The following is a 57,671-nucleotide window of genomic DNA, read 5'->3' on the forward strand; positions in this document are numbered from 1 at the left end:
ATAGAAAGAGCGATAAGCTCATGTTGAAACTGACGAGATAAAATATCTCTTGTTTGATTTTGCGAACAAAATCGTTTTACTCACTCGTTGTTCAGTTTTCAAAGATCAAACTTGCATAATGTCTCACTTTGTTTCACCACCGCGTCTCAGCGGCGACTTAAATAATGTAACACATAACCTCATTTTTCGTCAAGCTTTTTTTTTGAAAATTTATTTTTTCGCTTGAAGCAACACGTTTATCCTGCTTTAAACAGTTCTAAATTATTCATGCTGCTTAATGGGGCGAGTTATAACTTAGCACATATTTTATATACTCGTCAACCTAAATTAATAATTTATATTTTGTAACTATCTATAAACACTAAATCACGTACAAAAAAAGGAAGAAAAGTCGATTTAACAACCTTTCTTCCTGACAAATCAACCCTGCACATCAAATAAGGGAGTAACGCAGTTCACGATTTTGCCCACGATCCCTAAAATCCCCGGCAGCTGTTTCTCTAATAAGTGAACGATATACCAGTTTACGGAGCACGACGGTAAGATCCATTTGAAGATTCTTTAGGTCTGGATGGTTAATAAGTTCATTTATAGACCAGGGTTCCCGTCTGCTGCCTAATATACGGAATAGCGGAGATGAGCACTCCTCCATTTTTGACATAACTGAAAATTCACAAGCAAGCAATACTAGTTCAACCCGTTGTTCCAAGGTTTCTGTACTTAATGTGAGTTCGTTATACAGTTTGTCAATCGTTCGATCTAGAGGCTGTACCTGAACCCATAAGTGAATCTTTGGATAAATCCCCCGTTCAATGAGTTCAATAGATGCCCAATGATCCAATGCTTTCAGAACACTTTGATAAGCTTCAATGATCCGCCCTTCTCGCACCGCTCTTTTGCCATGAACGTAATTGACCAGAAAGCGGGAGAACTCATGAAATCGCTTCTGCTCCCGCAGTGGATCGTTAAAATCAACAATTTCCTGTCTTAAAAGACGGACCCTCTCATCCCGTTCCCAGACAATACGACCTTCTAGCACATAATCTATAATGTTGGCTTGTTCACCAGCGATAATCCATTCCTTCAGACAACTGAGCGTTGCGTACAACACTTGGCATCTTAATCCATTCATAAATAAGTGTTGAATAGAACGAACTGGCTTGGTGCCTTCTCCAATAATTAGAATGAGTTCATCAAAGTCATACAACATCGAACCGTGAAAATACTCTCCCGGGTTTCTGTACGAAATAATACCTATTGAATCTTCCTGCAACAATTCATCATACATTAGGTTTAATTTGGTTAGCTGCACTTCTCCCTCCATACCTGCAAGGCGGCTATGACCGCAAATTGGATATTTGGATACATGTGATCATTTCTACATAAATAAGAAACTTCCTTCTTCAATTGTATAAATTTTTATCTTATTCACTTATTTTTTTCAGTGTTACCCAAGCGTTTTCATCTGCAAAGGTTCGATTCCACGCCCCAATTCCTCCGAGCTTCAGCGATTTGGCAAGTTCTACTCTTGCCTTCAGAGATACCTGATCCTCTAGCCAAATCTTTTTGACCACGCCATCTTCTGTATACTCGACATAATTTTGACCTTCGGAAGCTCTAAACTTGGGCTTCAACTTAAATTCGGCTATAATATCGGCTGCTGACTCCATACCAAGTGATTTGGAGGTAACCTTGATCTTCCCTTCTTTGGGAGTCTCGGACCACACGCGAGTGTATAACGGAATACCTAAAATCACTTTTTGAGGCGGCACTTCATCTTCCTGAATAATTCGCTTAATTGACGCTTCCGTCCATGGTAGCGAGGCGACAGAACCAGCCTTTGGACTAGCAGCCCAATGCTCATCATACGCCATTACCATGAGGTAATCTGTGATGGTGCCCAATGATTTTCGATCCAAAAAAGCTGACCACATCTCACTTTGAGATTTAGGCGTAACATCAATGGACAGTATTAAATCATGTTCCCGAGCCATCGGTTTAAGTTCCCGCAAAAATTGGGTGACATTGGGGCCATCCTTCGTATGAACATTTTCAAAGTCAATATTAATACCATCCAGATCATTTTCTAGAGCAAATGAAATCATCTGATCTATAATCGACTTTCGACGTTCAAAGGTAGACAATGCTTCAGTTGTTAATTCGGGATTAAAGCTGTTGCTCAACAAGCCCCAAACCTCCATCCCCTTGCGATGTGCCCAGCTGACATAGGCAGGATCCGCCTTGCTTTCTACAGTGCCCTCATGATCGACAACACTGAACCACGTAGGACTCACCACATTTACTCCAGGCATAGGATCAAACTTGGAAGGATCGGGCTTGCGATTATAGACAGCTTCCCAAGCGAGGTTAACTGGCCTACCCTCCCAATGTTTTTCCGAGATGGACAAATCGTCCTTAGCCGAAGGGGTCACAAGCTCTTCTCCTTCAGCGATATGGTCTGACTTAATGTATCCCGCATAGCCATTGTCTAATTGAACAAAATACCAATCTCCTTGTTTGGACCAAATACGCACCTTCGTCCGCTGAGATATATCTGTCAAAATGAAAGATAGGCTAGAGGCTTCTTTACGTAAGGCAATTCTAGCATCCTGTGGGCCATCCTTCTTTTCTACACTCCCCAGCCTGACCTTCTCTCCAGCTTTCATTAGGATGACAGCACCAGTTACAGGGTCTTCGTGTATAGAAATGCCGTATACTTCACGTACAGCCTCTATCGGGATATATACCTCTCCACTGATCACCTGAGGGGCTACGCTAAGCGCATATGTCTTACCATTCAATTCCCCTTGTGCCTTCGAAACCTTCATATAGAGCAGGCTTTGTCTCGTCGCCATAATGACGGTTTGGCTATCATCCTCATAGCGAACCGTAGGATCAATTTGACTTTGCACCAATTTAAACGGCATCAGCATGTTCTTGCCCGAGCTTTGAGCTTCATACCCAGTCAACTTGCCCTGCATAAAAATAGGACGGACACTGCCCTGCCAATCGGGTTTCTCGTGAAGGGGATTACCAAACCATACGACAGTAATTACGCATATAATCGCTGCAAATAATAGCAGGCTTGCCGCTCCTTTGAATCGTGAACGTTTACGGCGGCGTCTGGAATGATTTCTGACCAATATTGAACCTCCATTGTATGAACTTTGAATTACAAAAATAAAGTGATTTAAATAAAAAAACGCGGTAAATCCCCGCTTATGGGGAATTCCTCACGTTTCCAATCCATTACAATATATACATACCGCACAAAAAACTTCTATTCCTTGTTTCGTTACGTTTGTTTGTTACTACAAGCTTTGCATACTCCGTGTAACTCCATTCGATGTCCATGCACCTCGAAGCCTGTTTCCAACGCGGCATGGCGTTCCACATCAGCCAAATAGGGATAACTGAAATCTTCAATTTTTCCGCATTTTTCGCAAATGATGTGATAGTGCTCCGAAATATTGGCATCATAACGACTGGCGTTATCTCCATAGGTCAACTCATGTACCATACCCGCTTCTATAAACATCTTTAAGTTATTATAAACCGTAGCCACACTCATACTTGGAAACTTGGACTCAAGCGCTCGATATATTTCATCTGCAGTCGGATGCCCCATGGTTTCCATCAAATAGTTTAATATGGCATGACGCTGGGGTGTTATGCGTACACCTGTCTTCTTCAGAAGTTCCAAAGCATGCTGGACGCGTGCCGCCATATATGTCCACCGCCTTATCCCTTACTTACGATCCTATCAATTACCACGCATCTATTTACAACTTACTTCTAAACCTACTCACATTGTACGGTCTACTCAAGTTTCTTGTCAACGCGCCGTATTGTCGCCGGATGTCCCTATAGAGGTATCTGACTCAGGCGCTCCGGTTTCAGCCAGAGAGCTTTCAGATGTATCGGGCGCAGGCGTACCCCCGGAATCATCCAAGTCGGGTAACGACGGCATCAGTAACTTTTTAATGGTTAAATTGCTGTTACCCTCTACGTTGATCGCATACTTGCCTGTCCCATTCTGGCCTGAAATACTTTTACTATCTATTTTAAATGGAAAATCGGATTGAAGATTACCATAACTGCTTGAACCCTCTAACTGAAAATCTCCATTCGACGGAAGATCCAATACGATATCACCGACAGCACTGTATATTTTCCAATCTCCGCCCACCTGCTCGCTATGCACTTTGATAGAGCCATTAAGCGAATTGGCATTCAGCTTGGCTGTAGAATTCAGCACATTCATGTCACCATTCTGAGTATCTACGGTGATGTCTCCTTCCGAGCGAGCGAGCTGAATATCACCTACCATAGTGTGTAGTGTCACAGCTCCTTCAATATCTCCCGCCTGCATATTGCCACGGTTCGTGCGCACATCTACATCTCCAGAAATCCGATGCAATTTAACCTGACCGTTCAGCGTGCCTCCCTTGACATTGCCGATAGCGTCATTAACGGTGAGATTTCCATTACCGCTCTCGAGCCGAATGCTATCAATAGCATCAACTCCATTCAGGGTAATATTCCCGTTGGAGGTTCTAATCTGCACATTGAACCGCCGGTCCTCTGGCACGGTGATCAGCATGTTCACACGGGGCTGACGTTTGCTTGAAGCTCCGTATGACTGTGCCTCCGGACGAATCTGGATGGTCTTGCCGTCGGTAGAAGTCAGTGAAGAAGCTTGAGCAATCTTGTCCGCTTCGGCAGCAGGCGCTTGATCCACCCATAGAGTCCCACGTACCTCTATATTGGACACAGGCCGTCTGATCAGTGTTACATCACCATTAACCGAATCAACTACTAAATCGGACGTCTGCATAGTTACAGGTACCAGTACACCACCCATATCATACCGATTCTCTTTAGCCTGACTAAAATCCATAGAGGCTGATGTCAGATTGAGACTAACCCGGTTCCACAGATACATATAATGATTTTGCTGGGTCACGATAAAAACCGAGGCTGCCACTACCAAAGCGGACAGAATCCCCTTTAGGTCAGGTCTGAATCGTCTTCCGTTGTCAGACTTGCCTTCTTTCCGATAGTACACAGCAAAAAAAATCAGATATTCCAGTCCCCAAAGCACGAAGATTACGGGCCACCAAACGAGGAGCTGAAGCATATATTCAGTATTTTGAAACACATCTACAATAAGCAAAATGCCTACAGCCATCAACAGAAGCGAAGAGGTGTAGCGACCGACTCTTATTTTACGGTGCACGCCAGCTTCACCCTCTTTCTTTCAACTTTTTACGCTTAAAGGACAGAAAGGCTTCCCTTAGAAAAAGGGATAAACCGATCATCATTAATAAAATGGCCAGCGTCAGGAATCCATAATCCTCAAAGAAATTGCTCAACCAGCGAGGTTTCATGCGAAACAAAATCATAAGCCCACCGCCCGCCACCATCAGCACAGCAAAAGCAAAGCCTCTCTCCCATGCATAAAAAGGACTACTTTGCTGACCTTTAGCATCCATTCGTGCATAACGATCTGGCTTACGCCGATAACGAACCATGTAATCTGCTGACTGTAATACATCATATACATTATAAAAATATAAAACGGGTATGAACAATCCAAGCAAAATAAGTAATGGGATGTTAATCCTCAAGCCATCAGAAGAAACATACAGCATCGCAAAAATATCTAGCAGGAGCAACACAATAAAACTAAGCCCCCTAATAAACAGCCCTAAAAAAAGATGTCCCAGTCCGGGTAACAATGCGGCCATGATAATGGCAATCACTTTGCGAAATTTAGCGTATTTTAGACGCTTCCCCTGTCTGGGTTGTTCCCGCTGTTCCGGCGCTTGTAGCTGCCCAGCCTCTCCAGACGGTAACGGTTGTTCCGAGTTCATGCCATCCTCCCCTTTGAATCCCATGCGTGGCTCCGCTGAAAAATACTTCAATGCTTACATAGTACCCCAATCGTATTTAAGAGTAACTGTTAAAAAAAGGTAGGATATTACTCAACAGAGACTGCAGCTATGTCTTCCCATTGTCGTAAATCAGCGGCAATACGTACGGGATTAAAATCATGACGGGACAGCACCTCTAGGGAAACCTCCATACTCTGCCGATCTGGATGTAATTCGTGAAATGGGACATTTTCATGTTCTTTAATCATTATTTTACGTATTTCCACTTTTTCTTGCTCTAAATAAGTCGAAATCTGCTCCAGCAATCCGTGAGACGACAATCCGTACAATGTAATAAGATGACGCTTGCGTCCACGCATATACCGAAGTTCGACTTTGTTAAATACCCATAAATTTAAAAATACGAGCACTGTCGCCGCTATAGACGGGAAATAAAAGCCTGCTCCGACCCCAAGACCAATGGCAGCCACGACCCAAATGGAAGCCGCAGTCGTTAGTCCGGTAATGGATTTACCTGTGAACATAATCGTCCCTGCACCCAAAAAGCCTACGCCAGTGATTACAGCCGTAGCCAAACGAGCGGGATCTATGCGTACATTAGCTTCTTTAATAAAATCGGCAAAGCCGTAAATGGAGAGTAGCATAATCAGCGTCGAACCAAGACTGACCATAATATGAGTCCTCAAACCAGCTGCGTGATTGGAACGTTCGCGTTCAAAGCCAATGAATCCACCGAGAAGCATGGACAGCAAAAGCCGTAAAATGATATGTGAATCGTCTATAATCCACGGATTATTCATTCAAGTCACTCCTCCCGGTTATGTCGTACTTCCCACTCCGGGTGCGCGGTTTGTGGGCTTATGTGCATTTTTAATGCCAATTTAATGATATCTCAATGCTATTCCAACTTATGCAGATGATAGGTGGTTAATTCCACGCCTGGGGCGACCTCCGCCGCAGATACGGGGCGAAAGCCATGTTTTCGATACAATGTCACCGCAGGAGTATTTAAAGTTCCTGTAGAGACGATAAACAACGGGATATTTTGATATTCATTCAAAACATGCTTCATTAAAGAGTCTGCAATACCTTTTCGAAAATGATCTGGGTGAACCATCATACGTGTAAGGGTAAGCGAAGCGGGCGACTCAGACTGCACAGCCAGTGCCCCTAGCAATTCACCTTCCTCCAGCCACCCATAAAAAGACTCTCCACAGCTTCGCAGCGTATCCAATGTATCCATCAGTGGAGGAATCTCATCAAACCCAATCAGCTCAGCTTCCAGCCTATAGGCAACGTGCTGTAGACGCCATATCTGACTGACGATATCATCATCTTCCAATGAACATAGGGTAACCATGCTGTTTTCCCTCCCAAGGAAACTCATAAAATGCCATCAGGATTTTAAAGTTTGTTCGCGCCAATCGTTCTCAGCGTCTATGCAAAAGGGGCCTGTCCCTAAAAGACAAGCCCCCTGTCAAATCTATGCCATTAGCGGTTCAGCACTTCCGTCAGCAACTTATTAGCAAGGCCAGGGTTTGCCTTTCCCTTGCTCTCCTTCATCACTTGACCGACTAGGAAGCCGATGGCCTTTTGCTTGCCGGCTTTGTAATCTTCGACCGATTGCGGGTTAGCTGCTACAACTTGTTCGACAATGGTCAGGATTGCACCCTCATCACTGATCTGTACAAGCCCTTTTTCTTCAACAATTTGCTGTGGCAGTTTATCACTTTCCAGCATTTCCTTGAAGACCGTTTTGGCGATTTTGCTATTGATCGTTCCCTTCTCCAGCAGTCCGATCATTTCGCCCAAGCCCCGACCGGTCAATTTAACCTGCGACAGCTCTACACCGGCACTGTTCAAATAGCCGAGTAGATCCCCCATAATCCAGTTGGATACTGCCTTGGCATCCTTGGTGAATTGAAGGCTATCCTCGAACAAATCGGCCAATGGCTTGGAGGACGTAATCACCTGCGCATCATACTCAGGTAGTCCATATTCCGAAGTGTAGCGTGCTTTACGCTGGTCAGGCAATTCAGGAATCGAAGCACGGATGCGTTCTTTCCATTCCTCATCTATATGCAGTGTAACCAGATCCGGGTCTGGGAAATAACGATAGTCATGGGCCTGTTCCTTACCACGCATGGATAAGGTTTTACCTTGCGCCTCATCCCAACGACGTGTCTCCTGTACTATCGTTCCGCCTTCGTCCAGCGTCTGCTCCTGCCGGAACTGCTCATATTCCAGTCCGCGCTGTACGCCACGGAAGGAGTTCATGTTTTTCAGTTCCGCTTTAGTTCCCAGCTCTTTTTGTCCATGCGGACGAAGACTGATATTCGCGTCGCAGCGAAGTGATCCTTCCTCCATCTTCACATCGGATACGTCACAATACTGCATAATGGCACGTATTTTTTCCAGATAGGCCTTGGCTTCTTCCGGCGAAGATATTTCCGGCTCCGAAACGATCTCGACCAATGGTGTGCCGACCCGATTAAAATCGACCAAAGATGCGTAACCACCATCAACATGTGTTAATTTCCCTGCGTCCTCTTCCAGATGCAGTCGGGTAATACCGATACGCTTTGTCTCACCATTCACTTCAATATCAATCCAGCCATTTTCGCCAATGGGTTGATCGTATTGTGAGATTTGATAAGCCTTAGGTGAATCGGGGTAAAAATAGTTCTTACGGTCAAACTTGCTCACATCAGCAATGGTGCAATTCAGCGCCATTGCTGCTTTCATTGCATAATCAACGGCCTGACGGTTCAATACCGGCAGCACCCCTGGATGACCGAGACAGACCGGACATGTATGAGAGTTGGGTGGTGCTCCGAAGGATGTCGAGCATCCACAAAATATTTTAGACTTCGTATGCAATTCCACGTGCACTTCAAGTCCGATGACCGTCTCATATTTGGATGTAGTTGTAGACATGAATAGGTTACCTCCTTTTTAGCAAATTACAGCTGCGGACGCTGCTTGTGAAATTCGGTATTTTGTTCAAAAGCATGAGCTACGCGTAGCACGGAAGACTCGTCAAAGGCTTTTCCGATAATTTGTAGTCCGACTGGCATTCCATCTGCAAGACCACAAGGAATGCTGATGGCTGGCACGCCAGCCAAGCTCACCGGAATCGTCAAAATGTCGTTCAAATACATTGTCAATGGATCATCCACTTGTGAGCCGATTTTGAAAGCAGTTGTCGGTGCAGTAGGTCCGATAATCACATCATATTGTTCAAACACACGATCAAAATCCTGTTTAATCAGTGTGCGCACTTTTTGAGCTTTCAAATAATAAGCATCGTAGTACCCGGAGCTGAGTGCATAGGTACCCAGCATAATCCGACGCTTCACCTCGGGACCAAAACCCTGCGTACGGGACTGATGGTAAAGATCAAGCAGGTTATCCGGATTGTCAGAACGCACACCATAGCGCACGCCGTCAAAACGGGCCAGATTGGACGACGCTTCGGATGAAGCCAGCAGGTAATATGTAGCTACCGCATATTCTGTGTGAGGGAGAGACACTTCTTCCCATACTGCGCCCAATCCTTCCAGCGTTTTCAGTGCGTCGAGCACCTTTTCCTTGACCTGAGGATCGACGCCCTCACCAAGATACTCTTTAGGCACAGCGATACGAAGTCCTTTTACATCCCCGGTTAAAGCGTTCAAATAATCAGGAATGTCTACCTTTGCAGAAGTGGAGTCCTTTTGGTCATAACCTGCAATAGCTTGTAGGACATAGGCCGAATCCTGAACATTTTTAGTAATAGGTCCAATTTGGTCTAAAGAGGAGGCAAAAGCCACCAGTCCAAAACGGGATACTAGACCATAGGTTGGTTTCAGGCCAACTACACCGCAGTAAGAAGCGGGCTGGCGAATGGAACCACCTGTATCCGAACCGAGCGTGAAATAAGCCTCACCCGCTGCAACAGCCGCAGCCGAGCCGCCACTGGAACCGCCGGGAACACGTTCTAAATCCCAAGGGTTACGTGCAGGGAAAAAGCTGGAGTTCTCGTTAGAGCCGCCCATGGCGAATTCGTCCATGTTCATTTTACCGAGTGTCACAGTTTGCGCTGCGCGCAACTTGCTAACAACTGTGGCATCGTAAACAGGATCAAAATTTTTCAAAAACTGACTGCCACATGTTGTACGCAGCCCTTCTGTCACAATATTATCCTTAATACCAACCGGCAGACCAAACAACAATCCTCTTTCCTCTCCGGAAATCAGCTGATCATCCAGCTGACGTGCGGATGCACGGGCCTGTTCCTCGTCAACGGTAATATAAGCTCTGATCTTGTCTTCCCGCGCACCAATTGTCTCCAGAGCGTGTCCCACCAGATCACTCACGGAAATTTCCTTTTGATGCAGCTTGTTATGTATCTCGGGCAATGTGTTATTGAACAAGCTCAATTTGCATCCTCCTTTCAAATATGAGATCTATTCCAGAACAGCAGGAACCTTAAACTGTCCGTCTTCTTCTTCAGGTGCATTGCGCATCACTTGCTCATGTGTCAAACTTTCACGAACTTCGTCGTCTCGCATGACATTGCTGACGTGCAGCACATGAGTGGTCGGTTTTACCTGCTCCGTATCCAGCTCATTCAGCTTCTCCGCATAATGGAGAATGGCGTTTAATTGTCCTGTCATCGTTTCTTCTTCAGCCGCGGTCAGATTCAACCTAGACAGCTTGGCTACGTGACGGACATCTTCCGTGGAAATGTTCATACAAAAACCTCCTCATGTATATGGGGATTTTGCAAAAAGTCCAATAAGCGACTGGAATCGAATTTTGCAAAATCCTGATATTAAAAAATGCTGCACCGAACTTTGAAATAACGTTTTTAATTATAGGATAGAACCCTTTACAATTCAATCTTTGGCGCGGTACAGAAGCAAACTGTACATCAATGAGGGAAATGTTGCTAAAAGAATATAAAAAAAGCACCTCTCGGTGCTCTTTCGAGATAACTATAAGAGCTGAGATTGTGCCCTTTATATATTTTTAAAAAGAGTCGGCAGTAGCCGACCCCTATATCCAAGCACGCAAATTGACTTGTCTGATAAAATCAGCCTGTGACAACAACTCTGCCGCGGTTTCTTCTTCTTCAGTCTCTACCGAATCAAGACCACCGTTCATTACATGCTTGAACAGTTGCTCATTATGAGTAGCAAGGGCATAATCTATCAGCGCTTCACGCTCAATCCGCTCGGCTTCTAGCTTGAGAATACTCTCCTCCAGCTCGATGTCCCCGGATGGTACAAAAAAATTGCGGTTCACCTTCGGTACGCGAATGACATAGTCAAAAGCATTGTCCGCATTACGGTCGTAAGCAATGATATAACCATGTTCGCCCACAGGAAGATTCTGCTCAAAAGCATCCGCGACGATCATAATTCTAGCTCCTAAATGATGCATCGTTAGCCCCCCCGTTTGTCTGAACTTATCTGCTAAGTCTACTAAAAAAAAAGTAGCTTGTCTATATCATCTATGTATCTTCATAATCGACCGTCTCCACGTCCCAACCTGTGTTCATTCAGTCTCACATGCCAGTTTTGTGAAGGGATTCCGCCCCGTCGTCTCACCTTTTTCCAAGTTATGATCTTCGGTTCGGAACCTACCACAGAATCTTCAATATCTATTATATTGGGAACACGGAAACTACCTCCAATCTCACGTTGTACCCCATATATATGTTTTCTTTTCATTCTTGCTCCCCCTTGTGATCTGACGGCCTCATGCCTCTTTATCCTCTTAATGGGCAAAAAAAAGAACGCAAACCGGGATTCATCCACAGCTTGCGTGCTTCGCGAGTTTAGTATGTAACTTTAATAAATTCATGTTAACAAAAATAAAAACCTTTGTCTATACATAATTTATAATTTGTTGTCGAATTGGGGCAAAACCTGTCACACCTTTGATTTTGCCCCTCCTGAAAGGTTCATCACATTTACCGGATATACGGATTATTAGCTTTCTCATAACCGATGGACGTTTTGGGACCGTGACCGGAATAGACTGTAACGTCATCTCCGAGCGGGAACAATTTGTTTTGAATAGAATCGTATAGATCCCGTTCCCGGCCACCCGTCAGATCCGTGCGTCCAACGCCCTGACGGAATAGCACATCCCCGGAAAAAAGATCTTTGCCACACAAAAAGCTGACACTTCCGGGTGAATGGCCCGGTGTATGGAACACCTTGAACGTGTGCCCGATCAGGTTCAATTGTTGACCTTCCGCCAAATCATATTCGGCAGGACCGGTTGAGATTGGTGGAGATGCCTCTGGCCACATCAAGGAGCCATTCAGCTTAGGAGATGTGAGCCAGTCTTGCTCCAAGGCGTGCAAATACACCGGACATCCTTTGGCATTGCGAATCTCCTCCACCCCTCCAATATGGTCAAAATGGGCATGGGTCAGCAGGATAGCTTCAATAGTCAGAGACTCAATCGCCCTCAGCAAAGGACCCGGATTCATTCCTGGATCAATAATAATGGCGCGCTGTGGATCATCCCCTTGAAGCAAATAAGCGTTCGTCTGAAGTGGACCGAGATTAAAGCTGCGAATAGATAGCACCATAAGTTAAAATCCCGAGATCAGCTCACGTAATTCCTGAACAATCACAGGATGGACCTCGGTTCCCTCCCCATATTTTTCAGCCATTTCTTTACGAGCAACTGCGATTTTTTCTTGATAATCATCGGCTTCCCGATCTGGATTTTCACGTTTGAATTCGATCATAATTTGTTGGACATGTGCAGGGCGTGGTCCCCAGTGGCCAAGTACGTGACCTCCTGTATCCGCAAAAATCACAATCGGTACAGCACGTCCGCCCATTGTCAGGAAGTCATCCATCAGCGCCTGATGGTTTTCCAAAATTAATACTTCGGTCGGAATCCCGCTATTCTCCAGGGCACGGAACACAACTGGCACATTGCGTACCACATCCCCACACCATTCGGCAGCCAAAATAAGCACGCGCAGATCATCCCGATGGTTCAGGCTTTCAAAATACTCTCGATCCTCTTCGCGATTCCACACAAACTGATCGTACCCAGAGCGGAAGGCTTCTTTGTTCTTTTCCATGCCCTCCATAAACTGTTCAGGGCTTAAGCCCTTTCCGAAGTATTGCGATACATTAGTACGGCTCATGTTATACACTTCCTTTTTTGTTTTTGGACAAAATCCATTTGATAACAAAATAAATGATCAAGAGCGCAAGGGCAACCAGCAAAATCGGTTTGATGTAAGGTGCTGCCACTTCGTCAATTTGCTCCCACTTGTCTCCTAGCAGCATACCTAAATATATAAACAAAACAGACCAAGGTATAATCGCTAGCGTTGTCAAAATAATAAAGCGCCATACGTTCATTCGAGCCAACCCGGCAGGGATTGAGATGGCATGACGCACAACAGGAATAAAGCGAGCTGTGAAAATGACCCCTGTGCCGTATTTGTTAAACCAGGCTTCAGCATGGTCGACATGACTTTTTTTGATAAGTATGTATTTCCCGTACTTATCTAATACCGGTCTGCCGCCATAGCGTCCAATCCAGTAAATGAACAACTGGGCCAGAACCCCGCCAATCGTTCCAAAAACGACTGCGCCAAAAAAATTAATATGACCCGAGGATACTAAAAAGCCACCATAAGCGAGGACAATTTCGCTTGGAATGACCTCAACCATCAAGCCTAGCATAATACCAAAATACCCAAGACTACGAATGATCTCAAACAAATAATTAATGATACTAGATATTTGGTCCAATTCTCTTCCCACTCCCTGCCTGTTTCTCTATTTTCATTAGTGTATCACAGCGGCAGAACAAGTCGCCACTTCGACCAAATAGGGAGGTCAGTGACCCCGGCTCCTCTGCCCGCATAAGTTGGGAGAGAGAGGAGGGGGTACAATATGCCTCCCGGCAAATTCCCCAAACATGACAATTCACAATCCCGTTTACCCACGGCTCGTGGTATCCGCCGCGCATGTACCAAAGAGTTGTATCGAACCTGCAAACGTCTGCCTGTTCACATTGCTCCTGATCTGGTCAAGCAGGGCGAGGAGCTATACTGCCGCAAGGTCGTCGGACACCTTATCTGGATTGCGGAAAACCATAGTAATCGCAAACTACTATGCGACTGGTGGGACGAAGATGTCAGCGAGGAGCTCGCGGCATTGTGGAAGGTGGATCGCGATGTCTTGTGCACCGCTTTTAGAAGCGCCTATGGCGGATAGATATTGGCGTACTGCAACCATGAACTGTAAACTACAAAAAAGTGGAGCCACCCCGCAGTGGCTCCACTTTTACTATATTGTTAGCTATGTGTCTGCTTCTTCCCCGCTCCTTCGGGAAGCAAATCCGCACAAGCGCGTTCCAAATAAGGATCAGCATGAATAAAATCCCGAAATGCTGTGTATTCACGCCACAAAACGGATTGTTCTCCCGCCTGCCCTTTGACGGCACGAATCAGAATATTTTTAGGTGTATGCTCCATGTCGATAAATTCCAATAGCTGTGTCCGATATCCCATCATATCCAGCAGTTTGGCCCGGATTCCATCCGTTGCCAGTGCAGAAAAACGCTCCTTTAAAATACCGTGGGAAAGCAAAGGCTCCAATACTGGATTTTCTAGTTGGCTGAACAGCTCATGCTGGCAACACGGAACCGACAAAATAACGGATGCTCCCCAGCGGACGGCCTTTTCCAGCGCCGCATCTGTTGCTGTATCACAAGCGTGCAAGGTAACGACCATATCCACCTGTTCCAGTTCGTTATAGTCTGCGATATCACCGACCAAAAACTCCAACTGTCGATATTGCAGCTTTTGAGCCAGAACATTACAGGTTTCAATGACATCTGCCTTCAAGTCCAAACCAACGATCTGCAATGGTCGCTTTTGCTGTACAGCCAAATAGTGATACAGAGCAAAGGTCAAATACGATTTGCCACAGCCAAAATCTACAATCGTCAATGGGCGGCCTACCGGAAGGCTGGGCAATACATCCTGCACCATTTCGAGAAACCGGTTAATTTGACGAAACTTATCATACTTGCGGGCCAGTACCTTACCATCCTCATTCATAATCCCAAGCTCAATCAGGAAAGGAATTCGCTCCCCTTCTTCGAGCACATATTGCTTTTTGCGATTATGAGACAGGTCGGCTTTACTTTTGCTCGGTGACTTTGTCAGAATGGATACTTTATATTTTTTACTGATCAGCACTTGGTAGTCTGCATCCTTGGCGCATAGAAGTCCTTGGCGGAACGTGTCCTCAAACAAGGCAGTCATACGCTCATTAGCTTCGTCAGGGGTCAGATTTTCATGAATGACTTTGTTGCTATAATGAAAAGCAAACTGGTAATGCAGCTTATTTTTCAATTCTACAGGTTTGATTTGCACTTTAGTAAAAGAAGCATCCTCCCGTTTGCGAAGCTGACTCAGCGTCGCTGTTATGAGGGATCCTCCCGTGGTCAATTGGTATATAAGTTCGCGCAGTGAATCCAAAAGGTACATCTCACTTTCTTTCATGTAATTGGGTGATCTCGGTCAAACCCTCGGTGACTTCCTGGCGTGAAATTCCACCCAGCTCCAGCTCTGCATTGGTCTTATCCAGTAATTGACTATAAAACGTCTCCGCTTCCGCTAGCAGCTCTGGCTGCTCCCATGCCAATCCAAACCAGACATCGGCGGCTTCGTCCAGCCTGTTTTCCCGCTCGTAATGAAAAGCCAACAGCTTGCTGGTTTCAGGGGGAAGCTCATATTCATGCACCAATTTCACAATACACGCTATTCGTTCAGGCAGGACCTGCAGATTACGAGTCGCGCCATTCAAATCGCTGTACAAATATAAATGAAGAGATTTCATCAAGATTCGTATGCCCTCGTCTGTTCTACTGGTTTCCAGGTAAATCACGGCTTCTTCCTCTAAAATGCGAGCCACCTGCTGGATCTTGTCTGCTTCAATTCCAGGGCCCAATCGGAAAAGCTCAATAATTTGTTCCGGCGGCAATCGTCTGAGCAGATCTGAACGAAGACGAAACTGCTTGTTGAGCAGATCATCTAACTGTTTTAGCGCTTCAACATGTTTATTTTCACGCCTTAGACCGAGCACCGATGCTACTGCGGATGTCAATTCTTCCATCATACTAAGCAAATAATCTTTTCTAAGCAAGCCGTTCCCTTCCTTTCATCCCGATGCCTAGACAACCAGAAACTCTGTCTTCTGATTGTAAGACATCCTTGTCTAAAAGCCAAATGCCCTACCATGCAGAAATACCACTTATAACCTTCACCCTCAGTTAATAACATCCATGATCAGGAAGTCAGAATGCTCACGTATGGCAGTGAATTCCTACGGTACAGCACTTTGTAGCAGATCATTTGACTAGCGAATGACGGTTTTTTTTAATCAATATTGCTTCTTCATTAGTGTTGTGATATTTTTGTTTCATACGAAACAAAAAAATAATCAGTATATTTAAACATTCCATAAAATAATTCATAGTAATTATTTTCTTTAGAAACAAAATTTATATGAATATTTTTGTGAGAAAGGATGATGGAGTTTGGGTAAACAATTTAGCTCGATATTACCGGAACATCAAGAGTTTATACAGCGGCAGCACATTTTCTTTGTAGGATCAGCACCGCTATCCAAGACAGGGCACGTTAACCTTTCCCCCAAGGGATATGATTCCTTTCGTATTCTATCGGACCAAAGGGTAGCCTATCTCGACTTGGCGGGAAGCGGCAACGAGACAAGCGCCCACATTATCGAGAACGGACGGGTAACAATCATGTTTTGTGCATTTGAGGGCGCTCCCAGTGTACTAAAGCTCTATGGTACTGGTACCGTCGCACTGCCCGATACTAAGCAATGGAATGAACTGTACCCTCTCTTCAACCCGCTTCCCGGTGCAAGACAAATCATTGTTGTGGACGTTCATATGGTGCAGAATTCATGTGGTTTTGCGGTTCCCTTTATGACATACACGAGCGAACGGGAAAAGCTGAAGGAAGTCTCGATTCAGATGGGAGAAGAAGCACTTAAAAAATATGCCTATGAGAAAAATCTGGAGAGTATTGACGGTTTGCCGACAGCGTTTGCCTTTAACAAAAGCAATATAAATTAGACACCTTACACACCTAAAAATAATTGACTACCCAAAAACCGGAACCTTCTAATTATCACATCAGAATTGTTCCGGTTTTTGGGCTTACCTTAGTCTACTTTTTCAAGTTTTGCTCTAAAAATGTCAAGATGGTGTTCGCTAATAACTCCGGTGCCTCGAACAAGCTCATGTGACCTACTTCCGGTAGGCTAACCTGAGTTACTCCGGCCCGATCTGTTGTAAACGTCCGCGCTGGAGGAACCGCCTGATCCTGCTCACCCGCTACTAAAAGGGCTGGCAATGCAGAAGCCGACAACACATCCCGCCGATCAGTACGCTCGCGCATAGCCAGTGATGCTCCGACGGCTCCTTGTGGTGGTGTTTTGTAGCCAATTTCTTTGACTTTAAGTAATTGGCTGGACATTGACTTCACATGATCAGGAGCAAACAGTCCCGGTACGAGTCCATCTACAAAGGTCGTAATCCCCTCCGTTTGGATGGTGGATACAGCCTTATTCCGCTTTTCTTTACCTTCATCCGTATCTGCATATGCTGTGGAATGAATCAGTCCAAAGGCTGTCAGGCGCTCTGAATGTCTCTGCACTGCCGAAAGGGCAAGATAGCCTCCTAGGGAGTGACCAAACCAAGCAGCCTGAGGAATGTCCAATTGTTCTTGAAGTTTAAGCACATCATCTGCCATTTGATCAATAGTATAGGCTCCTAGTGGAGCATCGCTGCGTCCGTGTCCACGTAAGTCTGGAACAATACAACGATAGCTTGGGGATAGCAAGGGAACAACCTCATCCCAGTAGGAAGAGCTTCCGCAAAATCCGTGCAATAGAATGATCGGATCTCCTTTTCCCTGTTCGGCATAGCAGATCGTCGTTCCTTCGCATAATACCTTTTCCATGTGGAACCCTTCCTTCTCTGTATATAATCTATTGGATCTGAATATATTAGTGAGTAGAACATGCTGATGTATATTATTAAGCAGACCATCAATATCTGAAACGGTAACCCTCTGGAAAATCTTGCAAAGCTGTTTTTAAACCAAATTCATAAGCCGCCGCATTAGCAATATGCGCAGCCATGGTCATGACCAAGTGAAGCGACGTCATTTGGAGTGTCCAATAGGGTTTGGGACTGCGCTCATTCACAATCGCTGCAACACTATAATGACCAACAGACGGCAGAGACAGCCCCACCGATCGCGCAGGAGTTAGCGGTTCACGCGCAATAAGAAACATTCCCGTTGAGCCGTGCTGTCCAAGACAAGCATCTATGGCGATCACATGATGATCTTGGGGAATGCACTCCAAGTATGAAACCAGATGATCTGCATCACAGGGCTCCGTCATTGTGCCAATCACGTGCGGAAAGCCTTGCTCCTTGAGCATGGTGCCTACCAGTGGCCCGAGTGAATCACCTGATGAGCGATCTGTACCGATGCAAACAAAAGTCAACTTATCTATAGCATGCTGATGATGAATTTCTCGGAAAAACGGCGCGAGTCCATCTCGATCTGTTTTCTTTACATTATGTTCTAAGGACGAGCGACCGGGTGCGGAAGCTCGATTATACAAAGACAACTTTGTCCATCCTCCTTGATTCGGTTGTATATCAGTAATCTGACTTTCAGTACATTCTACAACAAAAACATGATACAATACAGGCAACTTCCCCTGTTATGAAAGGATGGAAAATTAACGATGGATTTGTCTGTACCGTCTCATGCCAACATTGAGTATATGATTGAGGGTATTAAAACCAAGCTCCGTATGGCGAGTGGTGCTGCTATGCAGGCATCCGCTTTCTCGCTGGAGCAATACGAGGACATCCATGATGTCTATGATATGGTGATAAGCAAGCCTAACCTGAGCATTTCAGAGGTTGAAGCTATTGTTTCTGAACTGGGTAGATTGCGTAAGTCCTCCTGAATTAGCTTATAGGAATACAGCTTAGCTGTATTACAACCTATCATCATGAACAACAGCCTTCATGATAGTGCCCCTGTCAGCGTAAATAAAGCTCGTATTCCCGCTCGTCTCAACAGACGTGCAACGTGGGATACGAGCTTTATTTTTTCGATTGCATATATGCATTTCCATACACTTTTTCACTCACTCAAGGATGCTTCAAGGCAAATCCGCAAACACCAATTCAGATATATCCTCATTGCCTGTTGCTCGTATCTTTAAGTTACAGTTTTTTTGAATTCGCGCGGCATCGCCAGGCCCTAACTGAAAATCCCCATCCTGGCACGTAACTTCCACATGACCGTTAACTACATAGATGTGGGTGCGGCGCTCCTCTTGCTGCGGATATTCAAGCTGCTGTCCTTTTTCCAATCTGCTCAGATACAGATTTATATCCTGCGCGATGGATAACGCCCCCTCCACTTCTGAACCAGACACAACAGGCTGAAGCCGATTTAGACGTTCACTGTGCTTGAATCTTTGCACCTGATAAGAAGGCTGAATGCCAGGACTCTCGGGTAAAAACCACATTTGCAAAAAACGAACCGGTCTTTCATCCCCAGTATTTCGCTCTTCATGTTCAATTCCGGTGCCTGCACTCAGAACTTGGATCGAGCCGCTTTTCAAATCCTGCTCATGTCCTAAGCTGTCGCTATGATGCAATTGGCCTTCAATCACGTAGGTGACGATTTCCAAATCGTGATGCGGATGTCTTTTGAAGCCTTGTTGCGGTTCAAGCTCGTTATCATTATGGGCTAGCATACAGCCAAAATGGGCATTGCTCGGATCTTCATAATCGGCAAACGAAAAGCTAAACTCACTATGAATCCACCCTTTATTTGAGGTATGTCTTTCTGCCGATGTCACTATTTTAATCATCCTTAACACCTCCATGGATTACAGTTCCGTAAAGCAGCTTTGCTTCGTGATGACTATTCCACTTCCGGCCCTGGCATTACAAACGCTGTGATACGATCCCTTTACCCCGGGCTTATATGCCTCAATCAGCCTGTCGTCGCCGTCGGGTTTTGCTCTTAAGTTCATTATTAGTTAAGTTAATAGTACGAAAAATTAAATCTATTACAGCCATAAGGAGGAGATTTATTACATATGCTATCCCATGAACCCCAACCATCCCGGTTCCTACCAAGCTATTTGCGTCGTAGTCTGTATGCATCTATTATCATGATCGCTGTGTTGCTTCTCATCGCCTACTCTGTGAAGTGGATTGGCACAGCTCCTTTTCTATATTGGGATGAACGCATACAGGATGCCGTTTTTCCAGACACAGCAGCTGCTCGTTACCAACTGCTAACCATCGCTATATTCATTACATCTTTAGGTTCACTCCGCATGTCGTTGATCATCGCCCTCGGTGCTGCTACCTTGTGTTGGGTCAGCCTTCGTTCAAAAGCTTATTCCTTTGCGATCCTAAGCAGCTTTACGGCAATGTGGGTGCTAAATACGCTCATTAAGGAAATTTTGCAACGGGAACGCCCGTCACTTCAACATTTGGTTGAAGCCGGGGGTTATAGTTTTCCCAGCGGTCATGCGATGATTTCCATGGGATTTTTCGGAATGATATTTGCCATTTGGGCCATAGAACGAAAGATTCGTGGGCGTTCGCTCTTTCTTCCGTGCGCTCTGGGTGTACTACTGATTCTTTTGATTGGATTAAGCCGCGTATATCTAGGCGTTCACTTTCCTACAGATATTGTGGGTGGCTATATTGCAGGTATAATTTGGCTGGTGTTTACCGTTCCTGTGATCTATTGGCAAGCGCGCATGCAGCTTCCTTCCACCCCCCACCGGTAAATGTCCGAGACGGCTTTTTGTTTCACTCCGGGTCACGACGTTTATATACGAAGTAAGCAAGGCACAGCAATATCGAAGCTCAGCATTCATCAAAAACGTTATGGTTTTGTGAACTTAGGATAAGGGAGGCGATCCTTGTGTGGGGAATTGTACTAAGTATTGTAATGGCTATTATTATCGGATTGATTGGCGATGCACTGGCTGGTCATGAAATGCCTGGCGGCATTGCCGGCTCTATGATTGCTGGATTTGTAGGAGCTTGGCTAGGTGTCATGCTATTGGGAGACTGGGGCCCGGTCATCGGAGATTTTGCAGTCATTCCAGCCATACTCGGAACCGCATTGTTCGTGTTCTTGCTCGGACTGGCGTCCAGGCTATTAAGAAGGGCTACCTAACATTTATATATATCTTTTATTCTTTAATTCTATAAGAGGAGTGATATAACATGAGTAACATTGACAATCAAAATATGGCAAGTACTTCAGGTTTTGCAAAAGGTTTATTTATTGGAGGTTTGATTGGTGCTGCCGCAGCCCTGCTGTTCGCGCCGAAGCCGGGTCGTGATTTGCGTAGTGATCTGTCTGATAAAATTACAGTCGTCTCCGATAAAACAAAGGACGTGGCATCTGTAGTGAGCAGCAAAGCGACAGATTTGGCCAAAACCGTTTCCACCAAAACAGCAGATGTAGCCAAAACGGTATCCGAGAGCAAAGACAACATCGTATCCAGCGTAACCAAAGCTTCTGCAGATGTCGCTAATGAAGCAGCCAAAGCGGATAAAGAAGTCATGGATGCAACGGCTCAAGCGGCCAAGGATACGCAAAAACAATTGAATGCAAATTCCTAACAGCTACACATTCTGATGGCAAAAAATAAGCCCTACACTGAACAGCCAGCATGCAAGAAGCTGGCTGTTTTTAAATGATAGAAAGGCTGGGATGACAATGAACAAGCCAAATTCCTATGGAGATGATCTTACCGCGAACAACAAAAGAACCTTTCATCCCCTACAGACTCAAGATCAGCCAGATGAAGTTTCATCCAAGCAGACTTCTTCTACTCATAATCATGTTAAAACACATGATCAGGAGAGAGACTTTGATGTAAATGAGCATCCTTTTGAGCTGCGCCATGAGGTCAAGCGGCTTAACAAACGCTTAGATCAAATAGCAGATACGCTCGAAAGAGCAGAATTCAAAGATATTCTGGAGAACTACTCTAGCACTAAAAGAAGAATTATGAGCAATCTGACCGCAGGCATTGCACGTGGTCTCGGTCTTACGCTGGGTACAGTGGTCATACTCGCCTTGCTCGCTTGGTTGCTCAGTTTCCTGGTGCAATTAAATCTTCCGGTCATCGGAGATTTCATCGCCGAATTATTAGGATATATCAAAATGAGCCAAGGTACTAAGTAATTGTCCCTATCTCATTTAAAAACGATCCATCGTAACCGGTAACAGACTCCTCAAAGAGCCTCCAGTTACGATGGATCGTTTTTTATTTGTAAATTGTAACAGCTGTAATCAACCGCTACAATTTGTTGCGCTTGTTAGCCTTCAATAAGTCTCCTGTCCACCCCTTCATCATCAGCCAGCCGTACATTCCCGCCATACTTAGCAATGTGGCAATAATCACGGTGGTAAAACCCCAGCCTGTTTTAATCCAAGGCAGATTTTCAAAGTTCATGCCCCATATAGCGCCCACTACGGTTGCTGGTGTAAATACGGCGGTGACAATGGTGAGCGTCTTCGTAATCTCATTCCCCCTAAATGCGGAAATGGCGTCGTCAATGGATATCAATGTGTCGATTTCCTTTTCATAATGCAGGAAAAGTCCTTCCATCCGAGTAACACGGTAAAGTAACTGCTTGAAAAAGCGGTTCTCCTCCAGTTGATCCAGATATGCCTCCCGAGAAGCCGTCACCAGCTCTGAAAAAGGAATGAACATATTGCTCCAATACAACAGCTCGAAACGTGCATTCAATATAGAATCCATCAGCGTACGGGCATTCCTTTTCTCCATCTCCTCTTCCAGTCTTCTCAGGTTGATCTCGAACTTATCCATACCTGTATGAAAATAATGAAGCACGGCTCTCGCCAATACAAACATGCCGTCAGCTGCATCCTCACACTGTTCCAGCATTTTTTGGCGTTCCGCGGTGTGCATGATTTCACGGGTATTTTGATCGAGATTTAACGTCACTAACTTTTGGTTTAGAACCAGAAAATAAAACTTGTTGCAATTACGCTGACTGTCGATCTCCTCCTGAACGGAGTAAATCAACGACCCGTACATTAAGGGTTGATTGCCATCTGGAAAGCGCACAGATATAAAGCTGGATGGAATGTCCTCTACCTTGTCCAGCCATTCTGCGGCTTCTGGGAGCTTCTCCTTCAAGTGCTGTATGACCGAATCTTGCCAATTCCCAGCACTGATGTCCCACCATTCCCATCCTCCGCGAAAGGAAGAAATCTGTTCAAATGCTGTCATGGATTCCAACCTTCCTCCCAACCTTTTTGCTTTATAAAAAGGACACGCTTCCCATATCGGAATAACGTGTCCTTACGATGTGACGCCAAATATGTTAAGCCAAGAATTCCGCGGTCTTCTCATGAAATAGAGGAATTAGACATAATCTGCTTCAGCTTTTCCGTTGCCCGCTTCTGAATACGTGAAACGCTCATCTGCGATACGCCCAACGTCTGTGCAATCGCACGTTGAGATTGACCGTCCTGAAATGCCAGAAGAAGCACCTTTTGTTCCTGCTCCTTCAGTTGGCTTAAAGCCTGCTGCAAATCCATTCGTTTTTCCACAGTGTCATAATCGTTAGCATCCGAACTAATGAGCTCGCCTAACGTAGCTGCACTCTCTTCCTGGGATAAAGGCGAGTCCAGTGAAACATAGTGATAGCATTCACGGCCAGCAAGCACCTCAATCGTTTCTTCTACGGTAAGATCCAAATAGGTCGCAATCTCGTCCACATTGGGTGAGCGTTCCAATTTAACGGTCAGTTCATCAATAGCATGTTGAACAAGCGCACCCTTTTCCTTAATACGGCGAGGAACCTGGATGTACCAGGATTTGTCGCGCAAATAATTTTTCATATGTCCCAACATACTTTTCATAGCATACGGTTCAAATGGGATACCCAAGCTGATATCGTATTGCTGAAGCAGACGTATCAAAGCCATCTGACCGGTCTGATATAAATCCTCGTATAAGTCCGGACGGTTACGGGAGATCTTCCCGGCAGCCATCTTGACCATCGGCTCATACTTGCGGATCAGCACGGTAGCAATCTCGTTATCTTTTGTTTGCTGGTACTCCCAGATTAGACCAACGGCTTCATCCATCGACTCCGGGGGAGTTACCTTTTCATTCATACTCTTTCCTCACTTCTGGTCAGGCGCTTTACCAGCACCACTTCGGTGCCTTTTCCTGTCTCATTCAAGATATGGACATCGTCCATAAGCGCCTGCATGAGATAAAAGCCTAATCCGCCTATCTGCGCATCATTCAACTCCTTGTCATGCAAGGATGCGATACGGGACGGGTCCTCCACACGTTCAAAGCTCTCCCCTTCATCTTTGACACGAATGGACAACGAAGCTTCATCAAATTCAAATGTTACTTCCACGACTCCCCCCTCATGACCATATGCATAAAGGACAGAGTTATTACAGGCTTCCGATACAGCCACTTTCATGTCTTCAATATCCTCATAAGAGAATCCCATTTTCGCGGCAATACCGTATAAATTTAATCTTACAATATCAACAAAGTCAGCAGTTGCCGGCAAATTAAGAACTACTTTTTGAATTTGAGCATTCATTTCTTTTTCTTTCCTTTCCTATTGGGAATTCTCCTGGGGGGCAAAGAATTTGGCAATACCGGTCATATCAAACAGCTTTTGAATCTGAGGCGGTACCTCTTGAACTGTAAACCGGGACTCCATCCCATGCCTTGCTTTTAAAATAGATAACAAGATACCAATACCCGTGCTGTCAATGTATTTAAGGTCTCTCAAGTTAATAATCAAATCTTGGCTGGACTCCCCCACCAAAGGCTCCATCACCAGACGAAAATCAGGTGCTACCGAAAGATCCAACTCTCCACTCAGATAAACGGTATTTACGCCATCGGTTGTTTCTGTAATTGCATTAAATTTCTCATTTTTATTTGTATTCATAGGCCTACTCTCCCGAAAAAAGATTTCCCTACATACTAACCCATTATACGAGCGTTTGAATCACGGTATAACTTTTTAAACACTACCAAATGCCACCATCTAGGCTTCATTGATTTGATCTTTACCCGGCTGCATTGGAAAATGGTCCGGAGAATGCCGTAGCAACGCCTGTTTTACACTGCTGATTTTAACGGGCTTACTAATATAATCGTTCATCCCAGCTTCAATACATCGAGGCTGAATACCCTCCATGACGTTAGCCGTCATGGCGATAATGGCAGGTTGGGATCTTCCCGCCAATTGTTCACGCACTCTACCCGTACACTCCAGACCGTCCATCACAGGCATTTGCAAGTCCATAAAGATATAGTCATAGTCCTGATTCGCCATGACCATATCAAGCGCCTGTTGCCCATCTGCTGCCACATCTGAAGCTAAACCGAGCTTATCCAGTATATTAACCATTAGCTTCTGGTTGATCGGATGGTCATCCACCACCAGTACAGGTTTACGACTTGGAGACTCCTGATGTGGAATTTCCCAATCGTGGCTGGACTCCCCCTCCAGTTCATTTTCCTCAGCAAAGCCAAGCTTCATTGTAAAATGAAACGTCACGCCTTGTTCTCCGCTCGTATCTACACGGATATCTCCGCCCATCATATTCACCAAGGTTTTACAAATGGCAAGTCCTAACCCGGTACCACCATATTTACGCGTCATTGAAGAATCCAGTTGGGAAAAGGGCTGAAATAGCCTTCCGACCTTAGCCGAATCAATGCCAATGCCTGTATCCTTCACAGAAAACTCAACGGTAAGTCCATTGTCACTGTGCTCTTTGACAGATGCGAAGACATATACCCCGCCTCGGTCTGTAAATTTGACGGCATTGGATACCAGGTTAATCAATACTTGTCGCAATCGCCCCATATCTCCATATAACACCGGAGGCATCTGTTCATCGAGAAAATAAACCAGCTCCAAGTTCTTTCGGTTGACTTCTACTGTAAACAGGCTGAAAACTTCCTTGATACAGGAAACCAGATCAAAAGGATATTCCTCTACCTCCATTTTGCCTGACTCCAGCTTGGTAAAGTCCAGAATATCATTAATGACCGCTACCAGCGCGTCTGCGCTACGACGGATGATATCAGCATATTCCTGCTGATCGGTCTGCAATTCTGTCTCCATCAGCAGATCAATCATGCCAATAACGCCGTTCATAGGTGTGCGGATCTCATGGCTCATCATTGCCAGAAATTCCGTTTTGGCATTGGCAGCAATCTCTGCTGCCTCCTTGGCGGCAATCAGTTCGCTGTTCATCTTCTCAAGCTCCTGCGTCTTGTGGTGAAGCAGCATGGATTGTGTCTTCAAGCGTTTGTTTGTCAGATACATTTGCACGAAGCCTTCAATTTTGGACTTGAGAATTTGAGGGATGAACGGCTTCACCATATAATCAATACCACCGGCCGAATATCCCGCAAACAAATGCTCAGCTTCCTTGCTGTTAGCTGAAATAAAGATGATCGGAATATCCTTTGTTTTCTCTCTGGCCTTGATTAACTTTGCAGTCTCAATTCCATCCATACCCGGCATCTGCACATCAAGGACTACAAGTGCGAATTCATCTTTTAATAGACATCGCAGCGCTTCTTCCCCGGATGTGGCTTTTACCAGATTATATTGTTCACTCTCCAGCACCGCCTCAAGAGCGAGCAGGTTCTCAGGTCTGTCATCTACCAGCAATATATGAATCGGTTCATGAAGCCCCATGGAATCCTCCTAAGCATCTCTATTTAATCTTCCGGTATATTTTTTCTATCCGGTCCAGCGGCTCGTAGGAATCACTATAATCGGTAAAATGTATGGATTCCTTGGCCCCAAGCACCAACACACCAAAATGACTTAAGCTATCATAAAACAACCCATGTACATGGTTGCGAAGTTCGTCGTTAAAATAGATCATGACATTCCGGCAAAAAATCACATTGAACTCGTTAAAGGACCGGTCTGTCGCTAAGTTGTGCTCCGCAAAAATAATATTCTTCCGTAAAAAAGGATGAAACATCACTGAATCATACTTGGCTGTATAATATTCAGAGAACGATTGTGTGCCCCCGGACTCCAAATAATTTTTGGTATACAGCTTCATTCGGTCGATCCCGTATACGCCTTCCTTCGCCTGCTGTAAAGACAGGTTATTCATATCCGTCGCATAAATGCGAGCCTTATCATATAAGCCTTCTTCATGCAGCAAGATCGCCATAGAATATACTTCCTCACCAGTGGAACAACCTGCATGCCAGATTCGAATGTACGGATACGTTCGCAAAATAGGAATGATTTTCTGCCTGAAGTTCAGAAACAGCTCCGGGTCACGGAACATCTCGGTCACCGGAATGGAAAGGCTTTGTACCAGTCTATCGAAGGCGCTGCGATCATGCAGCACCTTCTCCTGTAGTCCTGATATCGTGCTTACATTCTCGGACTGCGCATGATAATAAACACGCCGCTTAATCGAAGGCAGAGCATAGTTACGAAAATCGTAGCCGTACAGCCGATGTATACCTTCCAGCAACAGCTCAATCTCAATCATTTCCCGCTCAGTATCATTCGATTTCACTTCATTAGCAGCATTATCCGCCATATCCTTAGATGTCATAATCTCTCTCCAATTCCTAAATAGGTTTTGCCTATGCCGCTCCAATCATGTGTCGATTTATATTACCCATTTTTTTGGGTTACGAATACAACCAAACCCGCATTAATGATAAAAGCTGTTCGGTTTGAATCGGTTTTTTCACATAATCGGAAGCGCCTGCCTCAATACACTTGGAACGATCATCCTTCATGGCCTTGGCTGTCAGGGCAATAATAGGCATCTTCTCGAATTGTGGCATTAGCCGGATACGTCGCATCGCTTCATATCCATCCATTTCCGGCATCATCATATCCATCAGCACCAGATCAAAATCAGGTGTCTGTTCCAGCAGTTCCAGTGCTTCTCTTCCATTTTCCGCAAAGGTAACCTCCATACGATAGCTTTCCAGCACACTGGACAGAGCAAATACATTGCGAATATCATCGTCTACCAACAATATTTTTTTACCTTCAAACAGTTCTTCCTTGTTGTATAGCTTCTGCAAAATTTTGCGTTTGTCCTCAGGAAGGTTCGCCTCTACACGATGCAAGAACAACGTTGTTTCGTCCAAAAGCCGTTCCGGCGATTTAACATCCTTAATAATAATAGACTCTGCATATTTACGAAGTTGCGTTTCTTCTTTGCTATCCAGATCTTTGCCTGTATAAATAATGATCGGCAGATCAGTTAGCTGCTCATTCTCTCGAATACGATCCAGCAGTTCAAAACCAGTCATATCGCTCAGCATCAGATCCAGTACCATGCAGTCATACCGCTGGGTAGCCAGCTCATTTAGTGCTTCCTGACCTGTCGATACCGCCGTAATGGCAACATCATCATGATCGATCAGCTCAATAATGGATTTACGCTGATTATCATCATCTTCAACCACAAGAAGACGTTTGACCATCTGGTCCGTATACGATTTGATATGTGAAAATGCTTTATCCAGACTTTCCTTCGAAGATGGCTTTTTGAGATAGGCAATCGCGCCCATCATCAAGCCCTGCTTCACATCATCTATGACCGAAATAACATGCACTGGAATATGACGTGTCGATGAATTTCCTTTTAGCTCGCCCAAAATGGACCAGCCATCCATCACAGGTAATTGAATATCTAATATAATAGCGTCCGGCAAATAAGACTGAGCCATGTTGAGCCCATCGTCTCCTTGGAGAGCGATCAGGGCCTTAAAGCCCCGACTACGGGCCATATCGTACAAAATATTAGCAAAATTAATATCATCCTCAATAATCAGCAGCACTTTATCCTGTGAGGTAATCTCGTTTCGGTCGTCCCCCGGATGAATAATGTCCGCTGCTTTGTTTTTCGAAGGCATCTGATATAATGGCAATCGTTTAGCAGGCATAATCATGGGAAGATCCGTTTCTGCCGAGGCTGCGACATTCTCAAAATCCGAATTCACAACCGTACCGTTAAATTCCTCTCTCGAATGAGAATCCATATCCTCAGCCGTTGGCGTTTGTTCCGGCAAATACAGTGTGAAGCAACTGCCCTGTCCCTGCTCGGATTCCACCGTAATAACGCCGCCCAACAATCTGGAAAGCTCGCGGCTGATCGACAGACCTAGTCCTGTCCCTCCGTACTTCCGGCTGGTTGTACCGTCTACCTGCTGGAAGGCTTCGAAGATCAGATCCGTTTTATCGGAAGCAATCCCAATGCCCGTATCACGCACGGATAGAGCCAGATAGGATCTTCGTGGATTTAGCAGACCGGGAAGCTGCTCTCCGTTTGCCCGGGATACATTGAAAGTAATAGAACCTTCCGTGGTGAACTTGAACGCATTGGACAGCAAATTACGTAAAATTTGTTTGAGACGATAACCGTCACTGATAATGGCATCCGGCAGGTTCTCTTCGATTTGGGTATGCAGTTGAAGCTCACGTTGGGCTGCAACCGGAGCAAAATTCTGCTCCACAAACAGTTCCAGTTCCTTCAAGTGGACCGCTTCATGGTTAATATCCATTTTTCCAGCGTCTACTTTGGATAAATCCAGAATTTCATCAATCATTTTCAACAAATCGGCGCCTGACATATAAATGGTTTGTGCATATTCCACTTGCTTTGGCTTGAGATTGCCTTCCTTGTTCTCAGACAAGAGCTGAGAAAGAATAAGCAAGCTATTTAGCGGAGTACGCAGCTCATGAGACATATTGGCCAAAAACTCGGATTTGTATTTGCTTGTAATTCCTAGCTGCATTGCCTGTTGCTCCAACTGAGCTCGTGCATGTTCGATCTCGTCGTTCTTTTCTTCCACTTCTCGAACTTGTTCTTCTAACGCTCTAGTTTTGGCAATCAGTTCAGTATTAAAATGCTCCAATTCTTCTTGTTGACGTTGTAACAATTCCTCTGAACGCTTGAGTTCTTCTGTTTGCTCCTCCAAATTTTCGTTGGAGCGCTTGAGTTCCTCTTGCTGAGTTTGTAGCTCCTCAGATTGGCATTGCAATTCCTCAGTAAGTGCCTGGGATTCGCGCAGCAATTGCTCTACACGCATCCGTCCCTTGATATTGTTCAGAATGATTCCCAGGCTCTCTACTAATTGAGCAAACAGCTTGGTTTCCAGATCACTGAAGCGATCCAGTGACGCTATTTCTACAGCACCGATACACTCATCCTCGAACAAAATAGGAAAAATCATAATTCCCACTGGCTTACTTTCTCCTAAGGCAGAGCCTATGGACAAATATCCGTCAGGAGCCTCTGTAATCAAGATCGGCTTACGATCCAGAACACATTGTCCGAGCAATCCTTCGCCCACATGGATAATGTCCCTAATCGAATTTTCGCCAGTCACCTTTGCATAGGAACCGTATAACTTAAAACGGTTGTCTTCTACATCTTTCCCTTGCAAATAGATGGCTCCATAGCTGCCTCCCAAGATGGGCGTAAACTCACTAATGAACATCTGAGCAACCTGCTCCAGTGAATTTACGCCACGGAACAACTCAGTCACCCGAGCAGTATTGGCATTAAGCCAAGTTTGGTCCTTCTGCGTTTGAAGGACGGAATGTTCAAATTTCCGCTTTTCTTCCAAATCTCCGGCCATTTGTTGAAATACACGAGCGACCTCACCAATTTCATCTTTGGAGGCAACACTTATTCGGCTGATGGCCCTGTACTTTCCCTTGCCAAAACCATTAATCATGAGATTCACGACATTTAGACCTTTGGCAATGCTTGGGAGCACCCACAAAATAACCAGTAAGCCCATGATCAGGCCGGCGGCCATCAGAATTGTGGTAATCTGCACAGATTCTTCATACGCCAAATTGGCCTGCTTCATGTCGCTATCAATTTCCCGATCCTGAAAAACGGCAAGGGCATTAATACTATCCATCGCCTCTTCTTGGGCAGGCAAACCAGTACTATTGCGGAAAGCGTTAGCCTCATCAATACGATCTTGCCCCAACAAAGAAACCAGTCTTTGTTCGTAACTTAAAAATTCATTCCACGCGACGGCTACCCGATCAACCTGCTGTTGCTCTTCACTGGTGCCGGAATTCGTTTGCAGACTAGCCAGCACTTTCGTTCCAGTAGCCGAAATATCGTCCAGCTCGCGTTTGGCCTCACTAACGGAGGAACCTGGATTCAAGATCAGATTGGCCATCACTTTGGCCATATCATTCACCTGCCCGCGAATAGCTGTTGTTTTCCGGACCTTCATATATCGATCCTGATAAACCTGGTTTAGCTGTTCATTCAGGCTCCCCATCCGGTCATAGCTGATTAGCGTCAGCACAAGGAGGATCGCCATAAGCGATCCAAAGCCGATCAGCAGTTTATTTCTGATTTTCATGCAAGCTCTCTCCCTCTTTCAATGAAATCCAGATCAGGCACTTATCATCATCGCGATCCTGTGGCGTCTCATTACGAAAAAATGCATCCAGCATCGCTTCTTCGTTCCATTCCTCATACTTACGTAGACACTCAGTCAGATACTCTAACTGCTCCTCATATTCACCTTCCACCGCTTCCAGCAAGCCATCCGTATACAAAGCGATATGTCCAGTTCCTTCATAATGAATCGTGTGCATTTCTGCATCAATCTTATCAAACAAACCAACCGGGCTACATGCACGGTCAAATTTGGTAATGCTGCCATCCTGGTTGAACAGCAAACCGGGAGGATGTCCCGCATTTACATAGTCAATTCGCCGTGAACGGGTATCAATCACCATATAAATCGCCGTAAAATAATACTGTACCAGCTGCTTGCCCAGATCCAGTTGATTAAAACGACGATTCAGCTCTTGTATGACTTTCTCAGGCTCCACATATGTGGTCACCGTATCCTTAAGTACAGACGCAATGAACATGCAGAACAACGAGGAAGAAATGCCATGCCCCATCATATCAAGCAAAATGATGGCATATCGCCCCTCCCCTAACGGATACCATGAATATAAATCCCCTGCCAGTTCAAAGGAAGGCTGATAGAGCGCATTCACTTGCAGCACTGGGTCATGGATGGCAGGACTAAGCACCGCCTGCTGCACCATCGCGGCCAGCTTCAACTCATCCTGAATTCGCTGATCCCGATCCTTATGCCAATCCTTCTCCTGTTTGAGACGCAAGGCAGACCGGATTCGCGCCATGAGCTCTACCTTGTTGATCGGCTTCGTGACGTAATCGACGGCTCCCACATCTAGAGCTTCGGCCAATTTTTTGGAATCTCCTACCGCCGTTACCATAATAATCGGGATATCTTTTAAATGCTCATATTCCTGCACAATACTGCAAGCTTCAATGCCGTCCATTTCAGGCATCATCATATCCAGCAGCACCAGATCAATATCGGAAGGACGGGGCCGAAGACTAATGGTACGGTCGCCGATTCCCAGATGCTCCAACATTTCTGCGGCCGAGCTAGCAGAGATCACATCCCGATAATTTTCTTTTTTCAGTATTTCACGAATAATAATGACATTCGTCGGGTTATCGTCAACAATTAGAATTCTCATTGGCCTCTCCTTATCTGTAACTCATGTATTATACTATACCTGCTTAAACGGCAACACCCTTGTTGATTGGAAGTAGTGTTTCCGTAAGAAGGCATTCCAAAAACATAGATAAGGAATGAGGCTAAAACCCCATTCCTTATCTATGTTTTTGGAGGACCCGCGAAACACTTGTGCTGCGGTCAACATCCTCTTTTTCGAATCTAATGTCACTCTGCTTTTATGTTGAACAGCAATATCACGCTTTTTTAGCAATGACCAGCACTTTACCCTGATCCAGTTCTTTTTCATAAAAGTCAGCTTCGGTATCTGTAAATCCCAAAGAAGTAATTTTAGCGCGAAGCTCATCGCCACGGGAACGGAACAAGTTGGCTAATGAATCGAAAACGCCCTCTTCCTTAATCCCGATTTCCTTGGCATCCACCGTATCAGCAATACGATCTGTCCGATCCTGATCATGAGCGAGCACGAACACATCCTCATAACGATAGCCCGTGTTACGCAACTCATTTACTGCTTCAACGGCTTGTACACCGTTATCTACCACTTTGGCATAAGATTTATGATTGGTCTGATTCATGTTTCTCACGCTCCTTTAAGGATTGACTTCTCTGACTATTACACTTCACATATCCATTTGAAACTTCCATGTTATGTCACGCCTCGTAAAAATCGATTACCACTCCGTTTCATCAAAAAACTCAACATACTTAGGTTTATCAGACGTCTCATCCATAAACACTTTGATTGCACGTTGTCCGCGTACATAGACCTCTCCGTCTTCCGCCGTGAATTGCGAGCCACCCAGCGCCTGATCCAGCGTTTTCCGTTGCAGCGGCAGCCACTTATCATTTACCTTGATTCGACCAGCAGCAGGATCTACATGCACATAAGAAACGACGTCCTCACGCATACCTACGACAACATCTGGATATTGGTATTCTGTAGAAAGCAGCAGCGTATCTTTTTTGACTCGTATTGGCTTACCCAGTTTTTTTAATACATCCGCACGGGTATCATCCAGAGATATGCCATTTAAGGTATGAAAATCTGCTGGTACAGCATGTGGAGCGGGTATCGTCTGCACAGTCCTAACCATATGCCCCGCTGTTTGCGGGGAAACGGTTTGCTGAACCGTATCCTGTCCGGAAAAGGGAGTGAGCAAACCAGCAGCTAGTAATAACGTCTTCATCATAAATCTCACCCTTTCAATGAATTTCCTGTAGTTTACGGTTCAGCCACTATGCTACTGACGCATTTTCTGCCACACCCCAGCAGCGATGTCTACATAACCCAACCAGTTTTTACCCGGTTTGGCCGCAGGTTCCTCATACGTCGCATTGTAGCTCTGAACCGTCCGCTCCGTTGCGGTCAAAGGTCTATTCGGTGTCGTTGCCTTGATCGCGTGATCCGTTCTGGAGGTATTACTCGTAGCGCTATGCGATTTCTGAAACCGTGTCATTAACGCTGTTGAAGCCTGCTTGGCAGCCAGCGTCACTTCGCTGAGTACCTCTCCCAAGTTTCTAACCGATTCCATCACTGGCTCCACTTGCTTCAATTTATGATCAACGTCTGCGGTGATGTCATTCGCATGTCGAACCGTTTGTTTTACTTCATAACTCAGTTCATCTATCGTTTTTTGTACATCCTGCAAGGTTTGAGTCACCTTATCCAGAGAGCCTTGTGCTGCTTTTAACGTTTTGATGAGGAAAATAACGAGAACTGCAAATGCGATAGCAATAATAAAAATGCTGACCTGTGTTAACATAGCGTAACCTCTCTTTCGTCTTTCACGATGATGTTTATGATTACTGCATAGTTACCCTTTAGATTCAGACACGAAACAACGTCCAGGCTGGCTTCTTCTCCGCTCCAAACGTTATGATTCACGGACTCTCGCACCGTTTAAAACACCATATAACGATGGCACAGCCACGAATAATCTATAGAAGTCATTGTCATCTGCAACCACGCTCTATCGGAGCGTGAGTATGCCACATTATATACAATTAAAGGAGGATACAGAACATGCTAAAATGGTCCGCTTTATTCTTAATTTTTGCTGTGATCGCCGGGATCTTAGGTTTTTTTGGTATCGTCGTGTCCATAGCTGCTACAATCGCTAAAATATTATTTGTGATATTTCTGGTGTTGTTCGTCATTTCACTCTTTACCGGAAGAAAACGGGTTTCATAGTTATCGGATGCTAGCTGCACAAGAGCAATATTCTAAATGTTTATCAAAAAAGGATGTTCCCACCCTGGTTAACAGGGCTGTGGAACATCCTTTTTTGATGCAGCTTTTTAACAGTTAGCAGCGCTCTATTGAATCACGCTGCCCCCAAACAGGAAACGATCCTGCCAAGGCTTGCTGAAATCCGTAACTTTTACACCGCCACCCGCTACAGAAAACGTATGGAGAAGCTTGTTGTCTCCCAAATATACAGCTACGTGTGTAATCGTTTGGGAGGAATTATCCAAGGACGTGTACGCCCCGGAAGATGCATTATAATTTGTAAAGAAGAGCAAATCGCCACGCTTCAGCGTAGTTATGTCCGTATTCGGCTGACTGTTTTGCTTGATCCACTCACCCTGTGAACGAGAATCTGCCGGAAGCTGGATACCTACAGCCTGACGGAAAATTTGACGGGTAAATGCCGAGCAATCAAAAGTAGCCGTACTGTTACGATCTGAACCATATTCATATGGAGTTCCAAGATAAGTCATCCCCGTGTTAATAACCTGCTCTATTGCAGCCGCTGCATCACCGGAAAACATGTTCATAGTTGACACAGGAGAGGCTGTCGCAGGTATAGCGGTAGTATCAGGAGTGGTTGTCACCGGAGCAGACACAGGCTGCTGCACAACAACGCCCTCACCAATACGAATATACTGTGGAGACGAGCTGACGTAGCCCACCGTACCATCAGCATTGGTAACCTTGAACCAATAAGCATTACTTGGGTCGGTAATCGTAACGACATCCCCTGCATTCAAATAGCCCAAAACCTCGGAAGAAGTGGATGCCTCCGCCCGCAAACGAACGGACGTTTGAATCGTGGCTTTCGTTTGACCGGCAGAACTATTCACTGAGGCCACTGCCTCTTTAGCTGAAACATTTTTAACTGACTCTGTGGCTTCCGATTTACGAGTGGTAGACGGGGTGACAGCAGCAGCGACGCTGGTAGCGCCAATTTTTATGTACTTGTCGGAGCTGCTAGTGTATCCGGTTACTCCATCAGAAGTCTTGATCTTATACCAATAGCTGTTCGTTTTCTCCAATACCGTTACGGCCTCTCCCTGCTTCATAAAGCTGACTACATCCCCTGTAGTCGAAGGACCGGATCTAAGCTTTACAGCCGCCTGAATAACCGCCTTCTGTCCTGTGGATGCTGTTGGTGCCGCTGCGTCAACCTGACCCGGCGCCACATGAATTGCTGCCAACAGCGCGGCTGACGTCATGAGCATTCCCATCACGCGTCTTCTCAATGTTGCACCTCCTGGCTGTTTTTACGAATTTGAAGAGCATATCCAATTCCGACGAATATAGCCGGACATGCCTTCATTATAGTAAAAGCAGCAGGAAGAGAGATATAATCCAAACGTCACAAAAGGAAGCGTATACGGCTTTTGCATATAGGTCTAAAGTCACTTTTAATACTAACTATTCAATAATTAATCTATAATTTGGGTTCTACATGAACATGGACATGCATTGTATTATGAACCTCTTGCAGGCGTTCCTCAATCCGGTCGCTGATCCGATGCCCTTCAATCAGGCTGAGTTGCGGATCTACCTCAATGACCACATCCACCAGCGCATGATTGCCGTGTACACGTGCCTTAACGTCCCGAATCCCCTCTACTCCAGGTATACAGGCAATCGTACTCCGTAAGTCAAACAGCTCTTGCTCATCAAATCCATCGGTCAAGCTGTGCGTGGAATCCTTAAAAATATCCCATGCTGTTTTACATATGATGAATCCTACCGCGATCGCAGCTACAGTATCCAGCCAAGGTAGCCCGAACTGTGCGCCGATAATGCCAACTGCTGCCCCAACACTGACAAGTGCATCCGATAGATTATCCTTGGCCGCTGCCAGCAAAGCCTTATTGTTAATTTGCCGTGCCAGTCTGTTATTGTAAAGGTACACTCCCAGCATAATCACCGCACAAATCACAGCTACACCCGCGGAGGTGATATCCGGTATTTGCTTTCCGCCCTTAAAAATGCTCCCGATCCCATCAATAAGCACCTGCAAACCGACGACAGCCATAATAAAGGACGCCAGCAGCGCCGCGATCGTTTCTGCCCGAAAATGTCCATAGGCATGGTCAGAGTCCGGTGGTTTTTGGGAAATTCTCAGCCCCACCAGTACAGCAACCGACACTACAATATCGGTGACATTATTGAAGCCATCCGCCCGCAACGCGCTAGAAGCAAATATATATCCGCTAATCAGCTTAAAGGCGGACAGCAAGAGATAAGCAGCAATGCTCACCCACGCCCCACGCTCACCTTTTCGTATTTCTTCATAGACATTTACCACAACGTAGGACACTCCTTCAAATATATAGTTTCCAGCAGAACGATCTCACCGGGCCCAAAATAAAAATAGCAGCATCGCTGCCCTGAATAATAACAATTTGTCTTTGGTTAACTGTTATTTTCAGGATAGCAGACGAACTTTGTGTGGGTCTAGAGAAACAGTCTTTCCGCTCTGCATCGCTGTAGTAACAACGAAAAAGTATTGCCAGACCCCATTCCTGTAGGTTACACAAAACATTTTTTCCTTCACACAAAAAACATACGTTTTCTCTTCCACCCCACCCGAGATGTGTGTTATCATTGTTGCCCTTGTCCCTTCTTTTAAAAACGTATAAAATGAGGACACAGCCGCGTTTTTCTTCAATCCAGCATGATTGACATGAATCTGGCGGCAACAGGAGGAATTTATTCATGAGCGATGCCAATGAACCACGTAAAGTTAATCTCGCAGATGCCATTCGGGAAAAGCTGGCACAAAAAAAACAGCAGTCCGGCGCTTCACAGCAGGGCGGCTTTCAAGGCGGTTCCACCAAAACACTGAAAAGCCAAAATACGAAGAAGCCGAACAACCAACGCCGTCGTACAGGCGGATCATAATCCACCTCATAGCCTTAATAGGGTATCAAAGGTCTGGCGTACCTCACTGCCAGAACCAAGTAAGCTATGGGCATGGTACAAAAACGAAAAAGAGGAGTCTCCCTGCCATCTTAATGGCCTGAAGGAGCTCCTCTTTCGTTTATCTAGTTGCTGAAGTTAGCCGATTTCTACCGGATACATACGTTCACGCAACTTTGTGATTTCTTCATTTTCCAAGTACTCATCATAGCTCATCGTACGGTCGATTACGCCGTTTGGTGTAATTTCCACGATGCGGTTCGCGATCGTTTGAATAAACTGGTGGTCATGCGATGTGAACAATATAGTACCATCAAAATCAATCAGACCATTGTTCAGCGCTGTGATGGACTCCAGATCCAAGTGGTTGGTCGGTTCTTCCAGCAGCAACACATTGGCACCGTTCAGCATCATTTTCGCCAGCATACAGCGAACCTTTTCGCCCCCGGACAGCACACTTGCTTTCTTAAGCGCTTCTTCTCCAGAGAAAAGCATACGTCCCAAGAAGCCGCGCAGGAACGTTTCGTCCTGATCCTTGGAATATTGACGGAGCCATTCCACAAGATTCATGTCCACACCTTCAAAATAGGTGGAATTATCTTTCGGGAAATAAGCCTGGCTAGTTGTAATCCCCCAAGAAAATTCTCCGCTGTCTGCTTCAATCTCGTTCATCAACACCTGGAAGAGCGTCGTTTTAGGCAAACCGTTCGGACCCACAAACGCGATTTTATCGCCCTTGTTCACAACCAGACTGAACTCGTTCAACACTTGCTCGCCTTCAACGGTTTTACTGAGACTGTCTACGGTCAGCAGTTGTTTGCCTGCTTCACGCTCAGGCTTGAAGTTAATGAACGGATATTTACGGTTTGAAGGACGGATATCGTCCAGCGTAATTTTATCCAGTTGCTTTTTACGTGAAGTTGCCTGTTTGGACTTGGAAGCATTCGCGGAAAAGCGCTGAATAAAGGCTTGCAGTTCCTTGATCTTTTCTTCCTTCTTCTTGTTCGCATCACGAGTCAATGCAAGCGCAAGCTGGCTGGACTCGTACCAGAAGTCATAGTTGCCGACGTACATCTGGATTTTACCAAAATCGATATCCGCAATATGCGTACATACCTTGTTCAGGAAGTGACGGTCATGGGATACAACGATGACGGTGCCTTCATAGTCCATCAAGAAATTTTCCAGCCATTGAATGGATTCGAGATCCAAATGGTTGGTAGGCTCATCAAGCAGCAAATTGTTGGGACGACCAAACAACGCTTGAGCCAAGAGAACGCGTACCTTGTCGTTCCCGCTCATCTCAGACATATTTTTATCATGCAGGTCACGCGGAATACCAAGACCGATCAGCAATGCAGCTGCATCCGGCTCGGCATCCCAACCGTTCAGCTCTGCAAATTCGCCTTCCAGTTCACCGGCACGCAAACCGTCTGCTTCGGAAAACTCCGTTTTAGCGTACAGCGCATCCTTTTCCTTCATGATTTCATACAGACGCGTGTGACCCATAATAACGGTTTCCAGAACCGGGAATTCATCGTATTCATAATGGTTCTGCTTGAGGACTGCCATCCGTTCGCCCGGTGTCATGTGAACCTCACCAGAATTGGCTTCGATTTCACCGGAAAGAATTTTCAAAAAGGTGGATTTACCCGCGCCATTCGCCCCAATCAGGCCGTAGCAGTTCCCAGGAGTAAATTTGATATTTACGTCTTCAAAAAGTGGGCGTTTACCATAACGAAGCGTTACGCCGCTTGTACTGATCATATAAGCATACCATCCTTATCATTAGTAAAGTGCTAAACACAAAATTACCGACGGCAATAGTATAACACACAAAAGATCGGATTCGAACCGTAGTATAAGCATAACCGCCCCTGAATCTCATCCAATATCTTATAAATAAAATAAAAAATGCTTCTGTCTCCACGATTGTCACCTGACAAACACATGGATCAGAACCATTTTCATGTTTTAAATTCGTTGAGATGCCGTGAGGACAGACGCGTTATTCAGTCGCAGCATTGATTGTTCTGTGCGCTGGTAAACGTCAGGAAACCCCAACACCTATCGGAATGAGGTACATGCCCGCTTCATCATCCTGTTTGATTACGACCTCCACGTCATAGACCGCCTGGATCAGCTCAGATGTAACGACCTCTGTAGGTGGGCCGTTCGCTATAATACGCCCTTCCTTCATGGCAATCATCACATCGCTATACCGAATAGCCTGATTGATATCATGCAGCACCATCACGATGGTCAGTCCATGTTCCTGGTTTAACTGCCGAATGAGCTCTAAAATTTCAAGCTGGTAGTACATATCCAAATAGGTGGTCGGCTCATCCAAAAATAAAATTGGCGTCCGCTGTGCCAAGGCCATTGCAATCCATACACGCTGCCGTTCTCCTCCTGAGAGCTGATCCAACGTGCGAGTTCTACGTTCGTCCAGGTTAGTGCAGGCTATTGCCCACTCGATCGCCTCCTCATCCTCATCACGTCTCGCTGTGAACATGTTCTTATGCGGCAACCTTCCGAAGCTGACGAGCTTTTCTACAGTCAAGTCGGAAGGTGCCTCATTCTGCTGATGGACTACTGCCAGTTGACGGGCCAGCTCCTTGGGCTTGTAGTGGGCTATCTCCTTGCCGTCCAGAATCACCTGGCCCAAGCGGGGAACAGCATTGTTGGACATCACGCTGAGCAGCGTCGATTTGCCGCATCCGTTGGGACCAATTATGGTCGTAATCCGTCCCGACTCAATAACAGCATTAATAGCGTGCAGACGATCCGTTTTCCGATCATATGAGAAGGTTATATCCTTAATGTCCATAGGTGCGATCCGCCTTTCGGATCAGGAATATCAGGAACGGCCCGCCAATGACGGCCATAATAATAGAAGCCGGGATTTCATTGGGAGCAAGCACTGTCCGCCCCAGTGTATCCGCGAGCAGCAACAGCAAGCCGCCGCATAATGCGGAAAATGGAATCAGCCACTTATGATCCGAGCCAACCAGGTAGCGGGCACAATGCGGAACGAGCAGGCCGATAAAGGCAATTACTCCTGCGATGGCTGTAGCCGTTGCTGCAAGCAGCACTGCAATCACAGAAATCAAAAGTCGTGCGCGCGTTACATTGAATCCTAGATTTTTAGCTGTTTTATCTTGAAGAGACAAGAAATTGCACCAAGAGAACACGAGCATGGCTAAAATTAGCCCAATCCCGCCATAGGTCACAATAACCTCGACATCTACCCATTTTTTCATAGACAAGGTTGATGTAGTGACCTGGTTAATGCTGGTGACCGCATAACTACCTCGATAGTTAAACGACTGACCTAGACCGGAAAAAATAGCGTTCACAGCTACCCCGATCAGAATGAGACGAATCGGATGCAAGCCAGATTTCCACGAAAACCCATAAACCATTAGGCAGGCTAACGCACCGCCAATAAATGAAAAGAACGGCATCCAGAAATAAAGCGCCGGAAAGACCGTCACCGCAATCAGCGAGATCAATGCCGCTCCCGAAGAAATGCCGATAACCCCAGCATCTGCCAGCGGATTTTTCATGACGGCTTGCAGCAAAACACCCGCTACTGCAAGGGCTGCACCTGCCATTACGGACACGAAAATTCTCGGTAGTCTCAGGTCCTTGACCACATTCACCTGATCATCTGTACCTGTCCACAATCCGGTCACCAACTGACTCAAATCCACCTTGAGACTGCCTGTCATCGCTGAATACAGCATGACGCCAACGAGCAAGACAATTACAACAATAAGGCTCCAACCTTTTTTGGACATGTCATCAGCTTCCTTTAATTCGAAGGATACAGCATTTTCATCAGCTCATCCAGCGCCGAGTTTGCCGCTAAATTCCCTGTTGTGCCAAACAACGGTTCAGGCAGATCATAGACATGCCCATTTTTCACAGCGTTGAAATGCTTCCAGATATCATTAGTTTTGAACTCTTCATCGAACATTTTCACTACTTCATCCGGCATCCCGTGTGCAGCGCGCAAAATGATATCGGGGTTGGATTGCTGCAAGGCTTCGGTATTGTGGGCAATGAACTCCACCTTCTCGCCCTGAACCACATTGGTTCCACCTGCAATTTTAACCAGATCCCCAATATAGGAATGCTCGGTAGCCACCAGATAGCTTCCCGGTACTCCCAGCAAAATCAATACTTTAGGGGATTTCTTCCCTTTGATCTTTTGTTGAATCTCGGCTACTTTCGCATCCAAAGCTCCATTAATCTCTTTGGCCTTATCGGCTTTGCCAAACGTGTCTCCCAGCTTTTGAATTTCTTTTTGCATATTTGCGAGACTTTCAAAATTTAAAAATTCGGCATTGATTTTCAAATCTTTAAATTTAGGCTCCAGATCATATTTCAGTGTCGTCACCGACAGTACGTCCGTCGGCTTCAATGACATCACTTTTTCCATATCAGGACTCATCGGATTACCCACATCAGGCACATCCTTGTAACGGTCAGGCAGCACTTTCGTGCTTGTCGGCTTGCCTGCCAAATCCAGGCCCAGTGCATCCGTGATTTCCGCAATGGCTACCGTAGTCGCCACAATACGAGGAGCTTGAGCTTTACCGTCAGACGACTTTCCGGTTGCATTAGATGTTGCCGCTGATTTCGAACCATCGCTCTGGTTCTGCCCGGCCTGTGCCCCTCCCGAACATCCAGCCAGCAACAAGATCACGATGCCGATTAACATATACAAACCAAACGTTTTTCCTTGAGCCAATGCTATATACCGTTTCATGAAAATCCAGTCACCTCAATTCAAAATATAGAAAAACAGTAGGAGCCCCAACTTTTCGGGTATGTAAATGCTGACAAGTCTTGATGCCGGGGCACCAAGACTTGCTCGCATACAAACTTTGCTGTTATTCAGACTTCATCGATTATCACAACCTGAGGCTACTTCGCTTTTAGGCTTTCTTCATCAAATTGGAACTGAACTGTATACCAGTGATCATACGGCACTCCGCCAAGGACCAAACCAGGCACAATGACGTGTGTGTAAGCACCCATTTTCTGAGACAAGTCCCCTACCTCGAATTGAACGACACGTGTATCGCCGGATGTCGAGATTACTTCCACATCTTTCAGGGTACCGTTTTGCTCCACTTGGAGAGCTGGCATCCAGGAACTATTTTTCAAAGTAATTTGAATATAGCGCTTGTCTCCCTTTTCAATCAGTGTAGCTGGCTTGTCGAGATAACCGTCCATAACGGAAGCTTCACTCGTTTTATCTTTAAATACATTGTAATTAATCGTGTATTGCTTCTCGGAAGCCGTTTGAACCGGTTGCTCAACTACTGGTTTTGTTTCAGCCACAGATGCAGTTGTTTCTGCTGCCTTGTCCGTAGAAGCTGCTGTTGGTTCAGTTGCGGTTGCAGTTGTAGCTGCATTGACCCCCTCACCTTTAAGCGATGCACGGTCAAATTGAATCTGTCCGCCGAATTTCTCATTTAGAATGTATTTCTCAGGCAGATATACCTGTGTGTACACACTCAACTTTTTATCCAGATCAGGCACTTCAAACGCAATAGTGTGCGTGTCACCTTTTGTGTCGGAAGCCACAATCGTTGGATTAGCATAGCGGCCTTCAAAGTCCGTTTGGAATAATTTCAAAGCCTGATTGTCCGTTACGGTTACATGGGCCTGGACCTTACCATTTTTTACAATCAACTTCGCCAGACTCTGTACAAATGGAGCCACCAAAGAATCCTTATCCGTTCCGTTTGCAAGCACACGGAAGTTCGCAGTGTACTCTCCATCGGCTAAGTTATTTTTCCCCTGTTCTACTTCGTCTGCTTTGGTTTCGTTGTGATAAGATACATTACTGGTATCGAATTTAAATTCAAAATCGTATACCTTCTCTACCCGATCCTCAGTCTTAAAGACCATCGGAGTGGCACTTGCCACTTTAGGGGCTTCATAGACAACCAGTTGGCCTTTCACATTGTTTTTAAAGTCATTTACGCTAAAACGAACGTGCTTCGTATTGCTTGCTGCATCTTCCTGGGTCACTTCTGCGTCTCGGTAGTCCCCGCTTGCATTGTCCCAAATGCGCAACGCCTTCACTTCATTACTGTTTTGCAGCTTCAGACCTACAAACCGTTTGTCGCCTTCCACGACCAATTGCGCCGATTCGTCAGTGATGAAGCGTTGAGCCGGAGAATCCACTGCTGTTGAGCCATCTGACAATACAATACTGAATTTCAAAGCATATTTGCCATTGACAAGCTTGTCAAAATCCAATTTGACGATAGGATCTGTAGCTCCTGTAGAGGAAGGCTCGACAAAGCTGCGAATAGTAGCAGGCTCGAATTGAAATTGCACATCATATACGTGATCATATGGGATGCCACCCAAATCCAATCCAGGTACGATCACATGTGTATTCACTGTCACTTTATCCGAGAGATTTGGCACTTCAAATTGTACTGTTCGTGTATCTGCGGAGGTCGATTGCTCAACCACCGGAGCTTCTGCACCATTTACTTTAAAGGTTTTGATCCAGCTGCTCTTGTCCATTTTGATCTGAATCACATTTTTACCGGACTGTCTTAACAGCGTGGCTGGTTTTTGCATATAGCCATCCATCACAGATATTTCATTGCTTCCATTTTTGAGGACGGAGAAATCAATGCTGTATCTCCCGTTTTCAGTCACGGGAGTTGTACCGCCATCAGTCCCTTTTACCGTGATGCTGCTGCGGTCAAATTGCAGACGAAGCTTATGATCCATCTCATAAACCCCACCCGGGTAGGTCGTGCTCACGTGTACTTGTGCATTCAGAATAGCATCCAGATCCGCTACCTTGAATTTCACAACACGTGTATTAGCATTCTTGTCCTCACTTACGATATCTGCATCTGTCAACGTTCCGTTTTGTTCTGTTTTGAACTCCGTCACTGTGGCGCTGTCTTTGATGGTAAAGGAGGCTTCATACTTGCCTTTCAATGCCGTCAGTGTCGCTGGAGATAATAAATATTGCGCCATTGCCGATTTTTGATCCTTTGTTGCGTGCAATGCATCGAAATGGATTGAATACGTTCCATCAGCTAAAACCTTCCCGGGCGTACCTGGCGTCCCAGGATCAACCGGGGATGTTGCCGTTCCTAATTGGAGATCGACATTATATGTTTCCACATAATTTAACTCAGGCCAGTTGATGCTTACCCATGCATTCAGCTTGGCAGGCACTTCTTTAACCTCAAATTCGATAACACGTGTATTCGCCGTTTTGTCTTCACTTACTGTAGAAACATTAGTTAATAGTCCATTTTGTTCTACCTTAAAGCCGTCAATCTGTTTGCTCTTTTTCAAAGTAAACTGTACATATTTCTTGCCCTTACGTTCAACCAGGGTACCCGGTTTTTCTGTATATCCATCCATCATGGACTTTTCACTTGAACCGTCTTTTAACAGCGTAAAGTCCAGATTTGACGTTACTGGAGTTGAACCGTTGTCCGTTCCTGGCTGGTCAAATTTAAGGCGTATTTTGTGGTCTGCACTATACGTACCCATGAGAATATGGACTTGTGCGTTCAAAACTGTATCCAGATTCGCTACCTTGAATTTCACCACGCGCATATTGGCTGTTTTGTCCTCACTTACAATATCCGCATCCGTCAACGTTCCATTTTGTTCTGTTTTGAATTCCGTTACTGTAGTGCTGTCTTTAATGGTGAAGGAAACTTCTTTTTGCCCCTTCAATACCGTCAAAGTCCCTGGAGACACCAGATATTGCGCCATTCTCGATGCTTGATCTTTTGTTGCATCCAGCACATTAAAGTTAATAGAGTACGTTCCATCCGCCAAGGTCGGTGGTGCACTAGGGTCAGGTGTAATACTTGTGTCAAACTTGATTTGAACATGATACCAATGATCGTATGGTACTCCTCCCAGTTCCAAGCCAGGCACAATCACATGAGTGTAAGCATTCAATTTATTGGATAAGTTGCTTACTTCAAACTCAACCGTACGCTGATTAGCGTCACTAACCTCTGAAATAGTTGCTGCTTCTACAAATTTACCGTTTTGCTCTGTTTGAAATGAAGGAATCCAGCTACTGTTATTAAACGTCAGTTGAATATACCATTTATCTCCTTTTTGAACGAGCTTTGCAGGCTTTGAGGCGTAACCGTCCATTACAGAAACTTCTTCTGATTTATCCTTCAGTATTGTGAAATTAAGGACACCCGGTTTCAAGGGAACTTCCGGCTCAGGTGAAGGGGTAGGGGGAGTTACGGGTCCCTCTTTTACAGCTATAGTTGATGGATCAAATTCAATCCAGTTTTGTCTGAGTCTATTATTTAAATTGTAATTCACATCAATTTTCTGTTCCAAATTATACACATCAAATGTTACTGTTCGTGGTTCATACGTCTTTTCCCCTTTTACTAAATCTGAAATATGGGCAGGAACGGTTTCTCCGTTTTGTCTAAATTCGATATCTGTAAAGGGAGTATTAGGATTGTCGAGAATTAAAGAAATATGATACGTAGCCTGCCCTACAGTAGAACTCTGTTCAACCGTCAACGTAGCTGGCTTTAGGAACATATCATTATAAGGGGAAGTCACTACCCCTGACACCTTGCTTTCACTTTTAACAACGTAGCTAATAGAATATTCATTAGTATCCTTCACAGTGCTGGAACTCTGTGAGTCTGCGGCTGCTACTGTGTAAGCACTTGCCACATCTACTGTTGGAACCACTTCTTCTGGATTTGGCTCTATCGGATATACATCTTGCGTCACAGAGGGCTCGGATACACCAGATTCAGTTGATGAGCTTGTCTCATCAGAAGCAGATACGGTCGGAGCAAATGGGAAAACAACTGAGAGCAGCATAACAATAGCTGCAAACGTCATTAAGTATTTTTTTAATTGCCTTTTCAAGTGTATTAATCCCCCTACTTAAAATATACTCATTTGGAGCTCAATAGAATTCCAAATGAGTATAAGATCAATGTATAATTACTCCACTATTAGATGGAATCTTCGTCAAATAAAAATTGAACAGTGTAATCGTGATCATATGGAATGCCGCCAGTGTATTCTTTAGGCACACTTACATGCAACTTAACATTCAATTTTTGGGAAAAACTACTTACAGGGAACTCTACTATTCTTGTATCACCTGAGGTACTTACCACAGTCGCATTCACATACTGGCCGTTTTGTTGCGTTTTGAATTCAGTGACCCAAGCACTTTTAGTAATAGCTACTCTAACTTTGTATTGACCATTATTAGCGATTAATGTAGCGGGTTTGGCGACATAACCGTTTGAGTCCATGTATGAGGTTTCATTGGTACCATCTTTGTACACTGTATAATCAACGTTATACGTTCCATTAGGCAAAGCCGCGTTCGCTTTATTGGCAGAAAATGGAGCTAGTACCACAAAAACAAGCGCTGCCATCAGTACAGTAAGCATTACTTTTTTCAAAGATAATTTTTCCATACGATTCATAATCATGTTCATGTTCTTAATCTCCTTTTACGTTTTATTTTGGATTAGATTTCGTCGAATTGCAGTTGTACATCGTACTTGCCTGTGTAGCCGATTACTGGAATTGTGATTTCAGCGTAAGCATTCACTTTTGCATTCAGATCAGCAACTTCGAATTCCACTACACGAGTGTTGTTCGCAGTATCTGTGCTTACCACAGTCGCATCTTGCAGTACGCCATTTTGCTCTACTTTGAACGTTGTAATCAGATTGCTGCTTTTCACAGTCAGACGAACGACATTTTTGCCATTAGCTACCGTAACCTGAGCAGGCTTCGTCAGGTAGCTATCCAATCGAGAAGTTTCATTGGTTTGATCCTTCAGAACGGTATAGTCTACGTTATACGTGCCGTCGGCTGCTGCCGCTTTAGCTGAGAATGGAGCAACGAGTGCAAAAACAAGCGCTGTCATGATCAATGCTACAAATACCTTCTTAAAAGAAAATTGCTCAAAGCGATTCATTACCATATTCATATCTACACACACTCCTCCATTTTTTATGCTTCAATTTGTGTTGATTTTATGAACGATAAAGATGGCTTGAATTTACTTCTTGGAAGATTTAGTTGATTTCGCTGACTGGACGGCTGCTATTTTTTTGACGCTTTTGGAATCAAAAGCGAAGCGGATCGTATAATCATGATCGTAGTTATACGCAGGGACAGTAACATGGATTTTAGAGATTAACGGGCTGTTCACACTCGTAATTGGAAATTGTACGGTGCGGGTATCGGTTTTGGCATCCTTATGGATAACCTTTGTATCGATGATTTTGCCTTTGTAATCTACTTTAAACCCAGTTGTCCATTCGCTATGATTCAGCTTAATTTGCATGGTCATTTGACCTTTTTTTACATACAACTTAGCTGGTTTTTCAAAATAATCATTAGCCATGGACACCGAATCATTTTCTGCCTTGAGAATATTGTATTTGAGCGTGTATGTACCATCCGCCAATGTTGGAGAAGCCGCAGCGGCTCCTACAGATGACGAAGTTGGCCAAAAGCTCAGCACACTCACCAGCAGAAACACAGCAATAATTGCAGAATACCCCTTCTTCATTTTGACAGCAGTCCCTCCCCACGAGAATAAACTAATTGATTATCATTCTCAATTGATAATTTAAAAAAAAATAGCTCTTTTCGAGCTTGTCTCCCCACCTCTCTATTCCATAATTTCGCAAAATCAAGTAAACCCATCACCAATATATCTTACACTTTTCGAAAATGTCAATATGTATTTGTGTGTACGTAATCCCTTGATATATGCTATTTTTTAATAAAAATTTGTAGTTCCTTCTTCTATAATTCGAATGACTCTCTTTTATTTTTAGTTCAAAATTTATTTAAAAATTTGCTTTTTTCAATTGACAATCCTCAGTGATATTCATTATCATTCTCTTATGCATAAATGAAAATGATTATCATTATTGTTTAACTCGAAAATTGCAGGAGGAATAACATGAAATCTTATGTGTTGTGGTCGTCCGCAGCGCTTTTATTGGCAGTAACCGGATGTAGTAATGGTGCCTCGACCGCAGATCACAAACCAACCAGTGCATCCGTATCTGCCACTTCTGGCACGACAAGCAGTGCGGCGATTCAAGTTATTGATTTTTCAAAACGGACGTTAGCGTTTCAAAAGGTCCCTCAACATATCATTGCGCTCAGCAATGGCGATCTGGATATTATATATGCATTGGGCGGAACTGCAGTAGGCAGGCCCAACTCCAATGGACCAGCTGTCGTAGCTGCTGCTGAGAACGTTCAGCAAGTAGGCTCCACTCATGAAGTTGATCTGGAGAAAATTACGATGCTCAAACCGGATGTCGTGCTAGGCAATTATCCTATGAATGAAAAAGACATTCCAGCCATTGAAGGAGTCGGTTCACAGCTGCTGCTGACGGGAGCCAATTCAGTTCATGATATTCAGTCGCAAATTACACTGTTCGGACAATTACTGCAAAAGCAGGCTCAGGCCGTGAAGCTGAACCAGCAAATTGACCAACAAGTAGCTAAGCTGCAAAAGGAAACCGCTTCTGCCTCCAAACCGAAGGTGTTGCTGGTATACGGAGCCCCGGCTACGTATATGGCGGCACTGCCAAATTCACTAAGTGGAAACATTCTGGAAGCTGCGGGTGGCTCGAACATCGCCGCTGATTTTCCGGGCCTGCAAAATTTCCCGCAATATGCGCAGCTAAACACAGAACGCATCATACAGGCTGACCCTGACTACATCTTCATCATGACCCATGGCAATACGGAAGATGTTAAAGCCGCATTTATAAAAGAAATGCAGGAAAATGCAGCTTGGAATGGAATCCGAGCAGTCAAAAACAATCAGGTCGAGGTTTTACCTTCAGATCTGTTCGGTACGAATCCGGGCACACGTGTCACTAAAGCGCTGGATTTGATGCATCAAAAGCTGTATCCGGCGAAATAGGCGATGGAGATGAACAAACTACAGCGCGCCAGAAGACGCACCATCGCCTGGATTACCCTTCCGATTCTAATGCTGGCCGTCTCTGTGTACGGTCTGGCCTACGGTTCGGTGTCGATTCCACTTCAAGAAATCAATCATGTTTTGCTACATAATGATGAATCTACCTATCGCACGATCCTGATGGATCTCCGGCTACCAAGAGTATTAGTAGGTTTACTGGTGGGAGCTTGTCTTGCAGCTTCCGGAGCACTTCTTCAAGGTGTGATGAAAAATCCATTGGCTGACCCTGGCATTATTGGTGTATCGGCTGGAGGTGGACTTGCCGCCGTCATTACGATGGTGATGCTTCCACAGCTCAGCTACCTTCTTCCGATAACCGCCTTTTTGGGAGCCTTTCTGAGCGCAATCGTCATTTATCTGCTGGCTTGGGACCGAGGGGCATCGCCTGTCAAAATTGTGCTCGCTGGCGTTGCGATCAACGCGCTGCTGGGCGCACTCACCAACGGTGTAATGGTCATGTACAGCGACCGCGTACAGGCCGTTCTTCCTTGGCTATCCGGCGGATTAAATGGAAGAAGCTGGCATCATCTAGAGTTCATGGCGCCTTACGCCATCATTGGATTAATCGCCTCTTTCTTTGCGATTAAACCTGCTAATTTACTGCTGCTGGGCGACGATTCGGCACAGTTGCTTGGTCAGCGAGTAGAGCTTCAACGTATGCTCATTATCCTGCTGTCTGCCCTGCTCGCCGGTACAGCGGTCAGTGTAGCCGGGCTAATCGGCTTTGTAGGGCTGGTCGTTCCCCATGTCATACGGCTGCTAATCGGGGAAGATTATCGTTTCCTCCTCCCCCTTTCCATTGTAGGCGGTGGAACGCTGGTTGTCCTGGCAGATACGGTGGCACGATCCTGGTTTGACCCGATTGAACTGCCTGTAGGTATTTTGTTGGCCGTCATCGGGGCACCGTTCTTCTTAATCCTGCTCAAGAAACGGGGGAATTTCGGATGACAGCCATTCAGGGGGAGCATATCTCCTTACAACGTGGGTATTTCAAGCTGGTCGATGTGAATATCACCTTGCCCGCTGGTCAGCTCACCGCGATTGTCGGACCGAACGGTTCAGGCAAGTCCACGCTTTTGCGGATTATGACCCGGTTGCTCAAGCAGGATCAGGGTCAGGTTTCCGTCCTGGGCAAACCCGTGCAGGAATACAAGCGGCGTGATTTTGCCCAGACGATTACAATGCTGCCGCAAATGAAGGACATGCTGCCGTTATTGACGGTCCGCGAGCTGGTCGCTTACGGGAGATCTCCTCATGCCAAAGGCTTGAGGGTACGCCATACCGGACAGGACCAGCAAATCGTGGACCATGTCATGAAGATCACGGGCATCCAGCCCTATGCAGATCGAATGTTCCATACTCTATCAGGAGGTGAACAACAAAAAGCGCGAATTGCAATGGCTTTGGCCCAACAGGCAGGTATTCTTTTGCTCGATGAACCGACCACTTTTCTGGATATCGCCCACCAATTTGAAGTTATGGATATGCTACGGCGTATCAATCACGAGTCCGGCTTGACGATTGTTATGGTACTGCATGATTTACAGCAAGCTGCGGCCTATTGTCATCATATGATTGCGCTTAAAAAGGGACGAATCGCCGTTGCCGGCGAACCCCGTGAGATTTTGACGTCTGCTTTTCTTCGCGACATTTATGAAATGAACGCTACCATCAAATTTGAGGATGGCTATCCGGTTATTATACCGACCATACCACATCATTCAGGAGGAATTTAATATGGTTATCGTTACAAATACATCTAAAATCACACCGGGCAATGCACATTTACTCATCGAAAGATTTAACAAAGAAGGAAAAGTTGAAAAAATGGAGGGCTTTCTCGGTCTGGAAGTACTGCTGACTGAAAACACGAAGGATTATGAGGAAGTAACAATCAGCACACGCTGGAAAGAAAAAGAGAACTTCCAAGGCTGGACGAAAAGCGAAGCATTCCGCGAATCCCATAGCCATCGTCAAATTCCGGACTATATTATTGAAAATAAAATCACGTTCTATGAAGTTAAAATCGTACGTCATCCCATCGCCAACAGCGATTCCTCTTTGGCAAGTGATTCCGAAGCAGTTTAATCCTGCATTATAGCTAAAAACCAAAAAAAGCGGCTCGGCAGGCAAAATTAATTGTCCGCCGAGCCGCTTTTTGTATAAGGATTATGTCGAATTCCTCAAATTGTAGTTGAGCAGCGACGTCCAATTTTCAGGGTCTCTCCGTGCCCCAGAACATGAATGCGTTCCTTCGCAATCCCCCTACGCTCACGCTCCGCTTCGAGCCGGTCCAGCGCCTCTCTTGGCGTATCATCCGCCAGCTTGAAGGCTCCGTAGTGCATCGGAATCATCTGATCTGCGCCGCAATCTAGAAACCCTTGCAATGCCTCCTCCGGTGTCACGTGCTGCGAGGTCATGAACCATTCCGGTTCGTAGGCGCCAATCGGCATAAAGGTCAGGTCAATGGCAAAGCGCTCGCCAATCTCTTTAAACCCACGAAAATATCCGGTGTCTCCCACAAAATACAACGTTGGTGCATCCTCTGAGTCTGCACTAGAATGAGGATGGGATTCCGTGACGGACGTGGCAGAGCCAATCACCTGCTGTTCACTTTGCAGAACGTATCCACCCCAATGCGAAGTATTGGTATCAAACGGCGTGCGTCGTGTCCAATGCTGGGCTGGAACAAACGTAAATCGTACCCCCCCTACCGTAAAATGCTCCCACCATTGCAGCTCATGACAGTTTCGAAAACCTTTGCGGATCATTTTCGCCTTTAACCCCGAGGGGACAAGCATCAACGTATCTGCACGATATAATTTCCGCAACGATTCTAAATGTAAATGATCATAATGGGAATGAGACAGCAGAATGATGTCCAGTGGTGGTACATCCTGAATACGAATGCCAGGCGGAGCCAACCTTTTATCAAAAGCCATACGCTCTGCCCATACTGGATCGGTGACGATATTCAGCCCAAGATACTGGATGAAAAAGGTGGAATGTCCCACCCAGGTCGCTGTCGCCATCTCCCGATTGCTATGCAGAAATTCCAGCTCCGGGGGATGGTTTGGTACAACGAACGTATAATCCTTTATTTTGCTGCGTCGCTCCTGCCGCCATTGTCTGAATTGCTTGATTGTTTTATCGGTATTTACATGATCCATATTGTTAAAACGTACTTTGGGCATGATGCAGCTCCCTCCCTGATGAACCCGTTCTCCAAAAAACACAGCGGTTCAATTTAACTATATATTGTCACTCGAGTGTGAACATAAAATGATGCAACATCCTGATATATGTAAAGTATAATTCAATCACGTCTGTAAAGGAAATTCTGCGATAATACAGCAAAAACAGACCTCCCGTATCAATCAGGAAGGCCTGTTCTACCTGTAGTTGTCAGTCCTGTGGATTTTTAAAGCGTGCCGAATAAATAAACAAAAACGCTATCGCCACGACAATAATGATAGGTGACTCGTACATAATCGTAAAATGCTCGAAAGCAGCCACTCTAACTCACCCTTTCTTCCCTTCATGTCCGCGCACATATTTTGCATCGAACAGAAACAATCTTAATATCAGGATCAGCGAAGGGATCAGCACCAGCAGACCCGCAACAAACGCCGTAATCAACGCATACGCCATCGTAGAATTTGTAAAGCTGTCGTAGACATTAATGTAGGGATACAGAACATACGGGAGATGCGAGCGGCCGTAGCCATACCAGGCAAATGCAAATTGCAGCATCACCAATATGAATGAAACCCCCAGATGCCGCCGCTGCCATACCAGATAAACTGCTCCCGCAAAGCATATGAAGGATGCAACAAACATCCAGGCTATGTTCAGCATATTGGTAAAATGATCTGGATTTTGTTTGTTAATCTGAAAAAATGCGAGCAGACTCGCAACAATCGTTGGACCGCTCCAAAGCAGCGCATATCCCCGTACGATTTCAAAAGCGACCTTGTCTCCCGCCCTTTTGGCATAATAGGCCAAAAACATCGCCGAGATATACAGCACGCTCACCAGTGCCAGAATAATAACCGCCCACGTGTAGGGATTACTTAATAGCTGACCCCATTGCAGGTGTACACCTGTACTGTTTTCTATAATAATGCCGCCCTCCGAAATAGCGAGAACTGTGGACAGTGCCGCCGGAATCAGCAACCCTGTCGCACCGTACAACGCCATGTAGACGATATTATTTTTACCGGAATGCCCATACGTATTGTATGCATAATACACTCCCCGGATGGCAAGAAGCACAATCGCAATACTGCCGGGAACGAGTAACGCCGTACCATAGTAATATGCTGCATCCGGGAAGAACCCGTTTAATCCCACCACAAAAAAGATGAGAAATACATTTGTTACCTCCCACACCGGGGATAGATACCGTTGAATGATATTGTGGATTTTGTTCTGGTGGCCTGTTAACACACTGTAAAAGCTGAAAAAACCTGCACCAAAATCAATGGATGCCACAAGCAAATATCCGAATAGGAACGTCCACAAAATGGCGATACCTACAATTTCATAGCTCACTTGCCTTCAGCCCCTTCCAGGCCCAGCTGCCTTATCTCTTCCACCGCATCCTTATTGCGGAATAGCTTGCTGAGTACCTTAATGGCCGAGAAACACAACACCAGATACAAAATAACAAACAACACCAGCATCCACCCGACACTCGTAGAAGTGGTCGCTGCTTCGGACACCTTCATATATCCGCGTAAAATCCACGGCTGTCTACCGACCTCCGCAAACATCCATCCGAGCTCAATAGCTACCATCGCCATCGGCCCGACCAGAATGAGCGCCAACAGCAGCCATCTGGGGTACGGTTTGCGGCCTGGCAGGCGCTTACGGATCAGATACAGCAGTGGGATGACGAGAATCAGCACTCCTGTGGTGATTTTGAGGTCAAACATATAATGAATAGACAGCGGCGGACGCTCCTCCACCGGATAGTCATTTAATCCCTTAACCTCCGTACTGGGCAAATTACCAGCCAACACACTAAGTGCATAAGGCACTTTCAAGGCATATTTGATTTCACCGTTTTTATCCATGTATCCGCCATATACAAAGGGGGCGTGCGTCATCGTATCAAAATGCCATTCGGCGGCAGCCAGCTTCTCCGGCTGATATTTGGCCAGAAATTTACCGGATGCGTCTCCGATCATCACGGTGCTGATGGCAAACACAATGGTACAGGTGGCCGTCAGCTTTAGCGCCTTTTTAAAATAAGGGTGATTACGCCCTCGCAGCATGCTGTAAGCAGCCAGCCCCATCAGCACACCAGCGCTCAATGTATACGAAGAAGCCAATACATGGGACACTTTGGTTGGCGTAGCCGGATTTAGCATAGCCTCGATGGGATGAATATTTGTCATGACTCCATTTTTGAGTGTAAAGCCTTGAGGTTGGTTCATGAACGAGTTCACCGTCGTAATAAAAACCGCTGACGCAGACGAGGCAATCGCTACCGGGATGAGCAGCATCAGGTGAAAATATTTGCTTTTAAACCGATCCCAGGTATACAAGTAGATGCCCAGGAATATAGCTTCGATGAAAAAAGCAAACGTCTCCAAAAATAAGGGCAGCGCAATCGCTTGTCCAGCCACACGCATAAAGGTGGGCCAAAGCAAGCTGAGCTGTAGACCAATGGAGGTGCCTGTAACGACACCCACGGCAACGGTAATGACAAACCCTCGCGCCCACCGTCGGGCCAGCAGTGTATAATGCGGATCACCAGTTCGCAGCCCGCGCCATTCTGCTAGTGCAATCATTAAGGGTACGCCGACGCCGATGGATGCAAATACGATATGAACAAACAGGGTAATTCCGGTCAGCATCCGGCTTAGCAATACAGGGTCCAGTGAAGACAAATGGGTTTCACTCCTTCATTTCACATTTTAAACATCGCAGATCACTCTGGATTACCAACTAAGGAGTCAAGCGAGCTATGCTTTTAATTACGGCATATAGCATGATGGCCGCAATTACTATACATACAATAATGAGCGTTCTTTCCTGCTTGCGGAACATAGGAACGCCTCCTTCACTTATCTATTGGCGCATTTTGGTAACCTATTCACAGTTTGGTTCATTCTATCGAGTTTTAACCCTGCTTCTGCATTGAATGTAGCAGTATTTCTTTTTAGTGTTTACCTGAATTAGTGTGAGATATGTCATTGTGTTTTTCCTGTATACGCAAACTTATCTTTGGAGACATTCGCAGAATGAGTTACAATACAGATAAGCTATATATGGAGAACTTTTGAACAGGAGGCTGTACTGAGCTATGAAAATAACATCTATCGAGCCTACTCCCAGTCCGAACACCATGATGCTGCATCTGGATGAGCGACTGGAAGCGGGTATCCGCAGAACATATACACGGGACAATGAGCGTTCCGCTCCCCCATTTATCCGGCGCATGCTGGGCATTGAAGGGGTCAAAAGCGTGTTTCACACGACTGACTTCGTAGCCCTTGACCGCAAAGGGAATGCAGATTGGTCCACCATTCTGGGTCAAGTCCGGGATCAGCTAGGCGAGGAAGGCGCTGACGCCAATTGGGATTTGCCAGAGGAAACCTCTGGAGAAGCATTTGGCGAGGCACAGGTCTTTGTGCAATTTTTTCGTGGCATTCCAATGCAAATCCGAGTCAAGGCAGGGCAGCAGGAGGAACGAATTTCCTTGTCCGACCGCTTCGTGCAGGCCGTTACCCGTGTAGCGAGTGCAACGCTGATCAAGGAACGCAAGCTGAGCGATTACGGCGTACGCTACGGTGAGCTGCCGGACATTGCACGCGAGGTCGAGCAGGAATTGGAGGCAGCCTTTCCGCAAGAGCGGCTGGAGCAGATTATCCAACAGGCGATTGCCCACGGCGCAAACAACAGCGAATTCGTGGAGGAACGCCGCGAATGGAGCGATGCCGAGCTGGAGCAAGCCCTGCAGCACGAGGATTGGCGCACACGCTACGCTGCGCTGGATCGGCTGGAGCCGACGCCTGAGCATTTGCCGCTTATCCGGCAAGCGCTGCATGACGACAAAATGCAGCTGCGGCGGCTGGGCGTCGTCTATCTGGGCGATATTCGCTCACCGGAGGCGATGGATCTGCTAGCCGAGGCGCTGCGCGATCCTTCAGCGGCAGTACGCCGCACCGCAGGCGACACGTTGTCGGACATCGGCGACCCGGTCGCTACCAGCGCAATGATCGGAGCCCTGTCGGATAGCAGCAAGTTGGTGCGCTGGCGGGCGGCACGTTTTTTATACGAGGTTGGAACCGAGGATGCACGTGATGCGCTGGAGAAGGCTGTCGATGATCCCGAATTCGAGGTTAGTCTGCAGGCTAAAATGGCGCTGGAACGCATCGAATCAGGCGAACAAGCCGCGGGCACAGTTTGGCAGCAGATGGCCAAGCGGAACTCTTAATTTAAGATTCTACAGGTGATTTTCAAAAAATTGTCGATTGTCAGAAGATGTACAGGTACGATATACTGTAGTTCGCTATACAATAAAATATCATGTCATACACCTCATCAACCCTGTTTTATGATGAGGTAGAGGTCGCGGATGTAATCAGTACACCGGAGGAGACGATAAGAGCCGTCTGAGATTCCAGTGGAAAGGTACACCCGCCGAAGTATGCGGAGTTGACTCTTTGTAAATACTCCGAATGCTGGGGCTGCTAACCGAAAGGAGCAGAACTGTCACACGCTGTCCTAACACAGACACGTGTGTTGAGCTATCTTGTTATGGAAGAAGGTATGGTGCGGAATGCATAGACAAAACCGCAGGCGTATTCCCTGCGGTTTTTTGATTTATATAC

General features: G+C 45.6%; 59 protein-coding genes and 1 riboswitch. Of the genes, 14 read left to right on the forward strand and 45 right to left on the reverse strand.

Features of this window, described 5'->3' with window-relative positions:
* Positions 1-433 precede the first annotated feature (433 nt).
* The 15 genes from ACL9RM_RS16155 to ACL9RM_RS16225 form a co-directional block, all read right to left on the reverse strand.
* Positions 434-1,288: a nucleotidyltransferase-like protein gene (locus ACL9RM_RS16155; protein ID WP_250266662.1), complete on the reverse strand. Its 855-nt coding sequence runs from the start codon at positions 1,286-1,288 to the stop codon at positions 434-436.
* A gap of 136 nt (positions 1,289-1,424) precedes the next feature.
* Entirely contained in the window at positions 1,425-3,143 is a 1,719-nt protein-coding gene (locus ACL9RM_RS16160; RefSeq protein ID WP_250266663.1) for a glycosyl hydrolase family 18 protein, read from the reverse strand.
* 152 nt (positions 3,144-3,295) lie between these two features.
* Positions 3,296-3,727, reverse strand: coding sequence for a Fur family transcriptional regulator (locus ACL9RM_RS16165; RefSeq protein ID WP_013311903.1), 432 nt, complete (start codon positions 3,725-3,727; stop codon positions 3,296-3,298).
* Between the two features lie 108 nt (positions 3,728-3,835).
* On the reverse strand, positions 3,836-5,239 hold the full coding sequence (locus ACL9RM_RS16170) for a DUF4097 family beta strand repeat-containing protein (protein WP_250266664.1): 1,404 nt from the start codon (positions 5,237-5,239) through the stop codon (positions 3,836-3,838).
* Positions 5,240-5,246: 7 nt separating this feature from the next.
* Entirely contained in the window at positions 5,247-5,900 is a 654-nt protein-coding gene (locus ACL9RM_RS16175) for a hypothetical protein (protein WP_069290370.1), read from the reverse strand.
* Positions 5,901-5,983: 83 nt separating this feature from the next.
* Positions 5,984-6,697, reverse strand: coding sequence for an MgtC/SapB family protein (locus tag ACL9RM_RS16180; protein ID WP_023990255.1), 714 nt, complete (start codon positions 6,695-6,697; stop codon positions 5,984-5,986).
* 98 nt (positions 6,698-6,795) lie between these two features.
* A complete protein-coding gene (locus ACL9RM_RS16185; RefSeq protein WP_250266665.1) occupies positions 6,796-7,257 on the reverse strand; it encodes a GNAT family N-acetyltransferase in 462 nt (153 codons plus the stop codon).
* A 131-nt stretch (positions 7,258-7,388) separates the two neighbouring features.
* The gene (gene gatB / locus ACL9RM_RS16190) at positions 7,389-8,834 is read right to left on the reverse strand and encodes an Asp-tRNA(Asn)/Glu-tRNA(Gln) amidotransferase subunit GatB (protein ID WP_013311908.1); all 1,446 of its coding nucleotides are present in this window, start codon (positions 8,832-8,834) and stop codon (positions 7,389-7,391) included.
* Positions 8,835-8,860: 26 nt separating this feature from the next.
* The gene (gene gatA, locus ACL9RM_RS16195) at positions 8,861-10,318 is read right to left on the reverse strand and encodes an Asp-tRNA(Asn)/Glu-tRNA(Gln) amidotransferase subunit GatA (RefSeq protein ID WP_023990257.1); all 1,458 of its coding nucleotides are present in this window, start codon (positions 10,316-10,318) and stop codon (positions 8,861-8,863) included.
* A gap of 27 nt (positions 10,319-10,345) precedes the next feature.
* On the reverse strand, positions 10,346-10,633 hold the full coding sequence (gene gatC, locus ACL9RM_RS16200; protein WP_013311910.1) for an Asp-tRNA(Asn)/Glu-tRNA(Gln) amidotransferase subunit GatC: 288 nt from the start codon (positions 10,631-10,633) through the stop codon (positions 10,346-10,348).
* A 304-nt stretch (positions 10,634-10,937) separates the two neighbouring features.
* Complete coding sequence (locus ACL9RM_RS16205; RefSeq protein WP_061831452.1) at positions 10,938-11,324, reverse strand: hypothetical protein; 387 nt, start codon at positions 11,322-11,324, stop codon at positions 10,938-10,940.
* A gap of 80 nt (positions 11,325-11,404) precedes the next feature.
* On the reverse strand, positions 11,405-11,614 hold the full coding sequence (locus ACL9RM_RS16210) for a hypothetical protein (RefSeq protein WP_250266666.1): 210 nt from the start codon (positions 11,612-11,614) through the stop codon (positions 11,405-11,407).
* A 242-nt stretch (positions 11,615-11,856) separates the two neighbouring features.
* The gene (locus ACL9RM_RS16215) at positions 11,857-12,486 is read right to left on the reverse strand and encodes an MBL fold metallo-hydrolase (protein WP_061831454.1); all 630 of its coding nucleotides are present in this window, start codon (positions 12,484-12,486) and stop codon (positions 11,857-11,859) included.
* A gap of 3 nt (positions 12,487-12,489) precedes the next feature.
* Positions 12,490-13,059 (reverse strand): thioredoxin family protein, encoded by a 570-nt coding sequence (locus ACL9RM_RS16220; RefSeq protein WP_250266667.1) that lies wholly within the window; start codon positions 13,057-13,059, stop codon positions 12,490-12,492.
* 1 nt (position 13,060) lies between these two features.
* The gene (locus ACL9RM_RS16225) at positions 13,061-13,675 is read right to left on the reverse strand and encodes a DedA family protein (protein ID WP_069290373.1); all 615 of its coding nucleotides are present in this window, start codon (positions 13,673-13,675) and stop codon (positions 13,061-13,063) included.
* A gap of 144 nt (positions 13,676-13,819) precedes the next feature.
* Here ACL9RM_RS16225 and ACL9RM_RS16230 point away from each other — a divergent pair, with 144 nt between their 5' ends.
* Positions 13,820-14,143 (forward strand): hypothetical protein, encoded by a 324-nt coding sequence (locus ACL9RM_RS16230; RefSeq protein WP_013311916.1) that lies wholly within the window; start codon positions 13,820-13,822, stop codon positions 14,141-14,143.
* An 80-nt stretch (positions 14,144-14,223) separates the two neighbouring features.
* Here ACL9RM_RS16230 and ACL9RM_RS16235 read toward each other — a convergent pair whose 3' ends face one another.
* On the reverse strand, positions 14,224-15,438 hold the full coding sequence (locus ACL9RM_RS16235; RefSeq protein WP_025721769.1) for a class I SAM-dependent methyltransferase: 1,215 nt from the start codon (positions 15,436-15,438) through the stop codon (positions 14,224-14,226).
* Complete coding sequence (locus ACL9RM_RS16240) at positions 15,425-16,081, reverse strand: DUF6483 family protein (protein ID WP_250266668.1); 657 nt, start codon at positions 16,079-16,081, stop codon at positions 15,425-15,427. Before ACL9RM_RS16240 ends, ACL9RM_RS16235 begins: the two co-directional genes overlap by 14 nt.
* Before the next feature lie 394 nt (positions 16,082-16,475).
* On the opposite strand from ACL9RM_RS16240, the gene ACL9RM_RS16245 reads away from it, so the two are divergent.
* On the forward strand, positions 16,476-17,042 hold the full coding sequence (locus tag ACL9RM_RS16245) for a pyridoxamine 5'-phosphate oxidase family protein (RefSeq protein WP_061831457.1): 567 nt from the start codon (positions 16,476-16,478) through the stop codon (positions 17,040-17,042).
* A 94-nt stretch (positions 17,043-17,136) separates the two neighbouring features.
* Here ACL9RM_RS16245 and ACL9RM_RS16250 read toward each other — a convergent pair whose 3' ends face one another.
* Both ACL9RM_RS16250 and yyaC read right to left on the reverse strand, forming a co-directional pair.
* The gene (locus ACL9RM_RS16250) at positions 17,137-17,931 is read right to left on the reverse strand and encodes an alpha/beta fold hydrolase (RefSeq protein ID WP_250266669.1); all 795 of its coding nucleotides are present in this window, start codon (positions 17,929-17,931) and stop codon (positions 17,137-17,139) included.
* A gap of 88 nt (positions 17,932-18,019) precedes the next feature.
* Positions 18,020-18,610: a spore protease YyaC gene (gene yyaC / locus ACL9RM_RS16255; protein WP_250266670.1), complete on the reverse strand. Its 591-nt coding sequence runs from the start codon at positions 18,608-18,610 to the stop codon at positions 18,020-18,022.
* Between the two features lie 120 nt (positions 18,611-18,730).
* Between yyaC and ACL9RM_RS16260 the strand changes: the two genes are divergently transcribed.
* The gene (locus ACL9RM_RS16260) at positions 18,731-18,958 is read left to right on the forward strand and encodes a DUF1128 domain-containing protein (protein ID WP_013373034.1); all 228 of its coding nucleotides are present in this window, start codon (positions 18,731-18,733) and stop codon (positions 18,956-18,958) included.
* Positions 18,959-19,156: 198 nt separating this feature from the next.
* Here the strand turns inward: ACL9RM_RS16260 and ACL9RM_RS16265 are convergent, their stop codons facing one another.
* Positions 19,157-19,876 carry a pirin family protein gene (locus ACL9RM_RS16265; protein ID WP_250266671.1) on the reverse strand — a complete coding sequence of 240 codons (720 nt, stop codon included), beginning with the start codon at positions 19,874-19,876 and terminating at the stop codon, positions 19,157-19,159.
* 231 nt (positions 19,877-20,107) lie between these two features.
* Here ACL9RM_RS16265 and ACL9RM_RS16270 point away from each other — a divergent pair, with 231 nt between their 5' ends.
* The 4 genes from ACL9RM_RS16270 to ACL9RM_RS16285 all read left to right on the forward strand — a co-directional run bounded on the left by ACL9RM_RS16270 (position 20,108) and on the right by ACL9RM_RS16285 (position 22,227).
* Positions 20,108-20,812, forward strand: coding sequence for a phosphatase PAP2 family protein (locus tag ACL9RM_RS16270; RefSeq protein WP_250260434.1), 705 nt, complete (start codon positions 20,108-20,110; stop codon positions 20,810-20,812).
* Between the two features lie 137 nt (positions 20,813-20,949).
* Positions 20,950-21,207 (forward strand): GlsB/YeaQ/YmgE family stress response membrane protein, encoded by a 258-nt coding sequence (locus ACL9RM_RS16275; protein WP_069011991.1) that lies wholly within the window; start codon positions 20,950-20,952, stop codon positions 21,205-21,207.
* Between the two features lie 50 nt (positions 21,208-21,257).
* Positions 21,258-21,659 (forward strand): YtxH domain-containing protein, encoded by a 402-nt coding sequence (locus tag ACL9RM_RS16280; RefSeq protein WP_023990268.1) that lies wholly within the window; start codon positions 21,258-21,260, stop codon positions 21,657-21,659.
* Positions 21,660-21,750: 91 nt separating this feature from the next.
* On the forward strand, positions 21,751-22,227 hold the full coding sequence (locus ACL9RM_RS16285) for a DUF5665 domain-containing protein (RefSeq protein WP_250260433.1): 477 nt from the start codon (positions 21,751-21,753) through the stop codon (positions 22,225-22,227).
* 115 nt (positions 22,228-22,342) lie between these two features.
* Here the strand turns inward: ACL9RM_RS16285 and ACL9RM_RS16290 are convergent, their stop codons facing one another.
* The 11 genes from ACL9RM_RS16290 to ACL9RM_RS16340 all read right to left on the reverse strand — a co-directional run bounded on the left by ACL9RM_RS16290 (position 22,343) and on the right by ACL9RM_RS16340 (position 34,389).
* Positions 22,343-23,302, reverse strand: a complete 960-nt coding sequence (locus tag ACL9RM_RS16290; protein ID WP_061831462.1) for a magnesium transporter CorA family protein — start codon at positions 23,300-23,302, stop codon at positions 22,343-22,345.
* Between the two features lie 119 nt (positions 23,303-23,421).
* Positions 23,422-24,195 carry a sigma-70 family RNA polymerase sigma factor gene (locus ACL9RM_RS16295; protein WP_013311929.1) on the reverse strand — a complete coding sequence of 258 codons (774 nt, stop codon included), beginning with the start codon at positions 24,193-24,195 and terminating at the stop codon, positions 23,422-23,424.
* Positions 24,192-24,644, reverse strand: coding sequence for an anti-sigma B factor RsbW (gene rsbW, locus ACL9RM_RS16300; protein ID WP_061831463.1), 453 nt, complete (start codon positions 24,642-24,644; stop codon positions 24,192-24,194). The genes ACL9RM_RS16295 and rsbW overlap by 4 nt, the downstream gene beginning before the upstream one ends.
* Before the next feature lie 18 nt (positions 24,645-24,662).
* A complete protein-coding gene (locus ACL9RM_RS16305) occupies positions 24,663-25,001 on the reverse strand; it encodes an STAS domain-containing protein (protein WP_061831464.1) in 339 nt (112 codons plus the stop codon).
* 99 nt (positions 25,002-25,100) lie between these two features.
* Positions 25,101-26,771, reverse strand: coding sequence for a response regulator (locus ACL9RM_RS16310; protein ID WP_250266672.1), 1,671 nt, complete (start codon positions 26,769-26,771; stop codon positions 25,101-25,103).
* Between the two features lie 19 nt (positions 26,772-26,790).
* A complete protein-coding gene (locus tag ACL9RM_RS16315; protein WP_235309957.1) occupies positions 26,791-27,660 on the reverse strand; it encodes a CheR family methyltransferase in 870 nt (289 codons plus the stop codon).
* A 79-nt stretch (positions 27,661-27,739) separates the two neighbouring features.
* Positions 27,740-31,459: a response regulator gene (locus tag ACL9RM_RS16320; RefSeq protein ID WP_250266673.1), complete on the reverse strand. Its 3,720-nt coding sequence runs from the start codon at positions 31,457-31,459 to the stop codon at positions 27,740-27,742.
* Positions 31,443-32,624 carry a PP2C family protein-serine/threonine phosphatase gene (locus tag ACL9RM_RS16325; RefSeq protein WP_028541849.1) on the reverse strand — a complete coding sequence of 394 codons (1,182 nt, stop codon included), beginning with the start codon at positions 32,622-32,624 and terminating at the stop codon, positions 31,443-31,445. The genes ACL9RM_RS16320 and ACL9RM_RS16325 overlap by 17 nt, the downstream gene beginning before the upstream one ends.
* Positions 32,625-32,859: 235 nt before the next feature.
* A complete protein-coding gene (locus tag ACL9RM_RS16330; RefSeq protein WP_023990277.1) occupies positions 32,860-33,201 on the reverse strand; it encodes a general stress protein in 342 nt (113 codons plus the stop codon).
* A 96-nt stretch (positions 33,202-33,297) separates the two neighbouring features.
* Positions 33,298-33,816 carry a hypothetical protein gene (locus ACL9RM_RS16335; protein ID WP_061831467.1) on the reverse strand — a complete coding sequence of 173 codons (519 nt, stop codon included), beginning with the start codon at positions 33,814-33,816 and terminating at the stop codon, positions 33,298-33,300.
* A gap of 51 nt (positions 33,817-33,867) precedes the next feature.
* Positions 33,868-34,389 (reverse strand): DUF948 domain-containing protein, encoded by a 522-nt coding sequence (locus tag ACL9RM_RS16340; RefSeq protein WP_250266674.1) that lies wholly within the window; start codon positions 34,387-34,389, stop codon positions 33,868-33,870.
* A gap of 260 nt (positions 34,390-34,649) precedes the next feature.
* Between ACL9RM_RS16340 and ACL9RM_RS16345 the strand changes: the two genes are divergently transcribed.
* Entirely contained in the window at positions 34,650-34,817 is a 168-nt protein-coding gene (locus ACL9RM_RS16345; protein ID WP_028541846.1) for a DUF1328 domain-containing protein, read from the forward strand.
* 125 nt (positions 34,818-34,942) lie between these two features.
* On the opposite strand, the gene ACL9RM_RS16350 is transcribed toward ACL9RM_RS16345, so the two are convergent.
* Positions 34,943-36,109, reverse strand: a complete 1,167-nt coding sequence (locus ACL9RM_RS16350) for an SH3 domain-containing C40 family peptidase (protein ID WP_250266675.1) — start codon at positions 36,107-36,109, stop codon at positions 34,943-34,945.
* Positions 36,110-36,300: 191 nt separating this feature from the next.
* Positions 36,301-37,170, reverse strand: a complete 870-nt coding sequence (locus ACL9RM_RS16355; RefSeq protein ID WP_250266676.1) for a cation diffusion facilitator family transporter — start codon at positions 37,168-37,170, stop codon at positions 36,301-36,303.
* Between the two features lie 410 nt (positions 37,171-37,580).
* Here ACL9RM_RS16355 and ACL9RM_RS16360 point away from each other — a divergent pair, with 410 nt between their 5' ends.
* The gene (locus ACL9RM_RS16360) at positions 37,581-37,766 is read left to right on the forward strand and encodes a hypothetical protein (RefSeq protein WP_029517162.1); all 186 of its coding nucleotides are present in this window, start codon (positions 37,581-37,583) and stop codon (positions 37,764-37,766) included.
* A gap of 156 nt (positions 37,767-37,922) precedes the next feature.
* Here the strand turns inward: ACL9RM_RS16360 and ACL9RM_RS16365 are convergent, their stop codons facing one another.
* The 8 genes from ACL9RM_RS16365 to isdC form a co-directional block, all read right to left on the reverse strand.
* On the reverse strand, positions 37,923-39,551 hold the full coding sequence (locus ACL9RM_RS16365; protein ID WP_061831472.1) for an ABC-F family ATP-binding cassette domain-containing protein: 1,629 nt from the start codon (positions 39,549-39,551) through the stop codon (positions 37,923-37,925).
* Positions 39,552-39,834: 283 nt separating this feature from the next.
* The gene (locus ACL9RM_RS16370; RefSeq protein ID WP_250266677.1) at positions 39,835-40,614 is read right to left on the reverse strand and encodes an ABC transporter ATP-binding protein; all 780 of its coding nucleotides are present in this window, start codon (positions 40,612-40,614) and stop codon (positions 39,835-39,837) included.
* Positions 40,604-41,587: a FecCD family ABC transporter permease gene (locus ACL9RM_RS16375; RefSeq protein WP_069290386.1), complete on the reverse strand. Its 984-nt coding sequence runs from the start codon at positions 41,585-41,587 to the stop codon at positions 40,604-40,606. Before ACL9RM_RS16375 ends, ACL9RM_RS16370 begins: the two co-directional genes overlap by 11 nt.
* 14 nt (positions 41,588-41,601) lie before the next feature.
* On the reverse strand, positions 41,602-42,561 hold the full coding sequence (isdE, locus tag ACL9RM_RS16380; RefSeq protein ID WP_061831475.1) for a heme ABC transporter substrate-binding protein IsdE: 960 nt from the start codon (positions 42,559-42,561) through the stop codon (positions 41,602-41,604).
* Positions 42,562-42,719: 158 nt separating this feature from the next.
* Positions 42,720-46,712: an NEAT domain-containing protein gene (locus ACL9RM_RS16385; protein ID WP_250266678.1), complete on the reverse strand. Its 3,993-nt coding sequence runs from the start codon at positions 46,710-46,712 to the stop codon at positions 42,720-42,722.
* A gap of 89 nt (positions 46,713-46,801) precedes the next feature.
* Positions 46,802-47,299: an NEAT domain-containing protein gene (locus ACL9RM_RS16390; protein ID WP_025718714.1), complete on the reverse strand. Its 498-nt coding sequence runs from the start codon at positions 47,297-47,299 to the stop codon at positions 46,802-46,804.
* 32 nt (positions 47,300-47,331) lie between these two features.
* Positions 47,332-47,799 carry an NEAT domain-containing protein gene (locus tag ACL9RM_RS16395; protein WP_025718712.1) on the reverse strand — a complete coding sequence of 156 codons (468 nt, stop codon included), beginning with the start codon at positions 47,797-47,799 and terminating at the stop codon, positions 47,332-47,334.
* Positions 47,800-47,871: 72 nt separating this feature from the next.
* Complete coding sequence (gene isdC, locus ACL9RM_RS16400) at positions 47,872-48,387, reverse strand: heme uptake protein IsdC (protein ID WP_250266679.1); 516 nt, start codon at positions 48,385-48,387, stop codon at positions 47,872-47,874.
* A gap of 399 nt (positions 48,388-48,786) precedes the next feature.
* Here isdC and ACL9RM_RS16405 point away from each other — a divergent pair, with 399 nt between their 5' ends.
* Genes ACL9RM_RS16405 through isdG form a run of 4 tightly spaced genes read left to right on the forward strand, consistent with a single transcriptional unit; the run spans position 48,787 to position 51,915 of the window.
* Positions 48,787-49,767: an ABC transporter substrate-binding protein gene (locus tag ACL9RM_RS16405; protein ID WP_250266680.1), complete on the forward strand. Its 981-nt coding sequence runs from the start codon at positions 48,787-48,789 to the stop codon at positions 49,765-49,767.
* 9 nt (positions 49,768-49,776) lie between these two features.
* Entirely contained in the window at positions 49,777-50,775 is a 999-nt protein-coding gene (locus ACL9RM_RS16410; protein WP_250266681.1) for a FecCD family ABC transporter permease, read from the forward strand.
* A complete protein-coding gene (locus tag ACL9RM_RS16415) occupies positions 50,772-51,563 on the forward strand; it encodes an ABC transporter ATP-binding protein (RefSeq protein WP_250266682.1) in 792 nt (263 codons plus the stop codon). The genes ACL9RM_RS16410 and ACL9RM_RS16415 overlap by 4 nt, the downstream gene beginning before the upstream one ends.
* A 1-nt stretch (position 51,564) precedes the next feature.
* On the forward strand, positions 51,565-51,915 hold the full coding sequence (gene isdG / locus ACL9RM_RS16420) for a heme oxygenase (protein ID WP_061831483.1): 351 nt from the start codon (positions 51,565-51,567) through the stop codon (positions 51,913-51,915).
* Between the two features lie 95 nt (positions 51,916-52,010).
* Here the strand turns inward: isdG and ACL9RM_RS16425 are convergent, their stop codons facing one another.
* The 4 genes from ACL9RM_RS16425 to ACL9RM_RS16440 all read right to left on the reverse strand — a co-directional run bounded on the left by ACL9RM_RS16425 (position 52,011) and on the right by ACL9RM_RS16440 (position 55,724).
* A complete protein-coding gene (locus ACL9RM_RS16425; RefSeq protein WP_250266683.1) occupies positions 52,011-53,021 on the reverse strand; it encodes an MBL fold metallo-hydrolase in 1,011 nt (336 codons plus the stop codon).
* Positions 53,022-53,232: 211 nt separating this feature from the next.
* On the reverse strand, positions 53,233-53,343 hold the full coding sequence (gene cydS, locus ACL9RM_RS16430; RefSeq protein ID WP_414126406.1) for a cytochrome bd oxidase small subunit CydS: 111 nt from the start codon (positions 53,341-53,343) through the stop codon (positions 53,233-53,235).
* Positions 53,344-53,349: 6 nt separating this feature from the next.
* Positions 53,350-54,381, reverse strand: a complete 1,032-nt coding sequence (locus ACL9RM_RS16435) for a cytochrome d ubiquinol oxidase subunit II (protein WP_069290393.1) — start codon at positions 54,379-54,381, stop codon at positions 53,350-53,352.
* Positions 54,378-55,724, reverse strand: a complete 1,347-nt coding sequence (locus ACL9RM_RS16440; RefSeq protein WP_061831486.1) for a cytochrome ubiquinol oxidase subunit I — start codon at positions 55,722-55,724, stop codon at positions 54,378-54,380. The genes ACL9RM_RS16435 and ACL9RM_RS16440 overlap by 4 nt, the downstream gene beginning before the upstream one ends.
* Positions 55,725-56,140: 416 nt before the next feature.
* Between ACL9RM_RS16440 and ACL9RM_RS16445 the strand changes: the two genes are divergently transcribed.
* Positions 56,141-57,274 carry a virulence factor gene (locus ACL9RM_RS16445; RefSeq protein ID WP_250266684.1) on the forward strand — a complete coding sequence of 378 codons (1,134 nt, stop codon included), beginning with the start codon at positions 56,141-56,143 and terminating at the stop codon, positions 57,272-57,274.
* A gap of 121 nt (positions 57,275-57,395) precedes the next feature.
* Positions 57,396-57,598: riboswitch (Lysine riboswitch) on the forward strand.
* Positions 57,599-57,671: the final 73 nt, after the last annotated feature.

It is taken from the genome of Paenibacillus sp. S29, assembly GCF_049319765.1.
Taxonomy (GTDB): Bacteria; Bacillota; Bacilli; order Paenibacillales; family Paenibacillaceae; genus Paenibacillus; species Paenibacillus polymyxa_B.

Coding starts and splice junctions, on each gene's coding strand:
- gatB (WP_013311908.1), bottom strand. CDS start 8,834: ATGTCTACAACTACATCCAAATATGAGACGGTCATCGGACTTGAAGTG.
- ACL9RM_RS16345 (WP_028541846.1), top strand. CDS start 34,650: ATGCTAAAATGGTCCGCTTTATTCTTAATTTTTGCTGTGATCGCCGGG.
- ACL9RM_RS16445 (WP_250266684.1), top strand. CDS start 56,141: ATGAAAATAACATCTATCGAGCCTACTCCCAGTCCGAACACCATGATG.
- ACL9RM_RS16410 (WP_250266681.1), top strand. CDS start 49,777: ATGAACAAACTACAGCGCGCCAGAAGACGCACCATCGCCTGGATTACC.
- ACL9RM_RS16305 (WP_061831464.1), bottom strand. CDS start 25,001: ATGAATACAAATAAAAATGAGAAATTTAATGCAATTACAGAAACAACC.
- ACL9RM_RS16180 (WP_023990255.1), bottom strand. CDS start 6,697: ATGAATAATCCGTGGATTATAGACGATTCACATATCATTTTACGGCTT.
- ACL9RM_RS16320 (WP_250266673.1), bottom strand. CDS start 31,459: ATGAAAATCAGAAATAAACTGCTGATCGGCTTTGGATCGCTTATGGCG.
- ACL9RM_RS16330 (WP_023990277.1), bottom strand. CDS start 33,201: ATGAATCAGACCAATCATAAATCTTATGCCAAAGTGGTAGATAACGGT.
- rsbW (WP_061831463.1), bottom strand. CDS start 24,644: ATGAATGCTCAAATTCAAAAAGTAGTTCTTAATTTGCCGGCAACTGCT.
- ACL9RM_RS16375 (WP_069290386.1), bottom strand. CDS start 41,587: ATGTCCAAAAAAGGTTGGAGCCTTATTGTTGTAATTGTCTTGCTCGTT.
- ACL9RM_RS16325 (WP_028541849.1), bottom strand. CDS start 32,624: ATGAGAATTCTAATTGTTGACGATAACCCGACGAATGTCATTATTATT.
- ACL9RM_RS16295 (WP_013311929.1), bottom strand. CDS start 24,195: ATGAATGAAAAGGTAACTCCCCCGGAGTCGATGGATGAAGCCGTTGGT.
- ACL9RM_RS16405 (WP_250266680.1), top strand. CDS start 48,787: ATGAAATCTTATGTGTTGTGGTCGTCCGCAGCGCTTTTATTGGCAGTA.
- ACL9RM_RS16335 (WP_061831467.1), bottom strand. CDS start 33,816: ATGATGAAGACGTTATTACTAGCTGCTGGTTTGCTCACTCCCTTTTCC.
- ACL9RM_RS16290 (WP_061831462.1), bottom strand. CDS start 23,302: ATGACAGCATTTGAACAGATTTCTTCCTTTCGCGGAGGATGGGAATGG.
- ACL9RM_RS16235 (WP_025721769.1), bottom strand. CDS start 15,438: ATGAAAGAAAGTGAGATGTACCTTTTGGATTCACTGCGCGAACTTATA.
- ACL9RM_RS16260 (WP_013373034.1), top strand. CDS start 18,731: ATGGATTTGTCTGTACCGTCTCATGCCAACATTGAGTATATGATTGAG.
- isdC (WP_250266679.1), bottom strand. CDS start 48,387: ATGAAGAAGGGGTATTCTGCAATTATTGCTGTGTTTCTGCTGGTGAGT.
- ACL9RM_RS16185 (WP_250266665.1), bottom strand. CDS start 7,257: ATGGTTACCCTATGTTCATTGGAAGATGATGATATCGTCAGTCAGATA.
- ACL9RM_RS16175 (WP_069290370.1), bottom strand. CDS start 5,900: ATGGGATTCAAAGGGGAGGATGGCATGAACTCGGAACAACCGTTACCG.
- ACL9RM_RS16370 (WP_250266677.1), bottom strand. CDS start 40,614: ATGGACATTAAGGATATAACCTTCTCATATGATCGGAAAACGGATCGT.
- ACL9RM_RS16210 (WP_250266666.1), bottom strand. CDS start 11,614: ATGAAAAGAAAACATATATATGGGGTACAACGTGAGATTGGAGGTAGT.
- ACL9RM_RS16270 (WP_250260434.1), top strand. CDS start 20,108: ATGCTATCCCATGAACCCCAACCATCCCGGTTCCTACCAAGCTATTTG.
- ACL9RM_RS16230 (WP_013311916.1), top strand. CDS start 13,820: ATGCCTCCCGGCAAATTCCCCAAACATGACAATTCACAATCCCGTTTA.
- ACL9RM_RS16415 (WP_250266682.1), top strand. CDS start 50,772: ATGACAGCCATTCAGGGGGAGCATATCTCCTTACAACGTGGGTATTTC.
- ACL9RM_RS16155 (WP_250266662.1), bottom strand. CDS start 1,288: ATGTATGATGAATTGTTGCAGGAAGATTCAATAGGTATTATTTCGTAC.
- gatC (WP_013311910.1), bottom strand. CDS start 10,633: ATGAACATTTCCACGGAAGATGTCCGTCACGTAGCCAAGCTGTCTAGG.
- ACL9RM_RS16280 (WP_023990268.1), top strand. CDS start 21,258: ATGAGTAACATTGACAATCAAAATATGGCAAGTACTTCAGGTTTTGCA.
- ACL9RM_RS16205 (WP_061831452.1), bottom strand. CDS start 11,324: ATGCATCATTTAGGAGCTAGAATTATGATCGTCGCGGATGCTTTTGAG.
- ACL9RM_RS16310 (WP_250266672.1), bottom strand. CDS start 26,771: ATGGGGCTTCATGAACCGATTCATATATTGCTGGTAGATGACAGACCT.
- ACL9RM_RS16265 (WP_250266671.1), bottom strand. CDS start 19,876: ATGATTAAAATAGTGACATCGGCAGAAAGACATACCTCAAATAAAGGG.
- ACL9RM_RS16285 (WP_250260433.1), top strand. CDS start 21,751: ATGACAATGAACAAGCCAAATTCCTATGGAGATGATCTTACCGCGAAC.
- ACL9RM_RS16315 (WP_235309957.1), bottom strand. CDS start 27,660: ATGACATCTAAGGATATGGCGGATAATGCTGCTAATGAAGTGAAATCG.
- ACL9RM_RS16250 (WP_250266669.1), bottom strand. CDS start 17,931: ATGGAAAAGGTATTATGCGAAGGAACGACGATCTGCTATGCCGAACAG.
- isdG (WP_061831483.1), top strand. CDS start 51,565: ATGGTTATCGTTACAAATACATCTAAAATCACACCGGGCAATGCACAT.
- ACL9RM_RS16215 (WP_061831454.1), bottom strand. CDS start 12,486: ATGGTGCTATCTATTCGCAGCTTTAATCTCGGTCCACTTCAGACGAAC.
- ACL9RM_RS16425 (WP_250266683.1), bottom strand. CDS start 53,021: ATGCCCAAAGTACGTTTTAACAATATGGATCATGTAAATACCGATAAA.
- ACL9RM_RS16220 (WP_250266667.1), bottom strand. CDS start 13,059: ATGAGCCGTACTAATGTATCGCAATACTTCGGAAAGGGCTTAAGCCCT.
- ACL9RM_RS16365 (WP_061831472.1), bottom strand. CDS start 39,551: ATGATCAGTACAAGCGGCGTAACGCTTCGTTATGGTAAACGCCCACTT.
- ACL9RM_RS16395 (WP_025718712.1), bottom strand. CDS start 47,799: ATGAATATGGTAATGAATCGCTTTGAGCAATTTTCTTTTAAGAAGGTA.
- ACL9RM_RS16340 (WP_250266674.1), bottom strand. CDS start 34,389: ATGTTAACACAGGTCAGCATTTTTATTATTGCTATCGCATTTGCAGTT.
- ACL9RM_RS16165 (WP_013311903.1), bottom strand. CDS start 3,727: ATGGCGGCACGCGTCCAGCATGCTTTGGAACTTCTGAAGAAGACAGGT.
- isdE (WP_061831475.1), bottom strand. CDS start 42,561: ATGAAACGGTATATAGCATTGGCTCAAGGAAAAACGTTTGGTTTGTAT.
- ACL9RM_RS16390 (WP_025718714.1), bottom strand. CDS start 47,299: ATGAACATGATTATGAATCGTATGGAAAAATTATCTTTGAAAAAAGTA.
- ACL9RM_RS16360 (WP_029517162.1), top strand. CDS start 37,581: ATGAGCGATGCCAATGAACCACGTAAAGTTAATCTCGCAGATGCCATT.